Genomic DNA, 57,494 nt, shown 5'->3' on the forward strand with positions numbered 1-57,494 from the left:
GGGGTGAGGGTAGGGCGCGAAGCGCATGCGGTGTTTCGACTGCACGAGGCTGCGCCCTTACCCTCATCCGCCCCTTCGGGGCACCTTCTCCCGGAGGGAGAAGGGACGTACAAGCCCCTCTCCCTGCGGGAGAGGGGTTGGGGTGAGGGTAGGTGCGCGAAGCGCATGCGGTGTTTCGACTGCACGAGGCTGCGCCCTTACCCTCATCCGCTCCTTCGGGGCACCTTCTCCCGGAGGGAGAAGGAGGTACAAGCCCCTCTCCCTGCGGGAGAGGGGTTGGGGTGAGGGTACGGACGCGAAGCGCATGCTGCATGTTGACTGCGCGAGGCTTCGCCCGCGCCCTCGTCTGTCTCTTCGGCGCACCTCGCTCGCAATACCTCTTGGAAGAGCGTCGTTGGTCATGGCATGCCGCTGCACTGGTTGGGGTGCATGCTTTGGCGAGCGGCTATGATGGGGACAGTTGCCACGGACCCGACCATGTTCCCCAGACTCCCGCCCGTCACCCAAGCGCTGCTGATCGGCAACGTCGTGGTGTTCCTGCTGCAGATGCTGCTCGGCATGGACACCTTCGATCCCTTCATGCTGTGGCCGATCGGTGCCTTCGATGCGTTCTCGCCCGGGCAGAACTTCCAGCTCTGGCAGTTGCTGACCTACGGCTTCCTGCATGGCAACTTCCCGCATCTGCTGTTCAACATGCTGGCGCTGTACATGTTCGGCGGGCCGCTGGAGCAGACCTGGGGCAACAAGCGCTTCCTGACCTACTACCTGGTCTGCGTGGCCGGCGCCGGCCTGTGCCAGTTGCTGGTCGGTTGGTGGATGCTGAGCAATGGCAGCCAGCCGCTGCCGGTCATGGGGGCCTCGGGTGGCGTTTTTGGCTTGCTGCTGGCCTTCGGCATGCTGTTCCCGAACCAGCGGGTGATGCTGCTGTTCCCGCCGATCCCGATGAAGGCGCGCACCTTCGTGATCGTGTTCGGTGCGCTGGAACTGCTGATGGGCTTCACCGGCTGGCAGCCGGGCGTGGCGCATTTCGCGCATCTGGGCGGCATGTTGTTCGGCTGGCTGATGATCCGCTACTGGCGCGGCCAGCCGCCGTTCGGCAAGCGCAAGCCGCCGCGTCCGCGCATCGTGCGCTGAGCGGAAACGCCTGCGGCTGCTGCGCGCCGCAGGCGCGGCGCCGGCGGCACGTTTTCCCGACTCCTGAACGCAAGACGGCGCGGTTGCCCGCGCCGTCTTGCTGTGTGTGCCTGGCCGGCGGCTAGCGCCGGCACCGGCTCACGGCCACAGGTGGATCTGTTCGGCCTCGCTGCGCACCATCGGCTGGCCGGGCTTGCAGGTGAAGGTCGCGGCGAAGGCGGGCAGGTTGGCCAGCGCGCCGTTGGTGCGCCAGCGGCCGGGCGCGTGCACGTCGGCGGTGACCCGCTGCACGGCTTCGTTCGGCGACAGCTGCTGTGCCCACAGGCCGGCCCAGGCCTTGTAGAACGCCTGCTTGCTTGCCTCGTTGGCGGTCGGTTGCGCGGCGCTGTAGGCCTGCCAGGCCAGTTCGACGCTGCCGATGTCGGTCAGGTCCTCGTCCTGGGTCAGCGGGCCGTTGACCTTGGCGCCCTTCACGCCCGGGAAGTCGTAGGCGCCGTACTGCGCGGCGGTACGGGCGGCCAGCGCGTTCCAGGCGCTCTTGTCTTCCGGGGTCCACCAGTTGCGCAACTGGCCCTGCGCGTCGACCTGGCTGCCCTTGCTGTCGATGGCGCCGATCAGCTCGTGCGCGACCATCGCGCCGTAGGCGCCGTACAGCGTCGCGGCGTCGCCGCCGGCCGCGTACACCGGCGGCTGCAGCACCGCGGCGGTGACGATCAGGCGGTTCTGGGCGATGTCGTAGGTCAGCGCCGGCTGCTGCGGCAGCACGTCCCAGCGGCGGTCGGCGTTGCCCTTGCCGATGCGCTTCATCTCCTCGCGGTGCCGCCAGGTGGAGGCGATCAGCATGTTGCCGCCGAAGCTGCCGCGGCCCATCGGCTGCAGGGTGTAGTCGAGGTCGCGGCGCGGCGCGCCGACCTCGATCTTCAGTGCGGTCAGCTTGGCCTGCGCCTCGGTGCGCGCCGGCTCGCTCAGCCAGGTGCTGCGCTTGACCGCGGCGATCTGCGCGTCGCGCACCTGATCGGCGATGGTCTCGGCCTGGCGGCGGGTGTCGGCCGACAGGTAGCGGGCCACGTACTCGCGGCCCAGCATCGGGCCGGCGGCGACGTTGATCGCGTCCAGCACCTGCGCCCAGCGCGGCGGCGGCGCGACCTGGCCCTGCAGCACGCGGCCGCGGAACTCGAAGCTGGCGTCGCGGAAGCTCTTGGACAGGTACGGCGCCATCGCATCGCCCACGCGCCAGCGCAGGTAGGCCTTCCACTGCTCGGGCTTGATGCTGACGATCATGCCGTCGAGCTGCTTGAACATGTCCGGGTCGGCCATCGACACCAGGTCATCGTTGACGCCCTGCGCCTTGAGGAAGGCGTCGAGCTGCAGGTTGCGGTATTGCTTGTTCAACTCCTTGGTGGAGATCGGCGCGTAGTTGTTGAACGGGTTGTTGATGCCGGACAGCGACTTGGCGCTGCGCGCCAACGCGGTCTCGATCTGCAGCACCGACTGGGCGTCGGCCTCGAGGCGGTCGGCCGGGGTGCCGGTCAGGGTCAGAATCTGCTTGACGTAGGTGCGGTAGCGGCCCATCAGCGCCATGGTGTCGGCGTCGGTGCGGGTGTAGAACGCCGGGTCAGGCAGGCCCATGCCGCCCTGCATGAAGTAGCCGATGTGGCGGTCCAGCGCCTTCAGGTCGACGTCGGCGCCGAAGTTGAACGCGACCGGGATGCCGATCTGGTGCAGCGCGGCGATCGAGGCCGGCACGTCCTTGGCCTTCTTGATCGCATCGATGCGGCCGAGCAGCGGCGCGATCGGGTTGGAGCCGTCCTTCTCGACGGCGGCCTCGTCCAAGCCGCTGGCCCAGAAATCGCCCAGCGCCTTCTGCACCGCGTTCTGCGGCGACTGCATGGAGGCGTCGAGCAGGTCGCGCTGCTGTTGCTGGGTGCGCTCGGCCAGCTGGCCCAGCGCGGTGACCGCGCCGGTCTGCGGCACCGGGTTCTGCTTCAGCCAGTCGGCGTTGGCATCGTCGTAGAAGTCGCTGCAGGCGGCGCTGATCGGCGGGGCCTTGGGCGCGGCGGCGCGCTTCTTCTTGGGCGCGGCATCGGCGGCGGAGGCGAGGGCGATCAGGCCGAGGGCGACGGCGAGGGCAAGCGGACGGGCATTGGGCATCGGGAACGCATCCGGTCAGGATTAAAGTCGGCGGAGTTTAACAAGCTGCGGTGTGCAACTGTGGCGATGATGCGCGTCCACGTCCCCACCGGATTCAGCGGGGGACGCCGACAGGCACGGGCGCCGGTGGCCGGGCAGGGCGGTCGGCATCGCCACCGCCGTCGCAGGCCGACGCCCACGCAAAGAAAAGGCCCGGACAAGCCGGGCCTTTTCGCGGGACGGCGGTGACGCCGTCGCTTACCAGATCACCACGCGCTTGTCGCCGCTGCGCACCATCGGCGCGCCCGGCTTGCACTGGAACGCGGTGGCGAAGGCCTCCAGGTTCGACGGCGCGCCGATCGCGCGGAACTGCGCCGGGGCGTGCGGGTCGGTGGTCAGGCGCACCATCGCGTTCTGCGGGGTGTACTTGGTGCGCCACACCGTGGCCCAGTTGATGAAGAAGTTCTGGTCGCGGCTCATGCCGCCGACCTTCGGGTCGTCCTTGCCCTCGGTGGCCTTCTTCATGGCGTCGTAGGCGGTGGTGATGCCGCCCAGGTCGGCGATGTTCTCGCCCAGGGTCAGCTTGCCGTTGACGTGCTTGCCGTCGACTTCGTAGCCGTCGAACTGCTGCACCAGCTTGCCGGTGAGCGCGGAGAACTTCTTGGCGTCGGCCGGGGTCCACCAGTTCTCGAAGTTGCCGGTCGGCCCGAAGCGCGCGCCCTGGTCGTCGTAACCGTGGGTCATCTCGTGGCCGATCACCGCGCCGATGCCGCCGTAGTTGAACGCGTCGTCGGCCTTGGGGTCGAAGAACGGCGGCTGCAGGATCGCCGCCGGGAACACGATCTCGTTCTGCAGCGGGTTGTAGTAGGCGTTGACCGTCTGCGGGGTCATGCCCCACTCGGTCTTGTCCACCGGCTTGCCGATCTTGCTGAGGTTGTACTTGTAGTTGAACGCGGTGGCGGCGCGCACGTTGTCCAGGTAGCTGTCGCGCTGGGTGCTCAGGCTGGCGTAGTCGCGCCACTTGTCCGGGTAGCCGATCTTCGGGGTGAAGGTCTTCCACTTGTCCAGGGCCTTGGCCTTGGTCTCGTCGCTCATCCAGGTCAGCTTCTCCAGGCGCGCCTTCAGCGCCTGGCTCAGGTTCTCGACCAGTTGCTGCATCTTGGCCTTGTCGTCGGCCGAGAAGGCGACCTTGACGTACATCTGGCCCATCGCCTCGCCGGCGCCTTCGTTGATGCTGCCGAGCACGCGCTTCCAGCGCGGCTTCATCTCGGCCTGGCCGTTGAGTTCCTTGCCGTAGAAGGCGAAGTTTTCCTGCGCGAAGGCGTCGCTCAGGTACGGCGAGGCGCTGTCCACGGTATGGAAGCGCAGGTAGGCGCGCCACACCGACGGGTCGGTGTCGCCCAGCGCCTTGCTCACTTCCTGGTGGAAGGCCGGGATCGCCAGCGAGAACTTCTCCGGCACGGCCACGCCCTGCGACTCGAAGAACTTGGTCCAGGGGAAGTTCGGGGTCAGCTTGTCGGCGTCGGCCGGGGTGACCGGGTTGTAGGACAGCTCGGCGTCGCGCGAGAGCTGCTCGCTGGACTTGGACACCTTGGCCAGGCGCGTTTCCAGCGCCACCACGTCCTGCGCCTGCTTGGCCGCGTCGGCCGCCGGCACGCCGGCCAGCTCCAGCACCTTGGCCACGTGCGCCTGGTAGGCCTTGAGCTTGTCCTGCTTGTCGGCGTCGAAGTAGTAGCTGCGGTCGGGCAGGCCGAGGCCGCCCTGCATGGCGTAGGCCATGTTCATCGCCGAATTCTTGAAGTCCGCCTCGGCGCCGAAGCCGAACAGGCCGTTCTCGCCCTTGGCCGCGCTCTGGCGCAGGTACTCGGCCACCGCCGGGCCGTCCTTGAGGCCGTCGATCGCGGCCAGGTCGGCCTTCAGCGGCGCGATGCCCTGGGCGTTGATCTTGGCTTCGTCCATGCCCGAGGACCAGAAGTCGCCGACGATCTTCTCCACGCCCTGCGGGTTGGCCGCGGCGGCGGCCTGTTCGGCTAGCTGGTGCTGCGCCGCGACCGAGCGCTCGTCCAGGATCGAGAACGCGCCCCAGCTGCTGCGGTCCTTGGGGATCTCGTTGGCGGCCAGCCACTTGCCGTTGACGTAGCCGTTGAAGTCGTCGCAGGCGTTCTTGCTGGCGTCCAGGTCGTCGACGTTGAAGGCGTTGTAGGCCGGCAGCTTGCTGGTGTCGAGCTTGAGGTCGGTCGACGCCGCGGCCGGGGCGGCGGCCGGCGCGGACTTGGCGGCATCGGCGGCGGGCGCGGCGCTCTCGGGCTTGTTGCAGCCGGTCAGCGCGGCGCTCACGGCCAGGGTCAACAGCAGCATCTTGGGATTGCGAAGGGTCACAGGCAGGCTCCAGGCCGACGTGGATAAAGGAATGGCCCGCACGGGCCGTGGCGAGACTCTACGCCGCCACTGCAGGTTTCAGGGGTGTCGAAGGTCATGGGTGGCCCTGGCCATTGGGCCGCAGGACGGCGTTGCCGCCTGCCATCGGCAGGCCCGCCGGCGCTGGCTTACCATGCGGCCATGACCCGCGAACCGCCATGCGATGCCCTGATCGTCGGCGCCGGCCACAACGGCCTGGTCTGCGCCGCCTACTTGGCGCGGGCCGGCTGGAAGGTGACGGTGCTGGAGCGGCGCGGCGTGGTCGGCGGCGCCGCGGTGACCGAGGAGTTCCACCCCGGGTTCCGCAACTCGGTGGCGTCCTACACCGTGTCGCTGCTGCAGCCGAAGGTGATCGCCGACCTGGATCTGGCCGGCCACGGCCTGCGCATCGTGCCGCGCCGGCGCAACAACTTCCTGCCGTTGCCGGATGGGCGCTACCTGCTGACCGGCGCCGGCCACACTCAGGCCGAACTGGCCAAGTTCTCCGCGCGCGACGCCGCGCGCCTGCCGGCCTACGAGGCGCGGCTGGAGGGCATCGCCGACGTGCTGCGCGCGCTGGCGTTGCAGCCGGCCCCCAACGTCACCGATGGCGGCTGGCTGCAGGCACTGCCCGAGCTGCTGCGCGCCGGCCGCCTCGGGCGCCGCCTGCATGCGCTGGATGCGGAGCTGCGCCAGGACCTGCTGGACCTGTTCACCATCTCCGCCGCCGAGTATCTGCAGCGCTGGTTCGAGAGCGACGCGGCGCAGGCGCTGTTCGGTTTCGACGGCATCGTCGGCAACTACGCCAGCCCGTACACGCCGGGATCGGCCTACGTGCTGCTGCACCACGTGTTCGGCGAGAGCAACGGGGTGAAGGGCGCCTGGGGCCATGCGCTGGGCGGCATGGGCGCGATCACCCAGGCCATGGCCCGTGCGGCCACTGCGGCCGGCGCGCGCATCCGCACCGATGCGGGCGTGCGCGAGATCCTGGTCGAGGGCGGACGCGCGGTCGGCGTGGTCACCGAGCAGGGCGAGCGCCTGCGGGCGCGGCACGTGGTCGCCAACGTCAATCCCAAGCTGCTGTACGAACGCCTGCTCGATCCGGCGCACGTGCCGGCCGCCACCCGCGAGCGCATGGCGCACTGGCGCTGCGGTTCCGGCACGTTCCGCATGAACGTGGCGCTGTCGCGGCTGCCCAGTTTCAGCGCGCTGCCGGGGCCGGGCGATCATCTCACCGCCGGCATCGTGCTGGCGCCGAGCCTGGACTACATGGACCGCGCCTACCACGACGCGCGCCGGCACGGCTGGTCGCGCGAACCGATCGTCGAACTGCTGATTCCCAGCACCCTGGACGATGGCCTGGCGCCGCCCGGCCAGCACGTGGCCAGCCTGTTCTGCCAGCACGTCGCGCCGCTGTTGCCGGACGGGCGCAGCTGGGACGCGCACCGCGAGGAGGTCGCCGACCTGATGATCGCCACCGTCGAGCGCTACGCGCCGGGCTTCGCCGCCTCGGTGCTGGGCCGGCAGGTGCTGAGCCCGCTGGACCTGGAGCGCACCTTCGGGCTGATCGGCGGCGACATCTTCCACGGCGCGCTGAGCCTCAACCAGTTGTTCAGTGCCCGGCCGATGCTTGGCCAGGCGGCGTATCGCGGTGCGATTCCCGGTCTGTTCCTGTGCGGCTCCGGCACCCACCCCGGCGGCGGCGTGACCGGCGCGCCCGGCCACAATTCGGCGATGGCGCTGCTGCGCGGTTGAGCGGCGGCGGACGGTAGCGGCAAGAAAAAAAGAACCCTGGCATGGCGACCAGGGCGAGGGAAAGGCGCGGCGCGTGCAGCGCGCCGCGCGTGCCACGGCGGCGCGCCGTGGCGTTGTCTGCGCCAGCGTCAGGGCGCGCCGGCGTGCGCGGATGCGCTCGGTCGTGCCGCGGAACCGCCCAGGTGCGAGTCGAAGAACCCCAGCATTCGGGTGTAGAGGTTGAGGTTGTTCTCTTCCTTGTAGAAGCCGTGGCCTTCGCCGGACTGCACGATCATGCCTTCGGGCGGGTTGCCGGCCGCCTGCAGCGCCTTGGCCAGCGCCTCGGTGTGCTCCGGCGGACAGCGGTCGTCGCGTGCACCGGCGGCGAGGTAGATCGGCAGCGTCAGCGCCTGCACGTGGTTGATCGGCGACATCCGCTCCTGCTCGGCACTGGTGCTGCCGAAGGCGCGCAGCAGATAGCGCCTGCCGCTCTCGCTCTTGCTGGTGTCGCTGAGCCGCAACTGGATCTTGGCGTCGTACATGCCGACGTAGCCGAACGCGCAGCGGAACAGCCCCGGCGCGCGCACCGGCGCCATCATCGCGGCGTAGCCGCCGAAGCTGCCGCCGTAGATGCAGATCCGCGACGGATCGGCCAGACCCTGCTGGATGGCGTACTGGGTGCCGTCGACGATGTCGTTGAGGATGCCGCCGTCCCACTGCCCGTAGGCGCGGTCCATGAACGCCTTGCCGAAGCCGCCGGAGCCGCGGTAGTTGAGTTGCAGCGTGGCGTAGCCGCGGCTGGCGAACAGTTGCGCCTCCGAATGGAAGCCCCAGTTGTCGCGCGGCCCCATCGGTCCGCCGTGCACGTTGACGATCAGCGGCAGGTGCTTCGCCTGCGCTCCGGCCGGCACGGTGAGGTAGCCGTGGATGCGCAGCCCGTCACGCGCGGTGAACTGGATCGGCGTGATCGTGGCCATCTTCGCCGCATCGATCCAGGGCCGGCTCTTCATCAGGAAGCGCGCCTTGCCGGTGGCGCGCTCGTACAGGTACAGCTCGCCGGGATTCTGGTCGCTGCGCACGCTGACCACGATGGTGTCGCCATTGCGGGTGGCGCTGGCGAAGTCGACGTACTGGCCAGGAAAGGCCGCGGCCAGGCTGGCGTACAACGCTGCGTCCGGATGCGCCTCGTCGATCAGCTTGACCTGCGGCGCGCCGGCTTCGGTGACCACCGCCAGCGCGGTGTCCGAGCCGTCGGTGGCGGTGATGGTGCGCGCGACCTCGCTGGTGGGGTCCTGGAACAGGGCGACGAAGCCGCCGCTGCGCGGATCCAGATACCCGAACGCGCCGGGCGCCTTGCCGTCGTCGCGGGTGGCATAGACGCGGCCGTTGGCGGTGGACCAGGCGATGTCCAGGCGCGCGCCATCGGCCTTGCTGGCGTTGATGAGCTCCCACTTGCCGTCCTTCAGCGCGTACACCTCGCTGTGGCTGTCGTAGCCGGTGTCCTCGTCCTTGTCGCTCTGGCAGGTGGCGAAGGCGGGTTGCTTGGTCGCGTCCAGGGCGATGGAACAGTTCGTCTTCGGCGCGCGGCCCAGCGATTTGCGCCGCCCGCTGAGGGTGTCGATCATCACCACTTCGGTGCCGGCACCTTCCGAGGAGCGCGGGTAGCGCACCTGCATGACCACGTTCTGCTCGTCGTCGCGCAGCGTGTCGAGCAGGGAGAACGATTCGCGGCCCACGCTCTTGCCGCGTTGGGTGACGCCCTGGGTGCCGTATTCGATCAGGGTGCGCGGCTGGCCGCCGTCGGCGTCGACCGCGAACCACTCGCCGGTGCCCATCGGCCGCTCGAACGAACCGACCTTCTTGACCGCGGTGAACAGCAGCCGCTTGCGGCCGGTCCAGTAGAACGCGCCGACGCTCTTGCCGTCCGGCAGCACGTTGACCTTGATCGGCTTGAGGTCGCGCGTGCCGAGCACGGTCAGCACGTCCTGCTCGCCGCGGTCCACGGTCAGCGCCAGGTATTCGCCGTCCGGCGAAATCTTCACCGCGCTGTAGGTGGGACGTTTGACGAAATCCGCAATGGGCGGGGGAGCCGCCGCGGCGATGCCGACGTGCAGGCACAGCCCCAACGCGCAGAAAGTAACGAGTCGTTTCACAAGAATCCTTTTTGCGTGGTTGCATACAGCGAGAGCCCGATGCCGGGCTCTCGCTGACCTCCAGTGCGCGTGGTGCGGCTCAGCGGAAGCGGTACTGGAACTCCGCCGCCACTTCGCGGCCGTACGGGCTGTAGGCGCGCCAAAAGTACGGATACGTGTTGTAGCCGCTGTCCTTCGGATGCGTCTTGTCGAACACGTTGTTGACGTAGAAGTTGACCGTCAGCTTGTCGGTCAGCTTCTTGCCCACGTTGGCGTTCCAGATGAAGTACGGCGCGATGCGGCCGGTCTCCTGCCAGTTCGGCAGGCTGCCGTAGCGGATCATGAACACCGCCGCCTGCCAGTCGTTCCTCTGCCAGGTCGCGGTGGTGCGGATGCGGCTGCGGAAGTCGAAGTTGCCCAGGTCGTCGCGGTAATCGAGGATCGGGTCGCCCTTGAACTCGGCCGACTTCTGCTCGAGGGTGTGCGAGTAGCCCACCTGGAAGCGGAAGTCGCCCAGCCGGTCGGTGTCCAGGCGGTAGTCCAGCGACGCATCGATGCCCTTGGTGCCGAGGAACGCGCGGTTGATCGGACCGCGGCGGATCTCGGTGATCTGGCCGTCGTTCGGCGTGCCCGGCGCGTTGAGGCGGGTGACCCGCGACAGCATGTCGTTGCAGAACGCCGAGCCCGGCGCACCCAGGGTGAACGGGTTGCGGTTGCGGGTCAGCCCGGTCACGCAGCCGGCTTCGCCGTCGAGGATGTAGGTGGAGGTGATGTCGGCCACCACGTTCTTCAGGCGGATGTCGTAGTAGTCGGCGGTGACCGACAAGCCGTCGAGCACGTCCCACACGAAGCCGGCGGTCCACGACGTGCCGGTTTCCTCGGAGAGGTTGGTGGTGCCCTGGCGCACGCCGTAGGCGGTGTAGTTCACGGTGGTGTCCGAGGTCGGGCACTGCGCCGCGGCGCGGCCGCTTTCCAGGCAGCGACGGGTGTCGAAGATGCTGGAGAACGAACCGCTGCGATCGGCGAACACGTAGTGCAGGTCCGGCGCGCGGAAGCTGGTGGAGTAGGAGCCGCGGAACAGCAGATTGTCCAGCGGACGCCATTCCAGGCCGGCGTTCCAGGTCTTGGCGTCGTCCACCGCGGTGACGTCGTCGTATTTGTCCAGGCGTCCGGCCAGGTGCGCCTTCAGCGAGCTGAGGATCGGAATCGACAGCTCCACGCCCAGCGCGTAGCGGTCGCGCTTGCCGCCGCCGCCGGTGCCGGTGAGGTTGTACGGACGGTCGGTGCCGGTGTAGTCGGGCAGGATGCGCGGGTCGGCATTGAGCTTGTATTCCTGCTGCGAGGCTTCGACCACGCCGGCGAAGCCCAGCGCGCCGGCCGGCAGCTCGAACAGGTCGCCGGAGAGCACGAAGCTGCCCTGGTTGACGTGCGAGTTGGCGTCGGTCTTGACCGTGGTGCTCAACGCCGCGAACTGGTCCGGGGTCAGTGCGCTGTAGTAGCGCTGCTGGTTCAGGCGATACACCGGATAGGTGACGCCGCCGACCACGCGGGTGCCCAGTTGCTGGCCGAGGAAGTAGTCGTTGACCGCCGAGGCCATCAGGCGCGGGCGATCGACCTTCACCTTGTACTCGGCGCGCGACAGGGTCAGGTCCCAGTCGAAGCGGTCGCCCAGCTTGCCGCGCAGGCCGGCGGCGAAGTCGTAGGACTTCTCCTTGTTGCGCGCCATCAGGTGCTCGACGCCGCCGGCTTCCTGCGGGGCGAACACGCGCTGCGCGTCGACCAGCGCGTTGAAGCCGGGATCGAACCACAGCGCGCCACTGGTGCGGCCGGACCAGAACTGGGTGCCCGAGGTGTACTTGGACTCGGACGACCAGGCCTGCAGGCTGGCCCAGCCCTGCAGGCCGCCTTCGAAATCGAAGGTGCCGTAGGCGTAGCCGGACAGGTCGTTGTTCTCGTTGCGGATGGTCTGGTAGGCCGGATCCTTGAAGGTGCCGCAGGCCTGGCCGAGGTTGGTGATGGCGCCGGCGGCGCTGGCGCTGCGGTAGTTCCAGCGCACCCACTCGTCGCCCAACTGTTCGCAGGCGCCGGCCGGCGGCGCGAAGTAGGAGTTGGTGGTCGAGCCGGTGCGGCGGCGCACGCGCATGGTGCCGGTCGGCTGGATGCCGACGAAAGCCGGCGGGAACGGGTTGTCCAGCGACGAATCCATGAAGTCGCGCTGGTAGCCGTACAGTGGCTCGCCGGCGGTGTACTCGAAGGCGTAGGTCAGGCTCCAGCGGTCGCCGGTCTTGCCGCCGATCCACTGGAAGTCGCCGGTGTCGCCGCCGCCGCGGGTCAGGGTGCTGCCGCGCAGCTTGACCAGGTCGCCCTCGTAGTTGGTCTTGAGGATGACGTTGACCACGCCGGCGACCGCGTCGGATCCGTAGATGGCCGAGGCGCCGCCGGCGAGGATCTCGATGCGGTCGACCGCCGCGGCCGGGATATTGCCGAAGTTGGCGAAGTTGCTCTGGCCGTTGTAGGGCAGCGGGTAGTCCGCGGCGCGGCGCCCGTTGATCAGCAGCAGGGTGCGGCCGGGGCCGAGGCCGCGCAGGTTGATCACGCTGGCGTTGGGGGTGAAGCCGCCCTGGAACAGCTCGTTCTGGGTGGAGCCGGAGGCCTGGGTGAGCGTGCTCAGCGCGTCGAAGACGGTGTTGAAGCCTTCGCGCTCGATCTGCGTGGCGGAGATGATGGTGACGGGCGAGGGGCCCTCGACCTCGGTGCGCTGGATGCGCGAACCGGTCACCGTCACCTTCTCAAGGGTACGCGCCTTGGCGCCGGTGGCCTCGGTCAGTTGTTCCGTCTCCGATTCCTCGCTCGGGGTCTGGCTTTGCGCCAGCGTCGGTGCGACAGGCAGGGCGAGAATGGTGGACACAGCAACGACCAGAAGACTCCGCTTTGGAGTCGGTGCTTTGACTGACATTGACAAATTTCCCCTAGATGCGTGTGCAGTACCCAGGTCCCTTCCTGGACAGGTACGTGTAGAGAGTGTGAGGTCCGTTTCACGTTTCTTGACCGTAGCATGAACAAATCGGAAAAGTAACGAAAAATTTACGTTACATGACATGTTTTTGAAGTGGGCTTGCTGTAAGGGCGGTCGACGCGGCAGGCGCACCTGGACGCCACGTGATGCAAGCCCTTGTCGCTGCGTCATCTCCATCAGGGCGAGCCCGTTTCGCTCCGCGCTCGCCCTGCGGCCGGGGGTGTGCGGCGGCGGCCGGCGGCAGAACCGCGCATGCGCGCGAATGCTGCGCTGCGGTCATAATCGGAGACCGCCGCGCCCGCCTGCGTGCCGCCGCGGCCAGCCTTCCAGGGGAGATCGGGCGCATCCATGAGCGAACAGGTTCAGCTCTACAACCAGGCCATCGCCGCGCTCAACCGCAGCGACTGGCTGCAGGCGCAGCGGATCGCGCAGCTGCTGCTGCAGGCCTTGCCGCAGCATCCGGGCGTGCATTTCGTCGCTGGCGTGGCGGCACTGGAACTGCAGCAGATGCAGGTCGCGGCCATGCACCTTCACCAGGCCGCGACCCTCAATCCCGAACGCGCCGACTACGCGGCGCAACTGGCGCGGGTGCTGGCGATGGGGCGGTTCCTGCAGGATGCGCACCGTTTCGCCGATCATGCGATGGCGCTGCAGCCCACCGATGCGCATACCCTGGACACGCTGGGCGTGGTCTACAGCCAGGTCAACGAACATGCCGCCTCGCTGCAGGCGTTCACGCGTGCGGTGCAGGCGGCGCCGCAGCAGGCCAGCTTCCGCTACAACCTGGGCACCTCGCTGCTGTTCTCCGGACGGCTGCAGGAGGCCGAGGCCGAATACCGCGCCTGCCTGGCGCTGGAGCCGCGCTACTGGAAGGTGTACCTGTCGCTGTCGCAATTGCGCAAGTGGACGCCGGATGAGAACAACCTGGCGCTGCTCGAGGCCGCGCTGGCGTCGGCCGGCGACGATCCGGACGCGGTGCTGCACCTGAACCTGGCGCTGGCCAAAGAGCACGAAGACCTTGGCGACTACCGCGCGGCGTTCCGCGGTTATGTGCAGGGCAAGTCGGTGCACAAGCGTGCGCGCGGCTACACCTCCGAGCGCGATGCGCGCTTGTTCGAGGCCCTGCATCGGAGCTTCCGCGTCGACGATGCGCCGGTGGCGGGCTTCGAGAGCGAGGAGCCGATCTTCGTGATCGGCATGCCGCGCAGCGGCACCACGCTGGTGGACCGGATCCTGTCCAGCCATCCGCAGGTGCACTCGGCGGGGGAACTGCAGAACTTCTCGGTGGTGCTCAAGCGCCTGACCGGCACGCCGTCGCCGGAGATCCTCGACGAAGCCACGCTGAGCCAGGTGCAGGGGCTGGACTGGCGCGCGCTCGGCCGCGGCTATGTCGAGTCCACGCGGCCCGGCACGGCGCTGAAGCCGCGCTTCGTGGACAAGCTGCCGCACAACTTCCTCTACGCCGGCCACATCGCGCGCGCCCTGCCGAAGGCGAAGATCGTGTGCCTGCGGCGCGATCCGATGGACACCTGCCTGAGCAATTTCCGCCAGCTGTTCGCGCTGTCCTCGCCGTACTACGACTACTCGTTCGACCTGATGGACGTCGGCCGCTACTTCCTGATGTTCGACCGGCTGATGGCGCACTGGAACGCGGTGCTGCCGCAACGCATCCTGCAGGTCGACTACGAAGACCTGGTGACCGCGCAGGAGCCGACCACGCGCCGCCTGTTGGAGTTCTGCGGCCTGCCGTGGGACGACGCCTGCCTGCATTTCGAGCAGAACCAGGCGCCGGTGGCGACCGCCAGCGTGGTGCAGGTGCGCACGTCGATGACGCGTTCCTACATGGGGCGCTGGCAGCGCTACGGCGAGGATCTGCAGGAACTGAAGGCGCTGTTGTCGGCGTTCTATCCGTAACCACTGGGCCGCCCGCGCGGCCGGTCTCTACCGCTCCGTGATCGGTCGCTGTGGTATCCGGCGCGCACGCTGGCGCGTGGCGCAGGCGTAGTGCGGAACGGTGAGCGCTGCGCGCTTCTTCCGTGGCGCTCCTGTGTGCCGCGACATTGCCGCACTGCGCGTGGCTGGCCTCGCCTAGTCCAGATCGGTCTGGATCCAGGTCGGCGAATGATGGATGTCCAGCGTCTGCAGACGGCCAGGACCCAGGTTCTCGAACCGGTGCGGCACGCCGGCGGGACCGAAGACCACGTCTCCGGCCGCCGCCTCGAGCGTGCTGTCGCCGACGAAGAACCGCGCGCGTCCGACCAGGACCACGAAGGTTTCGTCGTACGGATGGACGTGGCGCGGCGGGCCGTCGCCGATCGCATCGGTGCCGTAGGTCAGGACGGTGACCGCACCACCCAGGGCTGCGCCGGCGACGACGCCGTGCCACGGCGGCGGCGTGTCCGCATCGAACAGCCGTGCCTGGGTTGCCGGCCGCCCATCCGCGGCGAAGGTGGCAGGATCGAAGTCGCGACGCGGCATGTCGGGTATCTCCACTGGATGCATTGCGGCATGCGGCGACGAGGAGGGGCGTGTCGGCCGCGACGGATGCGCTGGGCGCGATTACAGCATGGGCTGACGGCGCCAACGGCCACGGCGGCGGAACGCTGTCGTGCGCAAATCATGTGTGCTTGACCAATCTCGCCGACGCGCAGCGCGGGCAGATGCCTGCAATGCATGGAATGACCGGGCAGGCCGCGAATGCGAGGCAAAAAAAAGCCCACCCTTGCGGGTGGGCTCTGTGAGACATGCGTGTCGGCTTACTTGCCGAACGAGTAACGCATTTCCAGGTAGTACGCACGGCCGTACACATCGAAGTTGTAAACGTTGTACGCCGCCTGCGCACTACCCAGGTAAGTCGGATCGAGCGGCGGCATCTTGTTGAATACGTTGGTTACCATCAACGACAGCTCCATGCCATCGAACGCCTTGTAGGTGACGCTGGCGTTGTGGGTAATGTGCGAAGGCAGCTTGCCTGCGCCATCAGCACCATACCCCTTGATGCTGACCGTCGGGGCATAGTTTGGAGTCTTGTCGAACCAGTTCGCATACCAGGTGGTCGAGAACTTGCCGATGTCCCAGGTCAGCGACGCGTCGGCCTTGCGCTTCGGATCGGTGCTCCAGTACGGATCGTTCAGCAGGTCCACCGGCGCATCGCCCGCGTAGCGCACGTACTTGTGGCGCAGGTTCTCGCTATAGCTGGCAATGGTGCTCAGGTCGCCCCAGCGGCCGAAGTCGTAGCCATAGCGGAACGAGGCGGTGACCGCTTCCAGCTTCTGGTTGGAGACGTTGATCTTCGGCGTGTAGATGTTGGTGATCTGGCCGGCCGCATTGCGTGTCACCTGCGACGCTGTCTGCTTGCACAGTGCAGAGTTGGCGTCGTCGATGCCGGCGCGGCAACGGTAATCCTGCAGGCTCAGGCCATCGGCGCTCTGCTGGGTGACCTCATCGCTGATGTCCCAGTTGAGGTAGTCGACGGTCAGCGCCATGCGATCCACCGGCGACCACACGAAGCCTGCGCTCCACACGTCGGCGTTGATCGGCTTCAGGTCCAGGCTGCCGGACTGGGTGCCGCGGAACTGACGGCTGGAGTAAGCCTGCGGGCAGTTGTCGGTGTTGCCCGGCAGATAACCGCGCTGCGCGCACTGGTAGTAGTCGACGACGCTGTTGTAGTAGCCGCTCTGGCCCTGGTACAGGTCGGACAGGGTCGGCGCGCGGAACGCGGTGCCGTACTTGCCGCGCAGCAGCAGGGTTTCGAATGGACGGTACTCCAGCGAGATGCTGTAGGTCGGCTTGTCGATGGTGCGGCCGCTGGCCTTGTATGCGTCGTAGCGACCGGACAGGGTGATGGTCAGCGGGTCGAACACCGGCATGCGCAGTTCCGAGGTTAGCGCGTAGCGGTCGCGCTGGCCGCCGCCGGCCACCGAGGTCAGGCCCCAGACTTCGCCGTTGAGGATCACCGGATCCGGCGCGTAGTCCCACTTCTGCTTGCCGTATTCGCCGACCACGGCCAGGCCCGCGTCGCCGCCGGGCAGGCTGAACAGCTTGGCGTTGGTGGCCTGCACGCGGAACATGCCGTCGGAAGTCTTGCTCTTGTTGGTGGCCTGGCCGGTGAAGCTGGCGAAGTCCGCCTGGCTGATCGGCGAGTAGAACGCCGCGTAGTTCGGCGAATACACCGGGTAGGCGCCGTACAGCGGATCCAGGCCGAGCTGCGGGCCCAGCACGCGGTTCACGAAGAACTGGTCGATCGCGTTCTTGTAGCGGACCAGCTGGCGCTCCTCCAGCTTGTACTGGGTGTAGGTGACGCCGGCATCGTAGTCCCAGTTCGATTGACCGAGCGTGCCCTGGGCGCCGAAGGTCACACGTACCGATTCGCTCTTGTCGCGGCTCATCGTGTCCTTGATGCCGTTGATGCCCATTTCTTCCGGCGCGAACGAGCGTTGCAGGTTCAGCAGGTCGCCCACCTTGGGATCGTAGTAGTAACCGAAGTCGGCAGAGGTGCCCCACCAGATGTAGTTGGAGCCGGCGTTGTACTTGACCTCCTCGTGGCTGTAGAGCACGTCGCCGTACAGCTGCACGTTGTCGTTCAGGTCATGGGTGCCGTGGATGTAGGCCTGCAGCGACTTGGTGCCGCTGTCCAGGGTGCGGTAGCCCGGGGTGTACTTGGAGCCGCAGTAGTACTCGTCGCCGAAACCGCGGCGCTGCTGCTTGGCGATGGTGCCGCCGAACAGGCCGGAGACGTTGTTGCAGTTGTTCGGATCGAGGAACTTGTAGCTGGTAAATGGGCTGTAGACCAGGAAATCTCGGCTCGCCAACTGTGGAGTGGTACCGTGGGTATTGAACTGCTTGGTCTGGCTGCGCTGATAGGCCCAGATCGGATCCTTCTCTTCGTACTGCAAGCCGCCCAGCACGCTGGTGCGGCCGTCGGCCGAGGTCCAGCCGTCGGCGAAGGTGGTGCGGAAGTTGCTGCCGCCGCCCTCGGAGAAGCCGCCGCCGCGGATGCTGAACACCGCGCCGTCCATCTTCTTCTTCAGGATGACGTTGATCACGCCGGCGATCGCATCGGAGCCGTACAGCGACGACTGGCCGCCCGGCAGGATTTCGATGCGGTCGACCAGGTCGATCGGAATGCCGCTGATGTTGTTGAACGTGTCGCTGCCGTTGTACAGCGCCGGGTAGTTCGACATCGGACGGCCGTCGATCAGGTACTTCACGTAGCCCGGCGGCAGGCCGAACAGGCTCACCGTCTTCGCGCCCTGGGTGAAGGTGCCCGAGCTCTGCCCGCCCTGCACGCCGCCGGTGGCGAACGAGCTCTTCTGCAGCACGTCGGCGACGGTGCTGAAGCCGCGCGCCTTGATTTCTTCGGCGTTGATCGTGGTGACCGGGGTGGCGGTCTCGATCTCGGTCTGCGGGATCAGCGAGCCGGTGACGGTGATCTTGTCGAGATTCGTCGCTTTATCGGTCTTGTCGTCGGTCGCGGCGTCCTGCGCGAAGGCGGCGAACGCGGCCGGGACAAGCATGGCGGAGGCCAGCGCGGCACTCAGGTGGCTGTGCTTGAAACTACGAGTATGACGGACAGTCATCTTTCTCTTCCCCGAAAATCAATCGATAAGGCGAGGGGCCTCGTGCCGCGACGTGTGCCTTGAAAGTGGGATCGCATCCTGCAATCAACCCAAACGTAACACGGACTTAACGCGGTTTGTACATGGGTGTCACTTTTTTCGTCTACCAACAAAAACTGCGCCGATCAGGCGGGAAATGTCGGCGAACGCCGGGCCGCGGCACCGGTGTAGACAAGTTTCGCGTTGCTTTGCACCATTGCGGGGCATTCTTTATATAGGTTGCTGAACGGATGTGGGGCGTGGCGGGCCGTGCCCCTGAAGGCCTGTGACGACTGGGCGATCCCGATACCGCCGGCAGCGCGGCCCGGCTACCGACGCACCATTTCGGTGAGCGCGACTCGCCATCGTGGGGCGTGCAAGTGCGGGTGATCGCCGCATCGGCATGGCGCGCCGCGATCCCGGCGTCTGCGCGGGCCGGTGCCGAGGCGCGCGATGGCGGAGCTGAAAGGTCGGTCGCAGGCCGTGCCACGCGGCATTTGCGCAAAATCCGCCAGCGCTCGCGCCGCCCGCGGCGCGGGACCGTGCGTCGGTGCACTTGTATAGTCATGTGTCTGTGCGGCCCGCGCCGCTGCCGCTGCCCGCGGCGCCGTGTGCGGTCCATGGTTTCCTTTCCGTCGCGCGCATGCCTGGCCTGCGTCGCCGACGCTTTCTTGTTGAGTTTTCCGATGACCGATCGCCCGCGTCTCCCCGCCCACGCCGTCCAGCCCAAGCTCGCCCCGCACCCGCGCATCCGCAACGTCATCGCCGTCGGCTCCGGCAAGGGCGGGGTGGGCAAGTCCACCACTGCCGTGAACCTGGCCCTGGCCCTGCAGCGCCAGGGCGCGCGCGTCGGCGTGCTCGATGCCGACGTCTACGGCCCCAGCGTGCCGGCCATGCTCGGCCTGAGCGGACGCCCGGACAGCCCGGACGACAAGAGCATCGAGCCGATGCGCGCCTTCGGCATAGAGGCGATGTCGATCGGGCTGCTGGTGGACCAGGACACGCCGATGATCTGGCGCGGTCCGATGGCGACCTCGGCGCTCACCCAACTGTTCGCCGATACCCTGTGGGACGACCTGGACTACCTGCTGATCGACCTGCCGCCCGGCACCGGCGACATTCAGCTGACCCTGGCGCAGAAGATCCCGGTGGCCGGCGCGGTGATCGTCACCACCCCGCAGGACATCGCCACGCTGGACGCGAAGAAGGCGCTGAAGATGTTCGAGAAGGTCGAGGTGCCGGTGCTGGGCATCGTCGAGAACATGGCGGTGCACACCTGCAGCCAGTGCGGCCATGTCGAGCACCTGTTCGGCGAGGGCGGCGGCCAGCGCATGGCGCAGCAGTACGGCGTGCCGCTGCTGGGGTCGCTGCCGCTGGCGATCGCGATCCGCGAGCAGGGCGACGCCGGCACCCCGGTGGTGGCCGCGGCACCGGACTCGGCCGCGGCGCAGGCCTACCTGGCCACCGCGCAGCGCCTGACCGAGGAACTGCGCAAGCGCCCGCGCGCGGCCATCCCGATCTCCGCGGCGTTGGGCTGAGCGGCGCGCGGCGCCTGCCGCGAACGCCCCGCGACCGGCTAGAATCGCCGGTCATTGCGGCCGGCCCCATCGGTCGGCCGCGCTCCCGGCGCGCAGGCTGCGGCCGCCGCCACCGGCATCAGGAACCCCCATGAGCATCAAGAGCGACCGCTGGATCCGCCGCATGTCCGAACAGCACGGCATGATCGCGCCCTACGAGCCGGGCCAGGTCAAGCAGGTCGACGGCCAGCGCATCGTCAGCTACGGCACCTCCAGCTACGGCTACGACGTGCGCTGCTCGCGCGAGTTCAAGGTGTTCACCAACATCAACTCGACCATCGTCGACCCCAAGCACTTCGACCCCAAGAGCTTCGTCGACATCGAGGCCGACGAGTGCATCATCCCGCCCAACAGCTTCGCGCTGGCGCGTACGGTGGAATTCTTCCGCATCCCGCGCGACACCTTGGTGGTATGCCTGGGCAAGAGCACCTATGCGCGCTGCGGCATCATCGTCAACGTGACCCCGCTGGAGCCGGAGTGGGAAGGCCACGTGACCCTGGAGTTCAGCAATACCACGCCGTTGCCGGCGCGCATCTACGCCAACGAAGGCGTGGCGCAGATGCTGTTCTTCCAGTCCGATGCCGACGACGTCTGCGAGACCAGCTACAAGGATCGCGGCGGCAAGTACCAGGGCCAGACCGGCGTGACCCTGCCCAAGACCTGATCTCCCACTCCCTTCTTTCCGACAGCACAAGGAGCGCGCAATGAACGACCCCAATCCCTACCAGGCCCCCGACGCGGCGTTGCCGCCCGCGCTGCCGGGCATCGCCGACGGTGAGACCCTGGCCGGACGCGGCGAGCGCCTCGGCGCGGCGCTGATCGACGGCGTGATCTCGCTGGCGACGTTCCTGCCGGTGGCGGCGCTGACCGGCTATTTCGGCAAGGTCATGGAGGCCGCGCGCAGCGGCGTGCAGGTGCCGTTCCTGACCACCCTCGGCTACGGCGTGCTGGGCATGGTGATCTTCCTGCTGGTGCAGGGCTACCCGCTGGCCAAGAGCGGCCAGACCTGGGGCAAGAAGCTGCTGTGGATCCGCATCGCCGACCTGGACGGTGGGCAGCCGCCGTTCTGGCGCCTGATCGCGCTGCGCTATCTGTCGACCCAGGCGATCTCGCTGGTGCCGATCGTGGGCGGCATCTACGCCCTGGTGGACGCGCTGTTCATCTTCCGCCAGGACAAGCGCTGCCTGCACGACCTGATCGCCGGCACCCGCGTGGTCAACGTCCGCCGCTGAGTCGGCGGTCGCGACACGGCGCCCCTGCGTTTGCAGGGGCCGCTTCCGAAAGCGGCTAGCGTCACGGAGACGCAGCAACTAAGAGTGGGGGATCGCTCTCACGAATCCCCACTCCCAAATCCCCAATCCCGGCCCACCTACTTGCCGCGGCCGAACAGCATGCCGACGCCGACCGCGACCAGGATCGCCGGCCACCAGGTGGCGATCAGCCGGCCCAGGCTCAGGTTGGTCCAGCCCAGGTTGTTGGCCAGGAACACCAGGCCGATCACGATCAGCACGATGGCGGCGATCACATTGGATTTCATGGAGGCGCGGCTTCCGCAAAAAGGGCGCCTATCGTAGCCGCTGGCGCCACGCCGCAACACGCGCCTGCAGTTCCTCGGCCGGCAGCCGCTGCGCCGCGCCGCTGCCCCACACCGGGCCGGGCCACGCGGCATCGCCCGGGTGCCGCCCCAGCACGTGCACGTGCAGTTGCCGCACCACGTTGCCGAGTGCGCCGATGTTGAGCTTGTGCACGCCCGGCTGCTGCCGCAGCAGCTGCGAGAGCTGGTTGATCTCGGCCAGCAGCAGGCGCTGCTGGCCGCCGTCCAGGTCGATCCACTCGCTGGCCTCGGCCACCCGCGGCACCAGCAACAGCCACGGGAAGCGCGCGTCGTCCATCAGCCGCACCTGCGACAGCGGCCCGTCGGCGACGAACGCGCTGTCGGCCTGCAGCCGCGGGTCGAGGACGAAGTCGGCCACGCCGCGGCTCAGCCCAGGTGCTCGGCGAGGAACGCCAGGCTGCGTTCGCGGGCGAGCTCGGTGCTGTCGGCGTCGTAGTGGTTCGGGTCCACGTGGCGGTCGAAGCCGTGGCCGGCCGGGTACACGAAGGTCTGCATCTGCGGCAGCTTTTCGCGGTGCTGCTGGATCGACTCGGCCGGGATGCTGCCGTCGTGCGCGCCGAAGTGGAACAGCACCGGCGCCTTCGGCGTCTCGTCCAGGAACTGGGTGTTGCGGCCGCCGTAGTAACTCACCGAGGGCAGGCCCAGGCGCAGCGCCGACAGCAGCGCGACGCTGCCGCCCCAGCAGTAGCCCAGGGTGCCGACCTTGCCGGCCGGCGCCAGCGCCTGCGCGGCCGCCTGCACGATGTCCAGCGCGCGGTCGAAGCCGAGCGCGCCGACCAGTTCCAGGCCCTTGCGCACGCCGTCCTGGTCGTAGGCCAGCTGCGCGTCCTTCTCGACCGGATCGAACAGCGCCGGCGCCAGCACCTCGTAGCCGTGGGCGGCGTAGCGGTCGGCGACCTCGCGGATGTAGTCGGTCACCCCGAAGATCTCCTGGATGACGACCAGGCCGCCGCGCGGCGTGCCCTCGGGCAGGGCGTGCCAGGCGGAAACCTGGCCGTGAGCGGTGTCGAGGGTGGTCCAGTGGCCCATGCGGGGAATCCTGTGGAGTGGGGGAAGCGGCGGATTATCCATGGCCCAGGCTAAGCCGGGGTGAGCGGGCGCACACCGGCCGGGCCGCGTCGGCGGCCCCGGCCCGGTATACTTCGCGCGCTGTATTTCTCCCAGGCCCCCGGACCCCGGCCCCAATGTCTCTCGCGACCCCCAAAGTCGGCTTCGTCAGCCTTGGCTGCCCAAAAGCCAACCTATTTATCTCTTGAGGCAGCAGTGCAAAGCTTGCGCGAGCGGATCCAGGTTGGTCTCGATCGGGAGGGGAATCTAGAGGACGCAGGAAGAAATGGCCCTGGAGCAGCACGGGTCCGGAGATGCTGGACGACAACGGTATCCGGAACGCGTTGGAACATCGGCTTCTCGAATTTGCGTGTGTCCACCAAGACCGCCAGGGGTAGGGAGGCTTCGAAAAATAGACGTGACCTGTATAGCCGGATCAACGGCACTCTGCTGATGGCCTATGCGCGCGCGGGTAGCCTTTCTCCCGGCAATAAAGTGGCGCTCGTGAGGCACAGTGCCGGCAGGCCAGGTGCTGGAGTTCCTCAGCGACAACGGCGGGGGCGGGGAGAGGACGCCCGTGTCTGGGGCGTCTTTGGGTCACAGCAGGCTGGCGTTGGCGAAAGAGTGGGGAGTATCCGAGTCATGGGTAAGCGGCAGAGATGGGGCTGTTTGCTCGGCGTCATGGCGCCTGCTGCCGCAGGAGTCGTTATGGTTGCTCCGCTCCCGGTTTTGCCTGAAGCGCTTTCGGCTCATCCTCATCAATGCTTTCAAGACGGGCATAGCGTGCTGCCATAGTCGGATACCAACCGGGAGGGCACCCCGGCGACTGGCATCAGCCATTCGTCATGGAGGTTCAGTTCCATGAAAGCGGCTCTTGTTTCAGGGCTTTCCGCGGCAGGTCGCTCAGAGCTTGGGCGCTTCTTGATTGGTGTCCCAGAGCCAGAAGGTTTCTCCGTAGGCACTGCCTTCGATGATGGGCATGACCTCGCCTGCCTTGAAGTAGCGGCGGCTGCCGGTTTTGGCTGGGGTGTGCCACCAGCCGGCTTGGGGGCAGGGCTGGCCGCCGGGCACACGACCCGCGCTGCCTTGGAGCCCGAGGGCCGAGGCGCCAGGCTTGAGGCGTGCAATCGAGTCGTTGGCGCGTGCCCAATCCGCTAGATCCTTGGGATAGAGGATGTGGTCACGGAAACTGCTGTCGTCGATGCCGTTGATGACGCAGATGGCGGCGGCCTCGAAGGACCAGTAGCCGTAGTAGGGCATGTACTGCCCCTCGACGCCCTTTAGATGACCGTCATGCCAAGGGGCACCCTCGAAGCTCTTGTACCAGCCGTCCAGGTACTCTTTGATCTTCTTGCTTGCCTCAATCGGTTCTTCGTCCAGATAAAGCGCGTCGATCAGTGGATCGTATGGCTTGGTGTGGAAGTATTCCCCGGTTTCACTGGAGTCAGGCAGCGCGGGGTCAATCAGAAATTCATAGAGCAAATCGGTGTGACGATAGCTTTGAGTCCATTTCGCAACCTTTCTTAGGGCATCGCCATCACCTAGCAAGACGCCCAGGCTCACAACATCCAGTGCAAGCTGGAAATGGTAAAAATACTCGAATTCCAGTGGGGTCCCGTTGTCGAGAAGGTCTTTGCCGGATTCGATGGCTAATATTCTGATGTATTCGTTATATGCAGTATGCCATTCGCCAAAGGATTGGATGATGGTCGCGTAGAGCGGGCGAATTTCATTAATGGGGCGACCTGCAGTGTAATGCAGTTTGAAGAGATTGAGGTTTTCTTTGAAAATACTTCCCTGGCCAACAGGCTCAAAATCGTTTTGATTCCTGAGGCGTTTTATTGCTTGAGCCTGGAGTTCCAGTCCTTCAGATAGATCCTTTATGTTGAGGTTGTAATACTGGATGTCTAAGAATTTTTGCCTGCGGTTTTTGCGAAATTCTTCTGCATTCATGTTATTAATCCATCTGGTTGGGTTGGGTTATTTGTTTTTTCTCGGTGGGGGTGATCTGGTTTTCTTGGCTTCAGGTTTTTGATTGTCATTTTTATTTGTTTGGGCATGTTCCCAGCGGGCGCGGTCGCGTGCCTTTACTACTGCATCAATATCTGAGGCTCCCCACTCTCGGGTAATTCCGTGAGCGGTGTGGGGGTGATTCTCTGATCCGGTCTTGTCCGGTAGGTAAGAATCGGCCAGAGCTTGAATGTGATCGAGGGCGCCGTCGGATTCGAGCGTGACAAATACTACTCGCCGATTCGCTCCATGGCTTTTTAGGATCTTTGTGACGGGTCGGTCCATTTTTTCTCCTGCAGCCCGGTCAGCCACCCACTCTTTGGACATCTGCACCATCCGATATTCCGCACCCCGCTTATCGCTGCTGTCACTGAGGAGGTAATGCAGCAGTTCCTGGCTCGGGTTCAATCCCGAAACCTGCAATCCCTTTCCACTGCGAGCAAAAGATCTCCCAAAACCATAGACTGCCCCCGCGCTTTCCCGCATCTTGGCCTCCGTCACGGTGTAGCTCTGGCCATGCTGCCAGACCGCGTCGATGCCTGTTTCTGTGACTTTGGGCAGGTCGGCCTCGCTGAGGTTGACCGGACGCTTGTCCACATTGAGCTTTTTGACGTGCTCGGGTGACCAATGGCCTTTGGCGTTGTCGTGCGGCCAGTGGCCGCCCAGCCGCTTGAGTTCGTGGTAGTCGGCCATGTGCTCGCCGATCAGTCCCTTTTGCCGCATGGCGATGTTCTGGTAGGCCTTGCGCGTGATCTGCACGGCAGCGTGGAGGGGGCCGCCGCCTTTGCGGGCATCGGCTTCTGCGCGGCCGCCGACTTTTTTCGCCGGCTGGCGGGCGGGGATATGGCCTCGGGGCTGGATGTCCGCCGCGTTGTGCCCGGTGCGCGTCCGCGTGCCGGGTGTGGCCGAGGCCATGGCCGCGCGTTGGCCCACGGCCATGACCACGGCGGCTGCCTGCTCGCCCAGCAGGTCTTCGAGGAATTCCCGGATCTCCTTGCTGGCCCGCTCCAGCGGCGCCTTGATCTGCGTGCGCAGCTTTCTCATGCCCGGCAGCAGGTCACGTGCCAGTTGCTGCACGGAGTCGGGAATAAGCCAATCTTTCCAGCCGCTGGCGGTCGCCATGAATTCCATCAGTTCGATGCACGCCCCCATCGCCGCATCGACTTGCGAGATGGCGGCCTGCGTCCTGGGACCCCATTTGCCCAGCAACTCCTGGCGCACCCATCGGATGGCTCCGCCTTTGCCCAGCCCCAGCAAGCCTTCCACGGCCTGCAAGCCGCTGTGGACGGCGCCCTTGGCGGCGCGGCGTTCCCGCCAAAGCGGCTTGAACACCGTCTTGAAGGCGCTGCCCACTTCCGGAATGGCCCCGAATGCCGCGAATCCCAGATTGACGAGTTCATCGGTCCCGGCTTTGTTGAAGCCCCCGCGCTGGTTGATGCGAAACAGCGTACCCGTGATGTCTCGTGCATCCATGACCTGGTCGAGCACAGGAATCATCGAGATCAAGCCGCCCACGATCTGGGCGGCGAAATTCTGGTCTTCCTCGAAATCGCCCAGCAGCAGCGTCCGGAAAAAACTCTCTATCTGCCCGCGCTTACCGCTCATGGGTTGCCTCCTGCCCCTGAGCCTCCATCCAGGGGCGGCTCGGTCTTCAATGCGTTTTCAATCCATTCAGCGCCTTGCTGCTGCACGGCAGGTTTTTGGAATTCAGCCTCCTCCTTGGCCAGAGGTGGCGCCTTCCAGGCGCGGGCATCTTCTCCGTACTCGACCACGTAGCTGGTGGCGGGCACCCCCTTGAGCAGCTTGTAGCCATCGGCGTCCAGGGTGCCTTCAAGCACCTCGCCGCTGCTGAATGTGACCTTGTAGGTCGCCTCGGATACGGGACTGAGGTCGTCGTAGGTGTAGTGCAGCTCAAGTTCTCGTGGTGCATCACCTAGCGTGCCCACAGGCAAAGCCGGCAACGTGGCAGGACTGCTGCCCGGCCCCACGAACGTCTTGCCCGCGCCCTTGATATCCAGCAACCCCGGCATGGTCAGCGTGATGTCCGTGCCCTCCAGCACGATGGAGGTCTGCCCGGCCTGCAGCTCGATGCGCCCCTGGGCCAGCACCTGCACATCCTCGCCGCTGCTGGTGACGGTGATGCCGTCCTGGGCCGTCCAGGCCAGCGGCCCCTGGTGGGCCTGCAGGGAGATCGGCCCGGCCTGGGCGATGGCCTTCAGGCCCCCTTGCTGGGCGTAGAGCCCGGCGCTGGCGCCTGCCGCCAGCGCCACGATGCGCCCGGCCGCTGCATGCCAGTCCTGCTGGCTGGTCCAGTGCAGGGCCTGCCCGCCATAGAGCACGGCGCTGGCGGGCGTGGCGGCGTTGAGGCTGTTCGCCGCATCGAACACCATCGCTGCGCGGGCGAAGGCGGGCACCGGCTGGCCGCCCTGGCCACTACCCTGGCGGCTTCCCGGTGCCGCGATGCGCGCCTCCTGCCCATTGAGGGTTGCGGGCAACTGGCCCTTCTTGCCCGGATCGATATCGTCGATGAAGCCCTGCAGATCCTGCGTGGCCGCCAGAGGCAGGCCTTCGGAGGCCGCCACCGCATCGCTGATGCGCTGGGCCGTGTCATGGGCCGCCTGGAACTGGCCGGCCGCGGCGGTGGCATCGTGGATGGCCCCCTGGGCCTTCGGCTGGGCGCTCGATGAGATGAGCAGGCCCTCGCCCGCACGCACCACGCTCCAGGCATCGCTGCGCAGCTCGGCGCCGCTGCCACGCCAGGCGCCGCGCGTGCTGCTGGTGGGCACCTGGTCGATCAGATGGCCCAGGTTCAACTGGCTGGCCGCCTGGGAAGAGGCCAGGCGGGTGCGCAGCTGGCCCGGCGCATCGTCGGTCAGCCACTGGTTGAAGCCGCTGCCGTCCAGGCTGGCCGCATGCCAGCCGGCGATGACGCCGGGGTGGTTGGCCGGCGCATTCTCGCCGGCGCTCCAGGGCGGCAGATCCTGGGCGGAATGCAGCTGGTGGCTGACCACCGGGCGGTCGATATCGCCATCGATGAAGCTCAGCAGCACCTCGGTGCCCACGCGGGGCAGGACGCTGGCGCCCCAGTTGGGGCCGGCCAGGGGCGTGGCCACGCGCAGCCAGACGCTGGGCGTGCGGCTGGCGCGGCGCGAGGGGGTTGCCGCCGGGGCGGCATGGCCCGGCGCCCCTTCGGCAGCGGGAGCCTGCCCATGCTGCTGCCAGTACATGCGCACCTGCACGCGATGATCGCGCTGGGTATGCACGGCATGGCGGTTGTCGCCACCGGCCTCGTCGTCGCTGCCCACGACCAGGGCCAGCAAGGCCTCGGGGGCGCTGGGCTTGGCGCGGGGGCGGGGCACGATGGCGGCCTGGGCATCGAGGGCCTCGAAGCGGTTGCGGTAGCTACCTGCCTCGATCTCCGGGCGCTGCAGCAGCTGCGCGATCTGGGCGCCGAGGTTGTTGGCCGCCTGGTGCCAGAGAGCGCAGGCGCGCAATTGCAGATCGCCGTTGCCGCCGTCATCCTCCCCGTGATCGCCATAGCCATAGCCATAGCCATCGCCGTGCTGCCTGCTGCGGGCCTCCTGCCCATAGCGGTCATGGCCGCTGAGGCGGAAATGCTGGCCCGGCGCCAGATCGCGCACGCTGCCTGCGCCCTTCCAGCGCTTGGCCTGGGCCTCCCAGTGGTGCAGCCAATGCTCGGCATGCCGCTGGGCCGCATCGCCGTCGGCGTGGCGCTGGGCGCTGAAGGGCAGGTGCTGCTCCAGCGGCGGCAGCTGCCCCAGCTGCAGCGCGGAGCGGGCCTGGGCCGCCGGCGCATGCAGACGGGCATGGTCCCAGGACGAGACGGATGCGATATGGGGCACGCTGCGCCGTGCGGCCTGCAGGCGGTCGATGCTGTCGCCGCTCTCCGTCGCATCGATGCGGTGAAACCGAATGGCGCCTGGCGGGTAGGTGGGCAGCTCCGTCTCGGCATCGAAGACCACCAGCTTGTGGCGCGAAGGGGTGGGTCGGCCGTCGGGACCGCTGCCGCCCTGGCCGGACATGGCGCTGGGCCCTGCGCCGGACGCTTCACCTTCCTCCTGCTGATGCTCGAACCGAAAGCTCAGGCCTTCTTCAGCCAGCAGGCGCAGCACGAAGTCCAGGTCGCTCTCGTGATACTGCACGCGCGTGGGGTAGGGCTTCCAGTCGCGGCGCGCCTCGATGGCGTAGTGGGCCTGGGCATAGTCGGCGAAGAGATCGGCCAGGATGTCCGGCAGGGTCTGCGCGCCCCAGACATGGCTGTCGCGGCGCAGCGCCAGGGCGGCCAGCCAGGGGCGCAGATAGAGCCGGTGGCGGGCCAGGCCGCCATCGCCGCCCAGCGCATCGCAGCCCGCGAGCATGCCGTGCCAGGCGCGGTAGCGGCCATCGGCGCACAGAAGGCGCAGGGTGAGTTCCTGGCCGATGAGGATGCTGGGGTCGAAGCCCGCATCGGTGCACAGTGTGTCGATGTCGAAGGCGAAGAGGGCGTTGAGGGCCTCCTGGCCGCTCATGCGCTCGACGAGCAGTTGCGCTGAGGCGGAGAGCTGGTCGCTGTGCCCGTGGATCTGGAGCAGCCGGGCGTGCTGGCTGGGCAGGGCGGCGGTGAGGCTGCTGGGCCCCCAGGGGAGCTGGTTCGGGCTGCTTGGCATGGAACTCAGGTTGTGACAGCAATCAGTTCGATGTTGGGGACCTGCGATGCTGGTGGGTGTGTAGATGGACACGCTTTGAATGAGGAGCATGCGTTCGTTCAAACGGCGCAGAGCTCATGCCGATTATGCAAGGGAGGTTTGCGTCGGACATCTTGCTATTGAAATGCGGCACTCGAAGGTGTGAGCTTTCGTTACATGGCGATCTGTCGCGCCCCGGCAGACCGGCCTGGAGAGAGCTGAAGCGCAAGCGAAGCCCGGATGAAATCGCCAGAGCGCGATCAGGCTGCACAGGCTCGCCAACGCACCTATCAGGATGTATTGCAGAGCGCGAGGCAGAGGTATTACCCGACCGTCAGCAGTCAGCCACGGCGACCGCCACGTAGGGGAGTGCGCATAGTCGCGGCTGAGACACTCGGCTGTCCGGTGCGAAATGATAGAAGCGCTTTGCGTTTCTCCAACAAATTCAAGCGGGATCGTAACTTTCGCTTTTGGAGGGCTTTGAACTCTAATTGAGATGCAATCCTAATATTCGACCGCTGTCTCCGGACGCGAAGGGGGATGCGCTACCTGCGTTCGTCTGGACCTAATGCGCGCTCTCGCTGTAAGCGCGTGCCGCTTGTCCCTCAACGAGGGGCACGTTGGGCTAGCCAGATCCCTTCGACAACAAAGGAGAGCTTCATGAAAAGCGTGGTTACGGTCGTGATGTCAGCATTGTTGGCCATTGCCCCCTGCATCGCTTCTGCGACTGACCAGCACGGCAATGGGTACCAAGGTCCCGATGCGATTGAAAGGTCGCAATCGGGTCCCGACTGGATGGAAATCTGCGCGAATGTGCCAATCCCCAATGGTTGGGTTGTCACATCGATTCGGCCGGGGTGTGGCACGGGCTTTGGGCTCTATGAAATACGCAAAGTAGATCCTGTTCTTCGGCCGTCCATGTACATGTGCGCCATGACCGCAGTACCTACCAACTGGGTGGTTACTGCCATTCAGGGCAGTTGTACCTCCGGCGTGGCGAGATATCAGGCCGATTACGTGGCTCCCAACTCCACGCCGCGCTCGATGTGCAACGTCCCGGCTTCCAGCGTACCCACAGGATGGATCGTGAAGCAGGTCGGGCAAGGCTGCGGATTGCCCGGCTATCAGTACTGGCAGATCCAAGAGGCTCGCCCGGAGTACGGCATCCTGGAGGTATGCAATGTTGCACCGATCCCGTCCGGCTGGGTCATCGTGGGGCAGCGCCCGGGGTGCATATCCCCGAATTCTTTGCTGACGATCAGATACATGCCGTAGTTGATTTCGCAAGGGTTGTGAGGGAGCCTCCGTCTGGCTCCCTCCTACGGACTGCAGCAAAGAGGCTAGGGCGCGTCACCCGAGAAATTGTTACTGTCTTCAAGCATAGAGATAGCGCGCGCTCTGCGGACAACCTCGGCGCTTGTTGAGACGTTGCACTTGCATGGCCCATGACGTGTTAGATCCATCTATGAAGCTCCTCAAACCGCTAATTTTTACTGCCGGCATTGCACTCTCTGTATTTTCAGTCCAAGCCCAGGTTTACCGCTGCGCTGAAAAATCCGGAAAAACGACTTACTCTGATCTGCCCTGTCCGGCGAACCAACCTGGAGAGTTGTTGGAGCGCCAGCGAAGCCAAGATGAAATCGCCGGAGAGCGCGATCAAGCGGCACAAGCCAACCAACGAAAGTACCAAGACCGAGCTGCAGAGCGCGAGGCACAGGCATTTCAGGACCGTCAGCGTTCAACCACGGCAGTGAGCACGCAAGGCAGGGCGCAAGCAGCTGCGGCCGATACACCCGCCTGTCGGGCTGCCCAGAAGGAACTCGACTTCGTGTCGAGCATTCGTACTCTGTCACTGGATGAGCGGCGTATCCGTACCAATGCCGCAATCGTGCAAGTCAATGCAAGCTGTGGCACCACGACGCCTCTGATGCAGGAGCCGCCAAAGGTGATTGCTGCTCCCGTCTCCCCGATTACCCGTTGCGATGCCGGCTTCTGCTACGACGAGACGGGGGCAATCTATAAAAAATCCGGGCCTGACACCATTGTTGGCCCGACTGGGCGTTCATGTAATCGCTCTGGGGGCACATGGATTTGTCAGTAATCCAAGCCGGTCCACATCGCGTAGGTCGCTCGCCTCTGATCGTCGTAAACAGAGATCGCCGGCACCCGTGGGAGACGGGTTCTCGTTGTCTATGCATCGAATCGCCTGCCGAGGCGCATTCAATCAGCAATGCATCGTCCGAACCCGCTGTGCGAAATTCCTCCTGGGCTGGCACTCAAGATGAGTAAAGGTTTGGAGACGACGCGCATCTTCCCTTCTATACAAGGGCCACATGTCTGCGGATCAATCGATCGCGCACCCGAGTTCTTGACTGCTTGTCTCCACTTCGCTCGCTCGTCCCTGAGCAAACTGCGAACGCGACCACGGTTCTTTCATGCTTTGTTAATGGGTTTGCCGTAAGTGCGGAGAAAGCCCTTGCCCTGGAGCATGTTGCGGTAGTTGTTGAGCGCCACGGCTTCGGCTTCACTAGCCACCTCAGCGCCTGCCGCAATGACCTTTCCATCGGCATCAATGATGGCCAGGCGGGCGCGTTTTCCATCCACGTCCACCACCAAGCCCTCATGCGAGGTCGCGTGCATCACGACGCCGGGAAGTCGGCCGGTGCGCTGGTTGCCGATCATCGCCGGAACTCTCCATGCCGCGCAGGGTCCGCGACCGCGTGACGCGCGGCAAGTGGGGGATTGGTGTTCTCACCTCGGGCATCGCGTGCATCGATAAGCGTAGTTGCGCCCGAAAGCACTGGGTGACCGGGAAGTGCTTCCTGGAAGTGGCGTGCGATAGGGGGGAGAGGGCGACGACGAACCGGCACGTGAAGCTCCTAGTGCGTGTATTCCCTAAGTCGAACGCATTCGTAGCTGCGAAGCTACTAGAAACACGGTGGCGCCTAGCTCCGTATTCCTGGCTGGTCACAGGTTGCTCACTTCGAGGAGAAGAACAGCCAGCACTCCTGCGATCTCAACGCGGCGAATGCGCGCAAGTTCTTCGACGCTGGTGCCAGCTTGGCGCAGTCGAACGCGAAGGCGCCGCCACAGCAAGATGGCCAGTGCGTACAGAAGGATCCGCCAAACCATGAAGTAGCCCGCGTGCGCCTTGATCCATCGCTCCCAGGCATCGGCGCCACCGACGGCCCGAATCCCGAGCACGTTTATCGCGACCGCCACGCCGATCAGAAGGCCCACCCAGATCGATGCGCGACCCAGGGATCTCACGACCGACTTCGCGCCTCGGCGCTCTGCAGGCCTGGTCACAGGCTGTTCCTTTCGCACAGCGCCAGGTCGGAGGAACAGCCACCGCCGGGCTGGTCATCGAAGAACAGCGCGTACTGGCGGCCGCCGCGCGCGGTGCGACACCACTGCACCACGCGCCGGATGCCCGAGTACTGTCCGGGGCGGTCGGCATCGGTAGGGTCCTTGCGTACCGGGAAGAAGGTGGCGGCATGGCGTTTGTTCGCAGCTGCGACGACGCGTTCCCAGCGCTCAATGCGATCGACGTGTTCCGGGAAGCGTTCAGCAATCGACCTGAGTTCGGCTTTCCGAGTGTGGATGCAGGGCATGCAGCCGACGCGGCCCATGCCCATGGCGTAGAGAGGGTTGGGCGTGAGCCCGTGGTCGGCGTGCATTTTCCAGACCTGCTGCAGCGTCCAGTCGAAGATCGGCCGCCAGAGGTAGCAGCCGGATTCGTGGCGGTTGAGGCGTGGCTGCAGGGCGCGATGTCGGCTTTCCTCCGCTCGGATGCCGAGCCACTGAATGACGGGCCCGCGCCGGAGCATCGGGAGGACCACCTGTTCGGTGATCGGCAGTTCCTTCAGCTCGGAGGTGCAGAACTGGGCCATTCTCGACGGAAAGCGCCCTTTGGTGATGCAGAGGTCGAGGAAGGGGTTGCCTGTGGGCTCGTGCAGTTCCGCAGCCTCGCGCACGAGCGCATCGGGGATGCCCATCTGTGGCCACCGCTCCAGCACATAGGCCTTGTGCTTCGCCATCCTCGCGCGGAAGTCTGCCTTCACCCACTCGATCACGGGGCCACCCGTGCGCTCTGGCAGCCGCTGCACGAATTCGTAGGTGAGCTCGTGCTCGTTGCCGGTGTCGGCGAAGACCGCACGAAAGTCCCGTCCAGACTCCAGGGCGAGCAAGTAGGTCGCGGTGGAGTCCTTGCCGCCAGAGACGTTGACCAGGTGCTGCACGCGCCTGACGCCATTGCTGGCGCTCATTGCGTGCTCCGCGGCTTCTGAATCTCGTGGACTCGGTCCCGGGTTGGATCGCCCTGGTAAATGCCGCGCGAGCCGGCGGCGCGGGTGCTGTAGCGCTGGATCAGCGTCATCGGCGAGTTGCCAGCGAGTTCACGGCGCAGTTCGAGCTCGGTCTTCAGGTTCTGGATCTCCTGTTCCAGTGCGCCGCTCTCCTGGTCCACGGCCTTCGTCGCGAGTTCGTTGGCCGCGACGTTGGGCTCCTTGCGGCCCGTCAGTAGCGTGCGCTGCAGCAGAAGGGCCTTCTCCATCACCGAGGCGAGCGCGACCTCCGACGCTAGGCGCTTGCCCAGCAGATCCTGGTCGGGCTCGTCGCGCAGCGCTTCGATTACGCCCCGCGTGAGCGGCAGCGAGGCACTGCCTGCGGCGTCCAGGTTTGCCGCGGTGGTCGGCTTGGCCCCGGACACGAGTTCCTGCAATGCCTTGAGCTTGGCCTCGTACTCTTCCTGGATTAGCGGCGTCAGGCCTACGCCGGGTGTGGTCGAGGTCTTGGTACAGGTCTCGCAGGTTCGTTGCTCCCGCTCGCCCAGCACCCTCGTTGCCCACGTGGCCGCCGCCTGCGGCGAACTCCACGTCTGGCACGACAGGCGTCCGTTGCACTCGTTCGCCGAGATGGAAGACGTGTCGGTGGCCCCGCGCCCGTTCAACAGGTTGTAGCCCGCACGCGTGACGTCCCCGACGATCTTGATCGAGGACTGGCCCGAGCCGCCCGCGCTGACTCCGCCGACCCAGGGCACGCCGTTGTTGCCCTTATTTGCCTCCGCGCGCTCGATGGCCGATACCGCGTCCGTGCTGGAGACCGCCTGCTTGAGGGCCATGCCTTCGGCCAACTGGTCCCAGCCGGTCTGCCCGCCCGCCATGTCGGCCATGCGGCTCGCGATCGCGCGGCATGTCATCTTGGAGCGGTCGAAGTCCAGCCGGGCTTGCAGGATGCCGTTCGTCAGCAGGTTGTAGAGCCCGGGATCGGCGCGCTGGATGATGAGCGCCGGCAGCGAGGCGACCGCACTCGTCGCGGACTGGATCACGTTGCTCATGATCGACTGAAAGCCGTTGCTGATGCCGTTCAACTGGTTCTGCAGCGTGGTGGTGATGCTCATGTCGCCGCAGATCAGGTTGCTGTTCCAGCCCATGCCGACGCCGATGCTCTGCATGTTCCCGGCAGGGCTCATCGAGACCGCGCGGCCGCCGCCGATGCTGTAGAGCACGTCGCTGCCGATCACGTTGCCGCTGGCGCGGATGCCGTCCTCGTCGATCCGGGTCTGCGCACCGGACGTGCTGCAGAGGGCGACGAGTGCGGCCATGGCGATCAGGCTGCGCGGGCCTGCGCGGGGAGCAGTGCGGGGGGATGCCATGTCGTCCACGGGGTTCTCCGTCAGAAATCTCAGAAATCGGTGCTGCCGAGGAAGACCTGGCCACGCCGCTGGCAGCAGCTGTACGGGCGCCAGAGCGCCCAGGCGTAGTCGCCCAGTTGGGCTTGCACGTGAGGGCCGCGGTTGGGGAAGACCGCGCATTGGCTGGAGAGAGTGGGCGTCAGCTCCTGCCATTTGCCGGAATCAGCATTGCTTTCGACCAGCGGGCCGGCGGGCCAATAGCCGGCGCTCGGGCTTGCAAGGAGAGGCTGGTAAACGTGCGGCTGGCCGGTGCGTGTCACGATGTCGCCAGCGCGCTGTGCCACCACGGCGCCACTGAAGTGGTCGTCGGTCTGGTGCAGGAAGCCACCGCGCGGATAGACGTTGCCCCACAGGTCCGCCGACAGCCGAGATCCGATCTCGCGGATGCCGGGCGTGAGCGATTCTGGGTACGCGAGCTCGGGCACGTTGTAGCGCCATGCCATCGTGTCGAAGGTGCTCAGCAGGTAAGGCATGAAGGGCGTGCCTGCGCCCTCGCAAGTGTAGCCGGAAGCGCTGGCGAACGCGGAGAACGCTTCGCCGGCCGGGTGTCCGATCACGTCGGCGTTCTTGAACTTGGCGAGATTGTTCTCGTGGTTCTGGTTGGTGGTTCCGGCGCCTCCGGCCTGCGCCGTGGGATTGGGTACGCTCATCGCGCGGACTTCGACCCAGGGGTTCGCCCCCGTGTTGCTGTAGCTGGAGACGACCGCATCGGGAACGTAGTGCCGCACCTTCACCGAGGTGCGCACCGTGCAGCCGCTCCAGGTGCAGTACAGCCAGTAGCAGATGCCGGAGACCCGATACGCGAAGCAGTCGGGCGAAAAGGCCGACGCCACGATGGTCGCGGTATCCAGTGCATACGAGGGCACCGTGGCGGCGAACAGGACGCCGAAGGTCGCGGCGCGCAGCTTCTTCGAGCGCATCACTGCCCGGTCCTCCGGTACGCCGCGATGCGGCCCAGGGCGCGGCGTGTGTCGGCGTCGCCATACACGACGTAACGCCCGTCTACCACGACGGCGGGCAGCTTGGCGACACCGAGCGAATACGCGTCTGCCACCCCCTGGTAGGCCAAACCCAGCTTCTTCTGCCTTTCGGCGAAGCCTGGACTCGCCAGACGCTGGCGCATCATGGCTTCCGCACGCTGCGGATCCCGCGGCAAGCCCGCGCTCAGGTCCGAAACCAGGCGGGCAGGCGCATCCAGTTCGATGATGGTCGCACCGGGCACGGCTGTGACCGGGTGGGCCTTGTCGGTGAAGACTCTTACGTCATCGGCGAAGGCCGCGGCGGAAGCGGTGACGGTGAAGCCGGCTGTCACCCTCGCGATTAGGACGAGGCTCGGGCGCGTGGAGAGACGGTGGACGTGCACGTGGGGACCCTGGATGTGTTCACGGGGTTCCAAGTCGAACGCAGGTGCCCAAGCGCGGCCAGGGAAAATGGGCAACCCCCGCTGCCGTGTTGTTCGGCGAAAAGAGGACGCCCCATGGCTGGGGCGTCTTGGGATCACAGCAGGCCGGCTTCGGCAAAGGAGAAGGGCGTGCCCGAGCCGACGATCACGTGGTCTAGTACGCGGACATCGATCAAGCCCAGCGAAGCGCAGATGCGCTCTGTGAGAGCCCGATCAGCATCGCTGCTCTGGGAAACGCCCGACGGGTGGTTATGCACGAGGATGACTGCGCAGGCGTTCAGATCCATCGCTCGCTTGACGATGACGCGTGGGTAGACCGCGGCCTGGTTGATCGTTCCTTGGAACAGGGCGTCGAAGGTGATGGCTCGATGTTGGCTGTCAAGGAAGACAACGCCGAAGACCTCGTGGCGCTCACCGGCAAGCTTCAGCCGCAGGTAGTCGTAAAGCGCTCTGGGACTTGGAATTGGCGCCTCCCGTTGGAACATGCGTCGCTCCAGCACATGGAGCGCGCGGTGGACCAAGCGGGTTTCCTGGGCGGTGAGAGTAGGGCAGGGTGTGGTGCTGGGTTGCAGCACCTCGGACGTGGCAAGTTGCGGCATTTGGAGCCTCCGGCTTTCATACGAAGAGGAGCCGCACGCCCACTGGGGAGTGAAGGCCCCGTGGGTTGACGATGATGGGCATCAGTCAGCGATTGCGCGCTGTTCGTCCGCGGTTCGGATGCGGGGCGGACTGGTGCGATCGGCGCATGCGCGCCGCAGCCTTGAAGATCACGGCTGCCTGGGAAGGGAGGATGTCGTCCTCCACTACCTGCGATCAATACTGGGCATTCGGAGCACGGAAGCCCAGCCGGAATCTGGGCTGGGAAGTGGTCCCTTTTGAGGTGCTCTGCACGAACAGAGCGCGCCGGATCGTGGGGACTTGTTCAGCGTCACTGCGGCAGGCATCCGTCCCGGACGGGTGGAGTCGCCAGAGTGGCTGACCCAGATCCGTGGTCAATGTCGTGCGTCGTGCGATGTCAGCATGTCCAGAGCGGACATCAGCGCATCAGCCGGCACCGCCCCGCTGAGGCGCATTTCATTGCCGCTGGCGCGGTCCCGTAGCTGCAGTGTCGGCGTTCCGCTGATTCCAGTGCCGGACGCTTGCAGCGATTGTTGTATGACGGTGGCTTCCGACTTTTCGCCTTCCACGCACGCCTGCATCTGAGGCGTCATGTCGGGATAGCGAGTGCTTTCCGACACGCCGCGGCCTTCGGCGCGCGTGTGTGCGTAGATCCAGTCCACCGTGTGCCAGAAGCCTGCATGGCCGCGTTCGTTGCCGGCGCATTCGGCGAGCCGGGCCTCCTGGCTGGCCGCCGGCTCATGCGCCTGGAGCGGGAGGTGATGCCACTGCAGGTTGACGTCGTGCGTCGCTCCGACCCAGCGCACAAGCTGGGGAACGTAGTCCCGGCAGTACGGGCATTCCAGGTCGGCATAGATGGTGATGGTGAAGCGCGCATCCGATCGGCCGAGCGTCCAGGGCGGCCCTGGGGGCAGGGGCGGCGCCGGTTGGGCTGGCTGAGCTTCTGAGGACGCTACCTGCGGCGCATCCGGCCAGATCGCGATCGCGAGCGCAGCGGTCAGCAGAACAGCCGCTGCGGCGATCGGCCACTCGATGTTGGAAAGCGCCGTGCGCCAGCGCAGGAGTCGGGTGATGGTGGGTCGCATGGGGGGGCTCCATATTCAGCCCAGGGCGTGGTGCGGCAGCGGCTCGATGCCGCGTGCGCGATCGATGCGCTCGGCGACCAGGATGGCGGCGTCGAGCTCGTGGATGCCTTGCTGCTGCATCAGCGCGAAGCGTTCGGCTTTCTCTTCGGGTTCGGTCATGGCCATGGCGAGGTACAAGCTGGGCGGTACGGCCCGAAAGAGGAGTTCCATGGACTTGGAGAGGATGACGCCCTCGGTGAACTTTCCTGCCTCCTTGCGCGCCGACAGCATCAGGGCCTTCTGCGCAGGGTTGAGTTCGCGGAAGCGGGCGATCTTCTCCACTTCGTCGGGCGGCATGGAGAGGCAGATCCACCATTCGATCATGTTGAGCATGGGCTCGGCGGCCTTTGGCAAATCGTCGAGATTCTGAGTCGCCAGCCAGAACCAGGCGCCGAGCTTTCGCCACATCTTGGTGATCTTGACGATGTAGGGCGCGAGCAGAGGATTCTTCGTGATGATGTGGCCCTCGTCGGTGACGTTGATGATGGGCCGGCCGAGGAACTGGTCGCGCTCCGCGATGTTGTTGACGGTGTTGATGAGCGAGATGTACGCCACCGAGAGCTGCGCGTTGTAGCCCTCGCGCGCATAGGTGGCGAGGTCCACGATGGTGATGTCGGCCTCGGGCCAGGGCGTGCCGGCACGGTCGAACATCTCACCGTCCGTGCCCTGGCAGAACATATCCATGGCGTCCGCCATCTCCAGCAGCCGGGCACGGCGCATGTCCGGCAGGTTGGCGTCGCCGGCCCGTTCCTGCAGCGCGTCGCGCACGTCCCGCGTCAGCACGGTACTGCCTGCGGCCGTGCATCGGCGGGCGGCATCGAGGATGCATTGCCGGATCAGGCTGCGGTCGGCGCGCGTCATGCGCGCCTCTTCCTTGTCTTCGCCGCCGGTAATCATGAGGCGGGCGGTGATCTCGAGTTCGCCGAGCACGTCGCGTTGCTCGTCCCCGTCGGACGCGGAGCCGCCCGCATCCGGCGCTTCATCGAGCGCGTCGGCGTCGAGCGTGCGGACCTGGCTGGGTGTGTCCACCAGGCGCCGCGCATCGGCGAAGGGAGCGAGGCTGACGCCCGCGCCCGGGGCGAGCCGCACGCGGTTCACCGTGAGGCCGAGGCGGGCGGCGAAGTCGCCGAACAGCCCGAAGGAGTTGCCGGCCTCGACGATGAAGAGGCGAGGGCGGTACATCGCCGTCACCTGGTTGAGCAGGTTGTTGAGGGTGGCGCTCTTGCCCGATCCAGTGGGTCCGAACAGGAACAGATGGGCGTTCATCTGCCGGTCCAGCCGGTTGAGCGGGTCGAAGGTGATGGTGTCGCCGCCCCGGTTGAATAGCGTGATGCCGGGGTGGCCCGTGCCGCGGCTGCGCCCCCAGACCGGCGCGAGGTTGGCCGCGTGCTGCACGAACATGAGCTGCGTGTACCACTGCCGCGTGTCCTTGGCGGGGTCGAAGACGCACGGCAGCCAGCGCAGGTAAGTGTTGAGGGGGGCGACCTCGTCGTCCTCGCGCACCGGCTGTAGGCCGGCGCCCAGCATCACGTTGGCGAGCTGCACGCCGCGCTCATCCAGCTGGGCGAGATCCTGTCCGCGCAGGTAGAAGGCGAGTGCGCCGCGGTAGAGCTTGTGCGCGCTGCCGATCAGTCCGCGTGCCTCCTGCACGTCGCGGCGGGTCTGCTCGGACGCCAGCGTCTCGCCCACGGCCTTGCGCGCGAGGTGGTTGAGATGGGATTCGAGTACGTCCTGTGGCGTGGCGACCAGGGTGAGGCACATCACCGTGTCCTCGGGTAGCTGATCGAAGAGCGCGTTGATCGCGTCTCCCTTGCGCGTTTCGCCCGTGAGGTGACCCGTGCCCGGCGCGTTGCGCAGACGGTCCATCACCACCGCGCGGTGGGGCATGCCGTCGAACCACCAGATGCCGTTGTCCACGTCGGAGCGCGGCGGGCCGAAAAACAGCCGCTGGGCGAAGTCGGTGCCGCTCGCAAGTTCGATGTCGCCTTCCTCGGCTTCTTCGGGATAGCGCGTCAGGTCGTAGAAGCGTTCCCTGTCGAGCGCGGTATCGCCGAGCAGATGCGGCTGCGGGTTGAACCAGCGCAGCAGCCATGCGTGGATGTCCGCTGCGCCCAGACGTTCCGCTTTCACACCGGCATTAGCCAAGCCGCCCTGCAACCGGTCGCAGATGGTCGTCAGCGCCTGCTCGGGCGACAGGCCGCGGCGCTGGCCGGAGGCGTCGCCGAGGCGCCGGTAGACCACCATGCGTACCCTCCGGGCCTGGCCGCGCCAGGGCAGGCGCGTCACGGCCGTGTCCTCGAACAGGCCGCCGGGCTTGGCGATGGCGCGCAGGTGGTGGGCGAAGAAGCGCTGGTAGAAGGCGGTGAACGCGGTGTCGCGCGCCCGCGGCTGCACGTAGGCGTCCAGGCCGCGCAGGTAGCGTTCCCAACTGGCCTCGTCCTGGGCGTAGAGCTGCACCACCCATGGGTGATCGTCCAGTTCGTCGAAGGCATCCTGCAGCGCATTCTCCAGCGCATCGCGCGCCTGCCACAGCCACGCCATCTCGCGGCCTTCCGTGCCGATGGGCACGAGTTCAAAGAATGCCGCGACGGACACCCCGTCATCCAGCAGCATGCTGCGCGACTCGGGCAGGTACTCGGCCCAGGGCAGCATGTCCACGAAGGAGGGCGATACGCCGTAGAGGGCGCGCTCGTCGTCTTCGGTGGCGCGCGGCCGGCCCGGCGGGCGCGCGTGCGTGCCGGGCGCCGGAATGCCGTTCTCCGCGAGCCGGGCGACGTGTTCGTCCCAGGCATCCGGCGGGTCCGCGGCGGGGTGGTCCGCGGCGACCGAACCCATCGCTGCGACACCGCTGCGCAGTCGATGCAGCGCGCCCGCGGCGCGCTCGGACCAGCGCCAGCGCGGCCGCCGCGGCATCAGTAATCCTCCACGCGTTCGCCGGGCATCGCGTATTGCACGCGCTGGTACAGCGGGAACACCGTGCTGTAGCCCGGCACGGGAACGGGATCGGTGCCGGCGAGGTGGGGGAAGACGTACATCACCAGATCGGGGTTGGGCAGCCGGCGGAACTGGCGGTAGATCTCGTTCTGCGCCGTCCGGGTGTAGGCCGCGTTGTCGGCGGGGATGGCCTGGACGTCGGCTGCCGTCAGGGGGCGGCGCAGGACCTGGCGCGCGTCCATCAGTTGGCGTGCCGCCGCGCCGCCGACCTGCGCACCGGGCACGCTGGCGCCGGCGGTCTCCTGGTCCCAGATGTCGCGCATCGTGCGATCGCCATGCGACAGCAGGTCGTCTTTGTGCGTCGCGCAGCCAGACAGCAGCAGGGCGATGGTGGCAAGCAGGCTGCGCAGCGCCCCGCGACGCTCAGTCCAGGTCGTTCGCATGGGTTCCTCCGGTGGTGTGGCGGACCTTGCGGCCCTGGGCTTCGTAGTCGATCTGCACGGGTTGTTCGAGGTGGACGGCGACCTGGGCGCCGGGTGGCACGTACACCGCGGCGAAGGCCTGCCCGTAGAGCTTGTTCACCCACTGGGACATCTCCTGCACGCCGCCAGCGAGGATGCGGCCCATGGCCTCGTTGCCGGAGATGCCCACGGTGCCCAGCGAGCCGTTGCCGTTGCTGACCACCGCCACGCTGCCGCTGTCGCTCTTGATGAGCGATGCGGCGCCGGCGCCAGCCGCGGTGATGAGGGCCTGCGATCCGAGATATTGCTGCGCGTTGCTGCGCCGCTCGCCGCTGACACAGGGGATGCCGTGTGGGTCGCTGATCCAGCCGAGGCCGCCCAGGATGGAGCCCTGGCCATCCGCGGCGTTGCCGTTGCCCGAGCCGCCGCGGCTGCTGCCCGCGCCGCCCTGGGCCTTGTCGTCCGGGATCGTGCGGATCGTGCCGTCGCGGAACACGAAGGTGACCGAGCGGATCTGGCCGCGCACGCACGAGAGCGTCCAGTCGCCCGAGGCGGTGCCGCTCACCACGGCGCCCGCCACCTCCGGCAGATCGATGCCGTTGGCCGTCAGGTTGTCGGGGCCGATGAGGACTTTGAAGGGATAGGGGTCGTTGACCGTGCCGTCGATCGGCACACGCCCGATGAGGGCCGTCATCGCGACGGAACCCATCAGGGTGGCGTTCGTGGGCAGGGTGTAGACGGGCTTGGCGGGCTTGGCCTCGGTGGCGGGCGAGGTGCCGGCCGGCGTGGCGGATGCGGAGCCGCCGCCCGCACCGCCATCGGCGGGGCCAAAGCGCATCGGAAAGCGATCGGCCTTGCCCGGGCCGCCGGGTGCGGTCTTGCCCGCATCGGGCCGCGCGTCGTCGGGTTCCACCCACCGCACGCCCGATGCGCCAGCGGCGCCGAAGCCCTTGCCGTCGCCTTCCTCCAGCCCCAGCCCGACAGGCAGGTCGGCGGAGCCGCCCTTGGCGCCCAACTGGTCCAGCTTGTGCTGCAGGTCCTGCAGCATGCTCTGGGTCTGCTGCTTGTCGCCAGCGACCTGTTCGTTCTCCTGGTGCTGGCGGTTGCGCTCACCGTCGATCGCGGCCTGGATGCGCTGGTCAATCGAGTTGTCGCGCTGGCGCAGGCGCTCGTTTTCCGCGCGCTGGTTCCTGTTCTCGCCGACGGCGGTCTGCAGTTCGCCGCGCAGTTGCTTGACCTGCGCGACCAGGGTGGCCACGGTGTCGCGCGGGGTGTCACCGTCGATGCCCAGGGCCTTCATTTCCTCGGGCGTGAGCTGCGCGGTGCCACCTTCTGCGGACTTGTCCGGTCGCGAGGAGGTCAGATGGATGCCGAGGAAGACCAGCAGCGCGACCACCGGGATCATCAGCCACTTGAGCAGACCGTTACTTTTCATGGGCGGCTCCCGAAGGCTGGTGTGGAGCGGCCGGCGTGGCAGCTGGAGCCACGGCGGCGTCGAGGGCCGGCGGTGGGAGGTTTTGCGCGGCGTCGATGCGGCTGATGCGCGGCAGCAGCGCGTCGCCCAGCCCGCGTCCGCGCGTGACGAGGTAGAGCACCGTGGTATCGGTGGCGTCGCCGGCCGGCCCCAGGCCCGGGTGCTGGAAGGTCGCGGCGACGAAGTCGCCGATCAGCATGCGGGGATCGAGGTCCACCCAGCGCGGCGAGGTGTTGGTCAGGCGTACCGCAGTCACCCACTGGTCTTCCATGCGCCACGCGGCCAGGGCCTGCGCGCGCACGGGCAGCGACGGCGCGAGCGCGTCCAGGTTCAGGCCGCGGCGCAAGTTCGCCTGCGACACGCCTATGGCTGGTTCCACCGTGCGCAAGGGGGCATAGAGGCTCTGCGCGGCATAGCGGGTGAGCACCACTGCGACCGGCGTCTCGTGGCGCGCATGGGTTCCCGATTCGGCGGACCCGGACGCCCGCACGTCGGCGGGGCGCTCATCGGCGCCTGCGTCGCTGTCCGGAGTTCTGTCGCGGGCGCCGTAGCGCTTAGCCGGCGTGTCGCCTTCGACAATCCGCACGGGCTCCAGCGTGGCCTGGCCTTCCTTCGGCGCTTCGGCCGCGATGTCGATCAGGATCAGCGCGCCGCTGTCGGCGTCCTGCAACTGCAACCGGGTCGGCTCGATCGCTTCGCTGGCCCGCAGGTAGATCGCGCCGCCAGCGCTCTGCACGCGCAGGCGATCGGCGATGGTGGCGGGCACGCCCACGCGCACGTTCCGATCGATGAAGACCACGCGCTCTTCCCCGACGCGCAGGGGCACAGCCAGCGGCATGCGTTCCCAGCGAAGGATCTGTAGTGCCTGGGCCGCGGGAGCGACGCCCAGCCAAAGCATGGCGCCCAGTGCGAGCGCGCGCAGGGCGAAGGGGATGGGTCGGTTCATGGCGTGCCTCCAGGCAAGGGCGCGGCGGGCGCGGATGGGTTGCCCGGTGCGGTGGTCGCTGGCGCCGCGGCGGGCAGCGTGATGCGCTGCGGAGCACCGCTGTAGCAGTCGAGGGCCAGGCCGAACGGGTTCCGCTCGGGATCGACATCGAGGCGGACCACCTTCAACGGGTAGCGCACGAGCGCCCGCTTCACCTGCTCTCCCGCGTAGTACTCGTCCGCGGCGACGTCGAGCGTCACGATCCAGTCGCGCTCGGACAGCACCTTGACGCGCGTGGTCGGGTCTTCGCCGTAGCTGCGGCCCGGGATTTCGTAGAGGCCGCGCACGCGCTGGCGCAACTCGCCGTTGGTGCGGCGTGTCTCGTAGTCCTGCTGCAGCAGAGCTTGGCAGGACGGGGTGAGGTAGGCTGACAAGGCGCGCAGGTTGCGGGGGTAGTCCTCCTCGCCATTCGTCGGCCAGCGGTTGAGCTGCTGGAAGATGTAGTAGCCGAAGGCGTACACGTTCTCGGGCGGCACGTCCCACCACTTGCGGGTGCTGCCCGAGCGCAGATCGGGGGGCACGTGGATGGTCAGGTGGCGCGGCGCATTTGCCCAGCCGATGCCCAGCAGCACCGCCAGTGCGAACAGCGCCGCGCCCACCCGGCGCAGGGTGCTCACGTGCGCCTGCAGGTGCGCCACCTCGTTGCGGAAGCGGCTCATGGCCGGCCCCGGGGATGCAGGTGGCGTGGATGGAAGCCACGGTGGCCACGCGGGCGGCGAACGGGCGCAGTGCGGCGCGTGGTCCAGCAGCCCGAGCGCGTGACCAGCCCCTGGCCGCCGAGGCGTGCGGCCCACAGCGGATGGCGCAGGGCCAGCCGCCACTGCATCTGGCGGTACAACCATGTGTCGGGCCGGCCGCGTTTCGCGCGCCGCAGGATGCCGCCTCCGATGAAGACGCCCGCGGCAATGCCCGCCACGATCATGGTGGGCACCATTGCGATGCTGCGCGTGATCCACGCCAGCGGCAGCCCCACAGCCAGTCCGGCGGCGGCGGATGCGCCGGCGCAGACCCAGAGTTCGTCGGCGGTGAGGCCGCGCACCACCACGGGCTGGCGGTTGAGCCGGTGAGGGAGGAAGGCGACGAGCCCGTCGCGTGTCGTGTCCTGGGGGGCCATGGGCACGCTGCTACAGGATGGCCGTGGCCTTGGTGAGCAGCCAGATGCCGACCACCAGCAGCATCGCGCCCACGGCCACGGTCAGGCCGAACTGGCCCCAGGTGGCGCGGCCGGTATGGATTTCCGAGTAGCGCGTGTAGGCGTGATAGCAGACGCCGACAAACATGGAAGCCACGACGAGCAGCGCGACGAGCAGCACGATGTCGTAGCCGTAGTTCTGCAGCGTCTGCAGGATGCCCTTGCCGGCTCCGCGCGACGGGTCTTCCATCGTGGGCAGGCCGACCGCGAATGCGGGTGTCGCTATCGCCAGCAGGGTGGCCGTCGCGAGGATGGGAGCGGTACGCGTGGCGCGACGTCGGGGGAGGGTGGATGCTTGCATGGCAGGTCCTCGGTTCATCGGATTTCTCAGGAAAGGCGGGATCAGCGGGAAAGCAGCAGGAACGTCAGCACGAGGTAGAGCGCGAGGAAGCGGACAACCACCGCGAGAAACTGGCGCTGCGACAAGCGCTGCTCGGCCCAGCCCGCGTAGGCGGCGCGCATGGCCCAAACGCCCCAGAGCAGCAGCACGGCGAACACGAAACCCAGTACGACATCGGCGACGGCCGAGGCCGGGAACCCGCCGTTGGCCTGGAAGGCAGCGAGTTGGTCCGCGGTCGCGGTCATCGCCGCTGCTCCGCAGGTGCGGGTCTCGGCGCGCTGTCGCGCGTGTACTGGCCTGCCAGTGCGGACGGGTCGCGCGGCTGCGCGCGCACCGGGACCAGATAGCTGGCGACGCCCGCCTGCATGCGGCGCATGTCGTCGTGCAGGCGCGCGTAGTCGAAGTGGTATCGGGACGGTTCGGAGGCAGCGGTAGGAGCTGCCGTGGCGGCGAGCCGGTCTGCCTGGTCGAGCAGACGCTGTGCCCCTGCCAACCGCTCGCGTTCGAGGGCGCCGTCGGCCCGAGCCGATGTCGTGCCGCAAAGAAGTGCCACGGCCAGCACGCCGGACAGGGGGAGGCGAGGGGATGCGGCGTGGCTGGCCGTGGCACGCGAGGTCATGTCGGTCTCCTTGCTGTGGGGAGACTCGATGCTGCGCAGGCGCACGGATGGGCGCCGCCATCAATGAGGACGTGGCTTACACCGCATTGAGGTTCATGACGCGATGTGCTGGTTGCGCGTTCCTGGATGTTGCACCAAGGAACCCTGAGGCAGCATGCATTCGCGGTCGGGATGTGCTGCACCGAAGGGTCAGGGCTGACCCTGCCGGTGAATGCCTCGGGGCGGTTGGTGGGAGCCGAGCCGTATGGGAAGACGTTTTAGGGGTCTGCCGTTATGACGTGAATAACGAATGTGCTGCCCATGCCATCCGACCTCGATAGCGTCGGAAATCTAGGGAAAAAGGACGCTGGAATGCAAGCTCTGTGTCGTTTGACACAGGCATCCGCGACAAGAAAAATAGATGGAGTTGCCCTTCAGGAACAAAATTCAAGGAGGATCAAACGATGAGACACACGTGGCTTTTCGTCGCAGCCTGCGCAATGGCGCTGTCCAGTACTGCCCAGGCCCAGGATGCCAAGGCTTTGGACCAGTTGGAGGTCATCTCCCGCAGCTACGCAAAGGACAATCACGTGGCTGAAGCGGAAGCCTCGCGGCGCCTGGAGCTCAGGCAGGTGCTTGCCCGGTCGGAGATCGAGGCTTTCAAAGCGGACTACGCCGACCGTCTCGATACCTCGTATTGGGACGATAGCCGCGACGGGTTCAAGCTCGTGCTGCGACTCAAGCAGGGTCCGCTACCCGCTATCCATGAGTTGTCCACGGCGCACGGGACCATCCCGGTGAAGTTCACACTGGTGTCCGGCAAGACGCTGGACGAGATCAGCGCCATCCTGGCGTCGAACCAAGCACACCTACAGGAGCAGGTGCCCGGCTTGCAGGGCACTGGTATCGATGAGGTGGATGCTGCGATCGTGCTTTACGTCTTCGTCCCTGCGGAGGAGCAAGCTGCCTACGAAGCGGAGAACGCAACGCTGAGTCGTCAGCTCGGCGTGCCTGTCAGGTTCAAGTTCCTGCCGGGCCCCATGGAATCAGAACCACAAGAGTCGCCCGAGCCATCGTCCAGCTCAACGCTGCCGACACAGAGTGCGCCAATGGCAACGACCCAGTCCCCCTATGTGCGGGGCGGCTCGCAGATCCTCAATCTGGACAACGAGCACCAGTGCACCGGCGGCTTCATCGTTCGGAACAAGGACAACACCAAGTGGGGCCTGGTCACCGCGGCGCACTGTGGCAAGAACCTCATGTACGGAAACTGGTCGGATGCGGCGAGCGGCGCACAGGTCACCGCGAAGCTGACTTACGAGGACCGGCTTTTCGACGCGACACACGACTTGGCATGGTTTTCTTTCCCAGTTCTGGGCTACCGCCCACTTGGAGAAGTCTTTGCGAGGGACACCTGTTCCAGTTGCGGCGTGGCGATCCTCTCCGCCGCAGCCGCCGTAGCTGGAGATCGGGTATGCCACAGGGGCTTGCAGACCGGTTGGACGTGCGGCGTCGTGTCGAGTAGCACGGCGAGCTTTAGCAGTAAGGAGTGCAACGGACAGGTCTGTGACCCCCTGGCCTACAAGGTGGTAGTGGGGGACGACTTGGCGTGCTTTCGTGGTGACAGTGGCGGGCCGGTCCACTATGGAAATATTGCCTACGGCATCGTCAAGAGCGCTTCCTATGCGGGCGTCGAACCGGGCCGGTGCGGCGCGCTGGTTTTCAGTCCGATTGGCAAGATCGTGGACCTGGGCCTACGGCTGTACTGATTCCGGTATGCCGCACCTCTACCGGCTCTACCACTAGCGCATCGCGCGCAGATCAAATTCGTTCAGCCGGCCTAGACGTCGTGCATGAACCACACGCCCCGCAGCAGTACGGTCAACAGGAAGCGCAATGCAGGTGCGCGTAGTCGAAGTGGTATCCAGACAGCTCTGAGGCCGCCCCGGAGCCGCCGTGGCGGCGAACTGGTCCACATAATCGAGGTGTCGCGTCTCCGCCTGTCGCTCAAGTTCGAGGGCGATGTCGGCGTAGGTTGATGCGGCCCGGCAAAAAAGTGCCACGGTCAGCACCACGGTCAGGGTAGGTGGGGATGCGGCGCGCCATTGCGCCAATGCTTCGGCAATCAATGCGGGAGAAGACCTTTTCCGTCGCACCGCGTCGATCGGCAATACCCCGAACAGACGACTGATCAGAGGCGCGTTGCTATAGCAGTGGCATGTCAAGCGGGACTTTCACTCAGCGTTCGGGAGGCCTATCACCCAGGGCTTGCCGCGCCCGTTCCTGAACAGCGGCGGCCCTCATAATTTTCCCAATAGGCACGCCAAAAGCAGCCTGACACCATTGCCCACAGATCGCTCTTTCAGCGCATCGCCTGGGATAGGTACCGCGAGGACCATGGTGTGAACTCCAGCTTGTTCCGCAGCGAGGTCTATGAGAACAGGCGCAGCGTGCTTGCCGGTTCCATATCCCTGCGGGAACCGCGGAGCGGCTGGGCGTTCATGGGGTTCGGGATGTGCGCAGTCCTCGCGATCGCGTTGTTGCTCGCGTTAGGTCAGTACGACCGCCACGGGCCGGTCAGCGGGGCGCTGGTGCCGAGCGATGGATTGCTCACCGTGGTGGCCCCCGAGAGAGGGCCCATAACACGCGTCTTCGTGCGCGAGGGTGAGTGGTTGCGAGCGGGGCAGCCGCTGCTGGGGATTGCCGAAACGCAAACCAGTGCATCGAGCGGAGATGCCGGCGTTGCCGTGTTCGAGCAAATGGCCTTCAAGCGCCAGCGGCTGTTGGATGACCTCACCGGGCAGGACCGACTGGCCGGCATGCAGAGCCGGGACATCCAGCGCGCGGCGCTCCTGATACCTCCGGTGGATGATCCGGTGACCGATTCACCCGTCGATACCGAGCAATTCGTGGTGGCCGAGCTGCCGATGGCGACTGTGCTCCCTGCGGCGACGACTTTGCCGGCAGAGCTCTGGGTTCCCACGCAGGGCTCTGGTTTCATGCGCAAGGGAGGGGAGGTCGTCATCCGATACCGTGCCTACGGCTACCACCAGTTCGGCCAGTACTTCGGTCGTGATCACCAGGTGTCCCGCGATTTGTCGTCGCTGTCCGAGGCGAACAAGGTCCCAGGCAAGGAGATCAAGAAATCAGGCTACCGTGTGCTGGTGCACCGGGAGAATCAGCACGTGCAGGTGTACGGAAGGCCAGAGGCTCAGCGGCCCGGCATGACGCTCGACGCCGGCATACGCCCCGACCGCCGCCGGCTCTTCGAGTGGATCTTCGATCCGCTCTACGGCTTCGGACAGCGCTCGATCAAGGATTGTGAGCATGGCTGAAGAGCCCTGGGATCGCATGCCTTGGCACTGGACGGCCTGGCGCGCAGCAGCGATGCTGCCGCAGTCCGGAGCGGACGGGTATCGGCTGAGCCACGGAACACGCAGATGGACTGGATGACCAGCGCCGGGCCGGCGGCCCGCAAGGCAGAGGACCAACCGGATGCGCGGCGCTGCAGATATTTCATCGCCGACGATCATCCGTCTGCGACATTCGCCGTGCTGCAACTGCTTGCCACGGCATTCGCCGTGCCTGGATCGCACTGCGCCACGTTCCATGGAAGCGAGGTTCTGCTGGATGCCTGCGCGGAACCTCCCGGTGGCGTTGTCCGGTTGGTGGTGCTAGACCTGCTGATGCCCGGCAAGCTAAAGCGGGCTCGCCTAGTGCGTGCAGTACTGCGGGCAGATCCGACTGCACGGGTGGTCGTCCACACCGCGGAGGAAAGCGCGTTCCTCGCGAGCGAGGTGTTCCGGGCCGGTGCCCTGGGGTATGTGGCGAAGACGAGTGCCGTGACGGAGCTCGCGAAGGCGATCGAGGCGGCTGGCTCGGGCTGTCGATACCTGGACAGCAGCATCGATGTGGACAGCATCAAGTCCCACCCCTGGACATCCTTGACGGACGCGGAGCGGTCGATCCTGCTCGCCTTCAGCCGTGGCGAGAAGGCCGGGGAGATTGGACAGCGCACCGGGCGCAGCTACAGCACGGTGACGACGCATAAATACAGCGGACTGGCCAAGCTCGGTTTGCGCGATGGCGGTGAACTGCTCCCCTACCTGTATGCCAACGGTCTGCAGTTCGAGCTGGACGGGGCCGATGAGCAGTGAGCGAACCTGGTCCAGGCGGGACGGTGGCGCCGGCAGGCTCCCATATGTGATCGCCGCTGTGGCTGCTGCAGCCAGCAGGTCGCTGCCCGTGTGCGCATTCCGCCCGCAGCGCGGCTGTGGCCATCGCCCGATCCGCCGTATGGCATCAGACTGACCGCGAGACCGCCATGACCCGATCCCCGAACCGTCCTCTCCGCCTGACACGCCTGACACGCCGTTTCGCAGGTGTCGCCATTGCCGTCTGCCTGTTTGCCGGGCCCGCCAACGCGACGTGGATCGTCAACGACCCGATGTCGATGGCCAAGGCGCTGCAGGAGTACGCGGAGCAGGCCAAGCGCTGGACCGAGACGATCAAGCAATACCAGATGCAGCTGGAGCACTACCAGCAGCAGCTCATCAAGCTGCAGCGGCTGCAGTTCGGCGATTCCACCATGGCCGACAATTTTCCGGAGCGGCCCCAGGACTACGGCCTGGAGGACAGCTGCCCGGGTGCGAGCCAGAGCGGCATCAACGGGCTGATGAACCAGTTCAAGGCGTTGGCGCCGGACATGAACGGCAGCGCGGTTGACGAGCAGATGAAGGTCTGTGCGCGCATCGTGATGGCGAAGAATGCCCAGTACAACGAGACGGTGCGCATGCTCAAGCGCCTGATCCAGCGCAACGAGCAGTTCAAGCAGGTGCAGTCGCAGCGCGATGGGGTGGGCACCAGCCAGGGCGCGCTGTCCGCCAACGACAACGAGGTGCGGCGCTTCGTGGCGCAGAACTCCATGGATCTGGATTACTGGCAGGCGCAGATGAAGGCCTACGACGCCTACATCGTGGCGCTCAAGGACGACCAGTCGAGGCTGGCCAGGCGGGCGCTGGACGGCAACAAGAACATCTTGGGACAGGTGATCCAGGCGGGCGTGCTGGCCGGGGCGCTGTCCAAGTAGACGCGCAACAACTTCACCCTCACGACACAGCAGACGGAAAAAATTGGGATGAACGGAGTCTTCGACACCGCAACGCACTGGATGCAGCCGCTGGCGGACACCACTCTGGGGGACTTCGTGTTCTTCCGGCTGGTCAACAACTACTTCACCGACGAGATTGCTGAGTTCGGCCTGGACCTGATGCGCCGCACGATGCATTGGGTGAGCGTGATCGCGCTGACGGCGACCACGTTCTGGATCCTGATCCAGGGCTACCGCATCGCGACCGGGCAGTCGCGCGAATCGGCGATGGCGACGATGGTCAAGGCAGCCAAGGTGGCGGTGATCCTGATGGTTGCCTCCACCATCGGCGCGAACGGCGCGGCGCTGCACAAGACGATGACGGACAACCTGGACAAGGAGATCCACGGCTTGTTCACCGGTGACGACAACAGCAGCGCGGCAGACTCGATCGACGACAACCTCAAGTACACCCAGCTGGCCCTGTCGGCGCTGGATGCGGTGCGTGTGGACGCCAACGATCCCGAATCGATCGAGAAGAAGGGGCGCTCGATGCTGCTGGCCAGCTTCGGCACGGCCAGCCCCCCGATGGCGGCCGGCGCCATGCTGCTGCTGTTCAAGTTCACCATGGCATTTCTGGTGGGCATCGGCCCGATCTTCATCTTCTTCCTGATGTTCGACCAGACCAAGGATCTGTTCCGGAAGTGGCTGTTCTACGTGCTGGGCACGCTGTTTTCCATGTCCATGCTGTCGGTGGTGTCGGCGATGGTCTTGAAGTTCACGGCCAAGGTGGCGGCGGCGTACTGGGCGATGAAGTTCATTCCGCTGGCCAACGCCGAAGGCCTCTCATCGCAGGCCCTGCAGCAGGGCGGGATCGGGCTCATCATGACCGCGCTGATCGTGACGGTGCCGACTATCGCGGCGGCGGTCTGGCAAGGCAACATGGGCACGTTCATGACCTACACGGCCTTCGGCCCTGCGAATGCGGCTTCTCCGGGGCCGCAGGGGCAGCCGCCGGGTTCCTACAGTCCCCCGCAAACCCGCCCGGATTCGCAGGCTTCGTCGGGTTCGATGGTGGGCTCGGCCAGCCACCGGCTCGGCGGGGCGCAGGCCAACAGTTCTCCTTCCGAGGGCAGTGGCGTCATGGGCGCGGCCAACCGCGATACCAGGATCAGGTGACGTGAACGAGAGAGCTATGTACCTAAAACTTCTATCGCTTTGCATCTTGATGTGCGCCGCGTATGGCGCGCACGCGGAAGGCGGATGTCCCCCCGGCCAGTATCCGATCGGCGGCCAGGGGGCTGCCGGTTGCGCCCCGATGCCGCAGAGCCAGGCGGCCCCGCAGGAGGCTCCCCGGCCGACCGGGTACTGGGTCAAGACCTGGGGTGCCATTGCTATGGGCGCGGGCGACGGCTGGAACAGCCTGGGGGTGACGACAGGCAAGGCATCGAAATCCGAAGCGGAGGCTGACGCGCTGAGGCGCTGCTCTTCCGATGGAGTGAAGGATTGTCGAATCGGTTTTGTCTACAAAAACCAGTGTGCGGCTGTCGCGGAGCCGCAGGTGGGGGGACGGGCCTACCTCGACGGGCCGACCAGCTTCGCCGCGGCAGGCGATGAAGAAGCAGCCAGCGGCGTCGCGATGGAGCGTTGCGAGCGGGAGAATCGCGCGGTTTCCGGTATGCAATGCAAGGTCATCTACACCGCATGCTCCAAGGCGGTTTTCAAGAGCTATTGACGGCGGGCCTCAAGCGAGGCTGAAAGGTTGGCTACCCCCTCAAGGAGAAAGGGTCGTGAAGAAGCGTGGATTGTTTGCCGCAGCGCTGTTGTCGGGCATGGCGTTGCCCTCGTGGGCGCAGACCGATGGCTACTACGAGTTCATTCCGTACTACAACAACGACCCCTTCCTCTTTTGCACGATCGGCGTGCCCAGTGACTGCTGGGCGCCGATCAATCCCGCCACGGGCGCGTTCACCGTCACCAACCCGTACTGCTACAACGCCTACTCGTCGGCGATGTATGCGCGCGTTTGCCCCCATGCATTCACCGGAGGGAAGGTAGGGGCGGCGGCGACGCCCCGTTCTTCTGTGGTGCCGGACAGCGCCGCCGTTCCCTGAACCGATCGACGCAGGAGTCGTGACATGTCCCACATGGCGTTGTCGAAGGAGTGGCAGGCTTCCGTCCGGCGCACGTCCGTGCTGCTGACCACCGCCTTGCTCGCGCTGCTGCTCACCGCCGGCATGGCTGCCCTCGCGTACCGCAGCGCCGCCAACGTGGCGCTGCTGGTGGCCCAGGGTACGGCGGTGGTGGGCGCAGTGCTGCAGGTCGGCATCGTGGGGCGGCTGAGCCTCCTGATGCTGCGCGCTTCGCGCGCCTGGTGGCGTCTGCGATCGGGGGGCAAGCGGACGGAGGAGTCGAAGCAGTTGCGGCGGTCCATCGCGCAGGCGGTCGTCGTGACCGCGCTGATGTCGATGTCGGCCCTGGCGGCCGCGGCGCTTGCCGGCTCCCTGCCGGTTTTTATGCAGGTGCCCGAGCTGGGCTTGTCCTTCCTCATTTTGATCGCGATGCTGCTGGTACAGGGCATGCACGTGCGAAAGAGTTGCCGCCGGCTCACCGGCGCCCTCGCCGCTGCGGAGCATGCCGCGCGGCGCACCCTGGTGGCCTGAGACCCATTTCGTGAACGCCAAGATCCCCTGTGCTTTTTCCCTTCTGCTGCTGTTGACAGGATGCAACCCGATGAACACTGCCTCGGAGAATGCCGGCACGCCACGCGCGGAGGCCGGCGGCGACCCGGTGTACCGAAAGAACTCCCGTCCGACGCAAGCCTTCCGGATCACGATGACGATTGAAGGCTCGCCTGGCGACTTTCGGTCCGTCAAGGGCGCAGCGTTCTATCGAATCACCAACTATGAACAATGCACGCCTGTGGATCCGGTGGCGGGTGCTTGGTCGAAGCAGCGAGAGGAGAGTGTGCCTGCGACCTTCCAGAAGATCGACGACAACACCTACGTGTCCACGATTTATGCCGATGGGATGGTGGACGCAGACTACTTCGGCAAGGGCATTTGCCACTGGGATCTGATGGGTGTGGGGATGTCGCTCAAAGCCTCGGGGACTGAGGACGAGACGAATTTCTCCCCCAGTCTGGAGAAGGTCCAGATCATGGATTCGAGTGCCAAGACCACCTATTTCTGGAGGGGCCACTACCCCAGGGAGGACGTGAAGAACTTCGCTGATGTCGGCAGTGCAAGCGTCGAAGATTTCAAGGAAAGTGCTCGCGACGATCTCTTCAAAGTCACCCTGTCGGCCCAGAAGGTGGAGCCGTGAAGCTCACCGATCAGCAATATGCAGCGCTTGCCTATGACGTCTATTCGAAGCCCAGGCAAACGGGCGTCAACAGCCCTGAAGTGGACATCGGTGGCGTCTCCTACAGGCGTCTGGAATATGTGGATCGTCCTTCGGGATATCAGGGAGTCCTCTACCAACGCGTCGATGATGGCCAACTGATCGTTGCCCACCGTGGCACGGAGTTCGATCGACAGCCCTTGCAGGATGGTGTGCTCGCCGACGGTGGCATGGTCGCTACACGGCACAACGCGCAGGTGGCTGATGCCCTCGACTTCACGCGCGAAGCCCTGGCGTATGCGAACACCCTTGGCAAGGGGCGCGAAGCCCCGGAGGTTTCCGTCACCGGTCACTCGCTCGGAGGAGCGCTGGCTCAGGCGAGCGCCCACCACTTCGGCCTGAAGGGCGAAACCTTCAACGCCTACGGCGCGGTCAGCCTGGATCGCCGCATTCCCGAAGGCGGTACCGACGTCATCAACCACGTCATGGCCGGCGACCCCGTCAGCGCTGCCAGCCGGCACTACGGCCAGGTCCGCATCTACGCGACGCCCGAGGAAGTCGCCACGCTGCAGCGCGCCGGCTACGACAACAGCAAGAGCGGCTGGGATGCGCGCAATCCCTTCAGCGCGGTCGGCGGGTTGATCGTCGAGTCGCACCGCATGCACAACTTCCTGCCGGTGGACGGCAACGGGCGGCCTGATCGCTCGGTGCTGGAAGACCCGTCGGCGCACCAGCGTGCCGAGCAGTACGCGCCGATGATCGGCAAGTACCGCGGCGATGTCGAATCCATGCGGGTCGGCACGACGCTGCTTGCGCGCGGCGTGCGCGGGCTGGCCGGTGACGCCGTCAACGAGTTGCGCGGGCCGTTGCCGGCGGGCGAAGGCCGGCAGGGCCTCGGTGCGCCGGAATGGTCGGAACACATGCAGCGGCTGCATCTGCCGAAGACGGAAGCCCGCGAGCCCCAGGGTTGGCACGTGCCGCTGAAGGTGCCGGAGCACGGCGCGGCGTTGCCTGCCGACCTGCAGGCGGATCCGCTCTATCTCGCCATCAAGGGAAAGCTGCCCGCGGATGTTCCGGCCATGGCGGCGATGTATGCCACCAACGAGGCCCGGCGCGACGGCATGACCCGACCGGAGCAGATCAAGAGCGTGCAGGTGGACAACGGTGCAGCCTGGATCGAAGGGCACACACCCGGGTTTCGCGTGAAGGTGGATCTATCGGCGCCGCAGGCGACCATGGCGGCTGCCGCAGACGCCCGCGCGGGCGAGGAGGCATCGCGCAACTTGCAGTCACAGGAAGACACCAGCGTCCAGCAGGCACCAGCCCGGGCGCGCTGAGGTAGTATCCGGCTCGGCCTCGTCAACGTCGCATAGACGTCTGATCGCCGCATGTCGCCTTCACGGCGTGGGTTTGAACAGCAAAAAGAGATCTGAGCGCACGCGCAGCAGGCGCTGAGCGTGCTCCCATTCTTTTGCCGGAGATCCCCATGCGCTGCGTCATCTATACCCGCAAGTCGGCCGACGAGACCGATCCTCAACTCAGTTCACTGCAGGTCCAACGCGACCTGTGCGCTGCTTACATCGCGAGCCAGACCTACGAAGGCTGGCACCTGCTCCCCGAACAATACGACGATGGCGGCTACTCGGGGGCCACGCTCAAGCGACCTGCACTGCAGGCGCTGCTCACCCAGGTACGGCAGGGTGCGGTGGACATGGTCGTTCTCTACAAGATCGACCGCCTGTCGCGTTCGCTTCGCGACTTTCTCAATCTCATCTCCCTTTTCGAGTCCTATGACGTCACGTTCGTGTCGGTCACGCAATCGCTGAACACGGCGACAAGCATTGGGAAGCTCTTGCTCAACGTGCTTCTGTCATTCGCCCAGTTCGAGCGCGACATGACCTCCGAACGCCTGCGCGATTGGTTCGCAGGCGCTCGACAGAGAGGGCTTTGGAAGAGTGGCCGCCGCCCCTTCGGTTATACGGTCCAAAAGGGATACCTGGACATCATGGAAACGGAAGCGGAGGCCGTCCGCTACGCGCACCGGCGCTACGCCGCCATCGGGTCGGTGAAGCTGCTTGCCGACGAAATGCACCGGAAGGGGTTTCGCAATCAGTACGGCGGTCCACTCAAAAAGTCCGCACTCACGAGGGTGCTGCGCAATCGCCTCTACTGCGGCGACCTTGTCCACCTCGGCAAGCCGCAACCAGGCCAGCATACGGCGGTTATTTCAGAGGAGACATGGCGTGCGACGCAAGAGGCCATGGCCCAAAGCGGGGCGCGGCGATCGGCCAGGAATCGCTATCCATTCATCAGCGTGCTGCGTGGCTTGATCTTCAACGAAAGCGACCGAGCGCTCATACACGTGGGGGTTCCCAGGAAAGGCACCCTCTATCGCTACTACGTCCCAAGATTGCAGCGCTACGGCGCTGGCACGACGAGCCAGGACCGGTACCGTGCGAAGCCGCTGGAGCAGGCGCTGATCGCGCTGATCGACCGTCTCACGGGGATGGCACTGGATCGGCAGACCCAGCACCAGAAGGCCGAGTACCTGCGTGGGATCATTCGCCGCATCAAGGTCTACCCCGATGACCTTGAAGTGACATTACTCACCGGAGTCGTGGTCCGGACACCCCATGCAGCAAAGTTGAAGCCACAGAAGAAGCCGCGCGGCGCCCCGCCCTGGCTTGCGCAAGCACGGAGGCTGCGCAAGAAGGGCAACAGCAAGGCCGAGACAGCGCGCTTGCTGCAGGTCCCGTACTCCCAGTTCTGGCGCGCCTCGGTGAAGTACGAATTGTAGGAAGCTCTGCCATCCACGCAGCGGTGGGCGCCAGCTTGGTTAGTTGTGTCCACGCAGTCCTCCCGGCGCGGCCGGCGGGCTGTTGGGGGAGCTGCACCGCATGCGCAGCTTCCTGCCGGTGGATGGCAATGGTTGGCTGGCACGAATCACCGAGGTCGAGGCTGCCCATGCCGGGGCGGGATGCTGTCGCGGCAATCCGTCGACGGAAAGGGCGACACGGTCCCTACTCGGAAGGCGCTTTTTTCGTAGATTCCACAGCGCCTACAGGTGGACGGCATAGCCAGCGACACCCGCGATTTCGCGGGCATGGATATACTGTTTATTCATACAGTGCATGTGTTTTCGCACTGTTGAGTTAGCCCATGTCCC

Annotated in this window: 49 protein-coding genes (1 of these 49 running past the window's edge); 20 read left to right on the forward strand and 29 right to left on the reverse strand. The window is 66.2% G+C overall.

What is annotated here, in order from left to right:
* Positions 1-477: 477 nt before the first annotated feature.
* Positions 478-1,134: a rhomboid family intramembrane serine protease gene (locus CEK69_RS02935; protein ID WP_152243723.1), complete on the forward strand. Its 657-nt coding sequence runs from the start codon at positions 478-480 to the stop codon at positions 1,132-1,134.
* A 138-nt stretch (positions 1,135-1,272) separates the two neighbouring features.
* Here CEK69_RS02935 and CEK69_RS02940 read toward each other — a convergent pair whose 3' ends face one another.
* The gene (locus CEK69_RS02940) at positions 1,273-3,285 is read right to left on the reverse strand and encodes a M13 family metallopeptidase (RefSeq protein WP_152243725.1); all 2,013 of its coding nucleotides are present in this window, start codon (positions 3,283-3,285) and stop codon (positions 1,273-1,275) included.
* A gap of 237 nt (positions 3,286-3,522) precedes the next feature.
* Entirely contained in the window at positions 3,523-5,622 is a 2,100-nt protein-coding gene (locus CEK69_RS02945; protein WP_193313877.1) for a M13-type metalloendopeptidase, read from the reverse strand.
* A 201-nt stretch (positions 5,623-5,823) separates the two neighbouring features.
* On the opposite strand from CEK69_RS02945, the gene CEK69_RS02950 reads away from it, so the two are divergent.
* Positions 5,824-7,416, forward strand: a complete 1,593-nt coding sequence (locus tag CEK69_RS02950; RefSeq protein ID WP_152243727.1) for an NAD(P)/FAD-dependent oxidoreductase — start codon at positions 5,824-5,826, stop codon at positions 7,414-7,416.
* A 128-nt stretch (positions 7,417-7,544) separates the two neighbouring features.
* Here CEK69_RS02950 and CEK69_RS02955 read toward each other — a convergent pair whose 3' ends face one another.
* The gene (locus CEK69_RS02955; protein ID WP_226975015.1) at positions 7,545-9,548 is read right to left on the reverse strand and encodes a S9 family peptidase; all 2,004 of its coding nucleotides are present in this window, start codon (positions 9,546-9,548) and stop codon (positions 7,545-7,547) included.
* Between the two features lie 79 nt (positions 9,549-9,627).
* Positions 9,628-12,435, reverse strand: a complete 2,808-nt coding sequence (locus CEK69_RS02960; RefSeq protein WP_152243729.1) for a TonB-dependent receptor — start codon at positions 12,433-12,435, stop codon at positions 9,628-9,630.
* 456 nt (positions 12,436-12,891) lie between these two features.
* On the opposite strand from CEK69_RS02960, the gene CEK69_RS02965 reads away from it, so the two are divergent.
* Positions 12,892-14,457: a sulfotransferase gene (locus CEK69_RS02965; protein WP_152243731.1), complete on the forward strand. Its 1,566-nt coding sequence runs from the start codon at positions 12,892-12,894 to the stop codon at positions 14,455-14,457.
* A gap of 174 nt (positions 14,458-14,631) precedes the next feature.
* On the opposite strand, the gene CEK69_RS02970 is transcribed toward CEK69_RS02965, so the two are convergent.
* Both CEK69_RS02970 and CEK69_RS02975 read right to left on the reverse strand, forming a co-directional pair.
* Complete coding sequence (locus CEK69_RS02970) at positions 14,632-15,021, reverse strand: cupin domain-containing protein (RefSeq protein WP_150409879.1); 390 nt, start codon at positions 15,019-15,021, stop codon at positions 14,632-14,634.
* 278 nt (positions 15,022-15,299) lie between these two features.
* On the reverse strand, positions 15,300-18,059 hold the full coding sequence (locus CEK69_RS02975) for a TonB-dependent receptor (RefSeq protein ID WP_152243796.1): 2,760 nt from the start codon (positions 18,057-18,059) through the stop codon (positions 15,300-15,302).
* Positions 18,060-18,826: 767 nt separating this feature from the next.
* Here CEK69_RS02975 and apbC point away from each other — a divergent pair.
* From apbC to CEK69_RS02990, 3 genes are all read left to right on the forward strand, one after another.
* Positions 18,827-19,678: an iron-sulfur cluster carrier protein ApbC gene (gene apbC / locus CEK69_RS02980; protein ID WP_148829072.1), complete on the forward strand. Its 852-nt coding sequence runs from the start codon at positions 18,827-18,829 to the stop codon at positions 19,676-19,678.
* A gap of 130 nt (positions 19,679-19,808) precedes the next feature.
* A complete protein-coding gene (dcd, locus tag CEK69_RS02985; RefSeq protein WP_010340509.1) occupies positions 19,809-20,381 on the forward strand; it encodes a dCTP deaminase in 573 nt (190 codons plus the stop codon).
* Positions 20,382-20,421: 40 nt separating this feature from the next.
* Positions 20,422-20,949, forward strand: a complete 528-nt coding sequence (locus tag CEK69_RS02990) for an RDD family protein (RefSeq protein ID WP_152243733.1) — start codon at positions 20,422-20,424, stop codon at positions 20,947-20,949.
* A gap of 137 nt (positions 20,950-21,086) precedes the next feature.
* On the opposite strand, the gene CEK69_RS02995 is transcribed toward CEK69_RS02990, so the two are convergent.
* From CEK69_RS02995 to CEK69_RS03020, 6 genes are all read right to left on the reverse strand, one after another.
* Positions 21,087-21,254 carry a DUF5668 domain-containing protein gene (locus tag CEK69_RS02995; RefSeq protein WP_003467495.1) on the reverse strand — a complete coding sequence of 56 codons (168 nt, stop codon included), beginning with the start codon at positions 21,252-21,254 and terminating at the stop codon, positions 21,087-21,089.
* A 28-nt stretch (positions 21,255-21,282) separates the two neighbouring features.
* Complete coding sequence (locus CEK69_RS03000; RefSeq protein ID WP_152243735.1) at positions 21,283-21,690, reverse strand: HIT family protein; 408 nt, start codon at positions 21,688-21,690, stop codon at positions 21,283-21,285.
* Between the two features lie 8 nt (positions 21,691-21,698).
* Positions 21,699-22,361 carry a dienelactone hydrolase family protein gene (locus CEK69_RS03005; RefSeq protein ID WP_152243737.1) on the reverse strand — a complete coding sequence of 221 codons (663 nt, stop codon included), beginning with the start codon at positions 22,359-22,361 and terminating at the stop codon, positions 21,699-21,701.
* Between the two features lie 921 nt (positions 22,362-23,282).
* Entirely contained in the window at positions 23,283-24,332 is a 1,050-nt protein-coding gene (locus tag CEK69_RS03010) for a PoNe immunity protein domain-containing protein (RefSeq protein ID WP_152243739.1), read from the reverse strand.
* 27 nt (positions 24,333-24,359) lie between these two features.
* Positions 24,360-25,994 carry a hypothetical protein gene (locus CEK69_RS03015; protein ID WP_152243741.1) on the reverse strand — a complete coding sequence of 545 codons (1,635 nt, stop codon included), beginning with the start codon at positions 25,992-25,994 and terminating at the stop codon, positions 24,360-24,362.
* Positions 25,991-29,158 (reverse strand): type VI secretion system Vgr family protein, encoded by a 3,168-nt coding sequence (locus tag CEK69_RS03020; protein ID WP_193313872.1) that lies wholly within the window; start codon positions 29,156-29,158, stop codon positions 25,991-25,993. The genes CEK69_RS03015 and CEK69_RS03020 overlap by 4 nt, the downstream gene beginning before the upstream one ends.
* Before the next feature lie 576 nt (positions 29,159-29,734).
* Here CEK69_RS03020 and CEK69_RS03025 point away from each other — a divergent pair.
* Complete coding sequence (locus CEK69_RS03025; protein WP_225851647.1) at positions 29,735-30,349, forward strand: hypothetical protein; 615 nt, start codon at positions 29,735-29,737, stop codon at positions 30,347-30,349.
* 190 nt (positions 30,350-30,539) lie between these two features.
* Positions 30,540-31,175 carry a DUF4124 domain-containing protein gene (locus tag CEK69_RS03030; RefSeq protein WP_148829081.1) on the forward strand — a complete coding sequence of 212 codons (636 nt, stop codon included), beginning with the start codon at positions 30,540-30,542 and terminating at the stop codon, positions 31,173-31,175.
* Positions 31,176-31,507: 332 nt separating this feature from the next.
* Here the strand turns inward: CEK69_RS03030 and CEK69_RS03035 are convergent, their stop codons facing one another.
* The 17 genes from CEK69_RS03035 to CEK69_RS03115 all read right to left on the reverse strand — a co-directional run bounded on the left by CEK69_RS03035 (position 31,508) and on the right by CEK69_RS03115 (position 45,918).
* A complete protein-coding gene (locus CEK69_RS03035) occupies positions 31,508-31,756 on the reverse strand; it encodes a hypothetical protein (RefSeq protein ID WP_148829082.1) in 249 nt (82 codons plus the stop codon).
* 285 nt (positions 31,757-32,041) lie between these two features.
* Positions 32,042-32,314 (reverse strand): hypothetical protein, encoded by a 273-nt coding sequence (locus CEK69_RS03040; protein WP_226975016.1) that lies wholly within the window; start codon positions 32,312-32,314, stop codon positions 32,042-32,044.
* A gap of 65 nt (positions 32,315-32,379) precedes the next feature.
* Positions 32,380-33,342: a phosphoadenosine phosphosulfate reductase family protein gene (locus tag CEK69_RS03045; RefSeq protein ID WP_152243747.1), complete on the reverse strand. Its 963-nt coding sequence runs from the start codon at positions 33,340-33,342 to the stop codon at positions 32,380-32,382.
* Positions 33,339-34,679 (reverse strand): integrating conjugative element protein, encoded by a 1,341-nt coding sequence (locus CEK69_RS03050; RefSeq protein ID WP_226975021.1) that lies wholly within the window; start codon positions 34,677-34,679, stop codon positions 33,339-33,341. The genes CEK69_RS03045 and CEK69_RS03050 overlap by 4 nt, the downstream gene beginning before the upstream one ends.
* Before the next feature lie 80 nt (positions 34,680-34,759).
* Positions 34,760-35,689: a TIGR03756 family integrating conjugative element protein gene (locus CEK69_RS03055; RefSeq protein ID WP_152243749.1), complete on the reverse strand. Its 930-nt coding sequence runs from the start codon at positions 35,687-35,689 to the stop codon at positions 34,760-34,762.
* Positions 35,689-36,081, reverse strand: a complete 393-nt coding sequence (locus CEK69_RS03060; protein WP_152243751.1) for a TIGR03757 family integrating conjugative element protein — start codon at positions 36,079-36,081, stop codon at positions 35,689-35,691. The genes CEK69_RS03055 and CEK69_RS03060 overlap by 1 nt, the downstream gene beginning before the upstream one ends.
* A 185-nt stretch (positions 36,082-36,266) precedes the next feature.
* Complete coding sequence (gene radC / locus CEK69_RS03065) at positions 36,267-36,770, reverse strand: DNA repair protein RadC (protein ID WP_152243753.1); 504 nt, start codon at positions 36,768-36,770, stop codon at positions 36,267-36,269.
* Between the two features lie 393 nt (positions 36,771-37,163).
* The gene (locus tag CEK69_RS03070) at positions 37,164-37,874 is read right to left on the reverse strand and encodes a thioredoxin domain-containing protein (protein WP_152243755.1); all 711 of its coding nucleotides are present in this window, start codon (positions 37,872-37,874) and stop codon (positions 37,164-37,166) included.
* A gap of 15 nt (positions 37,875-37,889) precedes the next feature.
* A complete protein-coding gene (locus CEK69_RS03075) occupies positions 37,890-40,748 on the reverse strand; it encodes a conjugative transfer ATPase (protein WP_152243800.1) in 2,859 nt (952 codons plus the stop codon).
* A gap of 77 nt (positions 40,749-40,825) precedes the next feature.
* The gene (locus CEK69_RS03080; protein WP_148829089.1) at positions 40,826-41,290 is read right to left on the reverse strand and encodes a TIGR03751 family conjugal transfer lipoprotein; all 465 of its coding nucleotides are present in this window, start codon (positions 41,288-41,290) and stop codon (positions 40,826-40,828) included.
* Positions 41,271-42,743 carry a TIGR03752 family integrating conjugative element protein gene (locus CEK69_RS03085; protein WP_148829090.1) on the reverse strand — a complete coding sequence of 491 codons (1,473 nt, stop codon included), beginning with the start codon at positions 42,741-42,743 and terminating at the stop codon, positions 41,271-41,273. Before CEK69_RS03085 ends, CEK69_RS03080 begins: the two co-directional genes overlap by 20 nt.
* Positions 42,733-43,728, reverse strand: a complete 996-nt coding sequence (locus CEK69_RS03090; protein WP_152243757.1) for a TIGR03749 family integrating conjugative element protein — start codon at positions 43,726-43,728, stop codon at positions 42,733-42,735. Before CEK69_RS03090 ends, CEK69_RS03085 begins: the two co-directional genes overlap by 11 nt.
* Positions 43,725-44,426, reverse strand: coding sequence for a PFL_4703 family integrating conjugative element protein (locus CEK69_RS03095; protein WP_148829092.1), 702 nt, complete (start codon positions 44,424-44,426; stop codon positions 43,725-43,727). Before CEK69_RS03095 ends, CEK69_RS03090 begins: the two co-directional genes overlap by 4 nt.
* Positions 44,423-44,881: a TIGR03750 family conjugal transfer protein gene (locus CEK69_RS03100; protein WP_148829093.1), complete on the reverse strand. Its 459-nt coding sequence runs from the start codon at positions 44,879-44,881 to the stop codon at positions 44,423-44,425. The genes CEK69_RS03095 and CEK69_RS03100 overlap by 4 nt, the downstream gene beginning before the upstream one ends.
* Positions 44,882-44,891: 10 nt before the next feature.
* A complete protein-coding gene (locus tag CEK69_RS03105; RefSeq protein ID WP_148829094.1) occupies positions 44,892-45,260 on the reverse strand; it encodes a TIGR03745 family integrating conjugative element membrane protein in 369 nt (122 codons plus the stop codon).
* A gap of 41 nt (positions 45,261-45,301) precedes the next feature.
* Positions 45,302-45,544, reverse strand: coding sequence for a TIGR03758 family integrating conjugative element protein (locus tag CEK69_RS03110; RefSeq protein ID WP_148829095.1), 243 nt, complete (start codon positions 45,542-45,544; stop codon positions 45,302-45,304).
* Positions 45,541-45,918, reverse strand: coding sequence for an RAQPRD family integrative conjugative element protein (locus tag CEK69_RS03115; RefSeq protein ID WP_152243759.1), 378 nt, complete (start codon positions 45,916-45,918; stop codon positions 45,541-45,543). The genes CEK69_RS03110 and CEK69_RS03115 overlap by 4 nt, the downstream gene beginning before the upstream one ends.
* A gap of 479 nt (positions 45,919-46,397) precedes the next feature.
* Between CEK69_RS03115 and CEK69_RS03120 the strand changes: the two genes are divergently transcribed.
* From CEK69_RS03120 to imuA, 12 genes are all read left to right on the forward strand, one after another.
* A complete protein-coding gene (locus CEK69_RS03120) occupies positions 46,398-47,666 on the forward strand; it encodes a S1 family peptidase (RefSeq protein ID WP_226975017.1) in 1,269 nt (422 codons plus the stop codon).
* A 633-nt stretch (positions 47,667-48,299) separates the two neighbouring features.
* Complete coding sequence (locus CEK69_RS03125; protein ID WP_152243763.1) at positions 48,300-49,232, forward strand: hypothetical protein; 933 nt, start codon at positions 48,300-48,302, stop codon at positions 49,230-49,232.
* 105 nt (positions 49,233-49,337) lie between these two features.
* On the forward strand, positions 49,338-50,054 hold the full coding sequence (locus CEK69_RS03130) for a response regulator transcription factor (protein WP_226975018.1): 717 nt from the start codon (positions 49,338-49,340) through the stop codon (positions 50,052-50,054).
* 296 nt (positions 50,055-50,350) lie between these two features.
* Complete coding sequence (locus CEK69_RS03135; RefSeq protein WP_152243804.1) at positions 50,351-50,986, forward strand: hypothetical protein; 636 nt, start codon at positions 50,351-50,353, stop codon at positions 50,984-50,986.
* A 48-nt stretch (positions 50,987-51,034) separates the two neighbouring features.
* Positions 51,035-52,165 carry a type IV secretion system protein gene (locus CEK69_RS03140; protein WP_152243765.1) on the forward strand — a complete coding sequence of 377 codons (1,131 nt, stop codon included), beginning with the start codon at positions 51,035-51,037 and terminating at the stop codon, positions 52,163-52,165.
* A 139-nt stretch (positions 52,166-52,304) separates the two neighbouring features.
* A complete protein-coding gene (locus tag CEK69_RS03145; RefSeq protein WP_226975019.1) occupies positions 52,305-52,721 on the forward strand; it encodes a DUF4189 domain-containing protein in 417 nt (138 codons plus the stop codon).
* A 55-nt stretch (positions 52,722-52,776) separates the two neighbouring features.
* Positions 52,777-53,100 (forward strand): hypothetical protein, encoded by a 324-nt coding sequence (locus CEK69_RS03150; protein WP_152243769.1) that lies wholly within the window; start codon positions 52,777-52,779, stop codon positions 53,098-53,100.
* Between the two features lie 24 nt (positions 53,101-53,124).
* On the forward strand, positions 53,125-53,649 hold the full coding sequence (locus tag CEK69_RS03155; protein ID WP_152243771.1) for a hypothetical protein: 525 nt from the start codon (positions 53,125-53,127) through the stop codon (positions 53,647-53,649).
* Between the two features lie 70 nt (positions 53,650-53,719).
* Positions 53,720-54,310 carry a hypothetical protein gene (locus CEK69_RS21175; protein WP_226975022.1) on the forward strand — a complete coding sequence of 197 codons (591 nt, stop codon included), beginning with the start codon at positions 53,720-53,722 and terminating at the stop codon, positions 54,308-54,310.
* Positions 54,307-55,665: a hypothetical protein gene (locus CEK69_RS03165; protein ID WP_193313875.1), complete on the forward strand. Its 1,359-nt coding sequence runs from the start codon at positions 54,307-54,309 to the stop codon at positions 55,663-55,665. The genes CEK69_RS21175 and CEK69_RS03165 overlap by 4 nt, the downstream gene beginning before the upstream one ends.
* Before the next feature lie 149 nt (positions 55,666-55,814).
* Positions 55,815-57,125, forward strand: a complete 1,311-nt coding sequence (locus CEK69_RS03170) for a recombinase family protein (protein ID WP_152243776.1) — start codon at positions 55,815-55,817, stop codon at positions 57,123-57,125.
* 362 nt (positions 57,126-57,487) lie between these two features.
* Positions 57,488-57,494, forward strand: partial view of a translesion DNA synthesis-associated protein ImuA gene (imuA, locus tag CEK69_RS03175; protein ID WP_152243778.1) — the 5' portion only. The gene runs 788 nt beyond the window's last position; only the first 7 of its 795 coding nucleotides appear in the window; its start codon is at positions 57,488-57,490; its stop codon lies off the right edge, out of view.

It is taken from the genome of Xanthomonas sp. LMG 12462 (genome assembly GCF_009192885.1).
Lineage (GTDB): Bacteria > Pseudomonadota > Gammaproteobacteria > Xanthomonadales > Xanthomonadaceae > Xanthomonas_A > Xanthomonas_A sontii.

What these genes read in the sequence shown, in the direction of transcription:
- CEK69_RS02935 (WP_152243723.1), top strand. Translation starts at nt 478, where the DNA reads ATGTTCCCCAGACTCCCGCCCGTCACCCAAGCGCTGCTGATCGGCAAC.
- CEK69_RS02940 (WP_152243725.1), bottom strand. Translation starts at nt 3,285, where the DNA reads ATGCCCAATGCCCGTCCGCTTGCCCTCGCCGTCGCCCTCGGCCTGATC.
- CEK69_RS02945 (WP_193313877.1), bottom strand. Translation starts at nt 5,622, where the DNA reads ATGCTGCTGTTGACCCTGGCCGTGAGCGCCGCGCTGACCGGCTGCAAC.
- CEK69_RS02950 (WP_152243727.1), top strand. Translation starts at nt 5,824, where the DNA reads ATGACCCGCGAACCGCCATGCGATGCCCTGATCGTCGGCGCCGGCCAC.
- CEK69_RS02965 (WP_152243731.1), top strand. Translation starts at nt 12,892, where the DNA reads ATGAGCGAACAGGTTCAGCTCTACAACCAGGCCATCGCCGCGCTCAAC.
- CEK69_RS02970 (WP_150409879.1), bottom strand. Translation starts at nt 15,021, where the DNA reads ATGCCGCGTCGCGACTTCGATCCTGCCACCTTCGCCGCGGATGGGCGG.
- CEK69_RS02975 (WP_152243796.1), bottom strand. Translation starts at nt 18,059, where the DNA reads ATGCTTGTCCCGGCCGCGTTCGCCGCCTTCGCGCAGGACGCCGCGACC.
- apbC (WP_148829072.1), top strand. Translation starts at nt 18,827, where the DNA reads ATGACCGATCGCCCGCGTCTCCCCGCCCACGCCGTCCAGCCCAAGCTC.
- dcd (WP_010340509.1), top strand. Translation starts at nt 19,809, where the DNA reads ATGAGCATCAAGAGCGACCGCTGGATCCGCCGCATGTCCGAACAGCAC.
- CEK69_RS02990 (WP_152243733.1), top strand. Translation starts at nt 20,422, where the DNA reads ATGAACGACCCCAATCCCTACCAGGCCCCCGACGCGGCGTTGCCGCCC.
- CEK69_RS02995 (WP_003467495.1), bottom strand. Translation starts at nt 21,254, where the DNA reads ATGAAATCCAATGTGATCGCCGCCATCGTGCTGATCGTGATCGGCCTG.
- CEK69_RS03005 (WP_152243737.1), bottom strand. Translation starts at nt 22,361, where the DNA reads ATGGGCCACTGGACCACCCTCGACACCGCTCACGGCCAGGTTTCCGCC.
- CEK69_RS03010 (WP_152243739.1), bottom strand. Translation starts at nt 24,332, where the DNA reads ATGAATGCAGAAGAATTTCGCAAAAACCGCAGGCAAAAATTCTTAGAC.
- CEK69_RS03015 (WP_152243741.1), bottom strand. Translation starts at nt 25,994, where the DNA reads ATGAGCGGTAAGCGCGGGCAGATAGAGAGTTTTTTCCGGACGCTGCTG.
- CEK69_RS03025 (WP_225851647.1), top strand. Translation starts at nt 29,735, where the DNA reads ATGAAAAGCGTGGTTACGGTCGTGATGTCAGCATTGTTGGCCATTGCC.
- CEK69_RS03030 (WP_148829081.1), top strand. Translation starts at nt 30,540, where the DNA reads ATGAAGCTCCTCAAACCGCTAATTTTTACTGCCGGCATTGCACTCTCT.
- CEK69_RS03035 (WP_148829082.1), bottom strand. Translation starts at nt 31,756, where the DNA reads ATGATCGGCAACCAGCGCACCGGCCGACTTCCCGGCGTCGTGATGCAC.
- CEK69_RS03045 (WP_152243747.1), bottom strand. Translation starts at nt 33,342, where the DNA reads ATGAGCGCCAGCAATGGCGTCAGGCGCGTGCAGCACCTGGTCAACGTC.
- CEK69_RS03050 (WP_226975021.1), bottom strand. Translation starts at nt 34,679, where the DNA reads ATGGCCGCACTCGTCGCCCTCTGCAGCACGTCCGGTGCGCAGACCCGG.
- CEK69_RS03055 (WP_152243749.1), bottom strand. Translation starts at nt 35,689, where the DNA reads ATGCGCTCGAAGAAGCTGCGCGCCGCGACCTTCGGCGTCCTGTTCGCC.
- radC (WP_152243753.1), bottom strand. Translation starts at nt 36,770, where the DNA reads ATGCCGCAACTTGCCACGTCCGAGGTGCTGCAACCCAGCACCACACCC.
- CEK69_RS03070 (WP_152243755.1), bottom strand. Translation starts at nt 37,874, where the DNA reads ATGCGACCCACCATCACCCGACTCCTGCGCTGGCGCACGGCGCTTTCC.
- CEK69_RS03075 (WP_152243800.1), bottom strand. Translation starts at nt 40,748, where the DNA reads ATGGGTTCGGTCGCCGCGGACCACCCCGCCGCGGACCCGCCGGATGCC.
- CEK69_RS03080 (WP_148829089.1), bottom strand. Translation starts at nt 41,290, where the DNA reads ATGCGAACGACCTGGACTGAGCGTCGCGGGGCGCTGCGCAGCCTGCTT.
- CEK69_RS03085 (WP_148829090.1), bottom strand. Translation starts at nt 42,743, where the DNA reads ATGAAAAGTAACGGTCTGCTCAAGTGGCTGATGATCCCGGTGGTCGCG.
- CEK69_RS03090 (WP_152243757.1), bottom strand. Translation starts at nt 43,728, where the DNA reads ATGAACCGACCCATCCCCTTCGCCCTGCGCGCGCTCGCACTGGGCGCC.
- CEK69_RS03095 (WP_148829092.1), bottom strand. Translation starts at nt 44,426, where the DNA reads ATGAGCCGCTTCCGCAACGAGGTGGCGCACCTGCAGGCGCACGTGAGC.
- CEK69_RS03100 (WP_148829093.1), bottom strand. Translation starts at nt 44,881, where the DNA reads ATGGCCCCCCAGGACACGACACGCGACGGGCTCGTCGCCTTCCTCCCT.
- CEK69_RS03105 (WP_148829094.1), bottom strand. Translation starts at nt 45,260, where the DNA reads ATGCAAGCATCCACCCTCCCCCGACGTCGCGCCACGCGTACCGCTCCC.
- CEK69_RS03110 (WP_148829095.1), bottom strand. Translation starts at nt 45,544, where the DNA reads ATGACCGCGACCGCGGACCAACTCGCTGCCTTCCAGGCCAACGGCGGG.
- CEK69_RS03115 (WP_152243759.1), bottom strand. Translation starts at nt 45,918, where the DNA reads ATGACCTCGCGTGCCACGGCCAGCCACGCCGCATCCCCTCGCCTCCCC.
- CEK69_RS03120 (WP_226975017.1), top strand. Translation starts at nt 46,398, where the DNA reads ATGGCGCTGTCCAGTACTGCCCAGGCCCAGGATGCCAAGGCTTTGGAC.
- CEK69_RS03130 (WP_226975018.1), top strand. Translation starts at nt 49,338, where the DNA reads ATGGACTGGATGACCAGCGCCGGGCCGGCGGCCCGCAAGGCAGAGGAC.
- CEK69_RS03135 (WP_152243804.1), top strand. Translation starts at nt 50,351, where the DNA reads ATGGCCAAGGCGCTGCAGGAGTACGCGGAGCAGGCCAAGCGCTGGACC.
- CEK69_RS03140 (WP_152243765.1), top strand. Translation starts at nt 51,035, where the DNA reads ATGAACGGAGTCTTCGACACCGCAACGCACTGGATGCAGCCGCTGGCG.
- CEK69_RS03145 (WP_226975019.1), top strand. Translation starts at nt 52,305, where the DNA reads ATGCCGCAGAGCCAGGCGGCCCCGCAGGAGGCTCCCCGGCCGACCGGG.
- CEK69_RS03155 (WP_152243771.1), top strand. Translation starts at nt 53,125, where the DNA reads ATGTCCCACATGGCGTTGTCGAAGGAGTGGCAGGCTTCCGTCCGGCGC.
- CEK69_RS21175 (WP_226975022.1), top strand. Translation starts at nt 53,720, where the DNA reads ATGAACACTGCCTCGGAGAATGCCGGCACGCCACGCGCGGAGGCCGGC.
- CEK69_RS03170 (WP_152243776.1), top strand. Translation starts at nt 55,815, where the DNA reads ATGCGCTGCGTCATCTATACCCGCAAGTCGGCCGACGAGACCGATCCT.